We start from the raw sequence: 43,511 nt of genomic DNA, 5'->3' as shown, positions 1-43,511 counted from the left end.
GATCAGCGGCGTCGCGGCCGTCTCCAGACCGCCGTTGCGCAGCAGGTCCCAATCCTGATCGTCGGGCAGCCGGTCGGGATAGAAGGGACCGGTGATCATGCCCGGGGTGATGATCTCGTCCTCATCCGCCAGGGCGGGCGTGCAGACAGCTGAGGCCAGCAGCCCGCCCATCAGCAAACGTCGATTGAACATCACGCGCCTCCCAGGCCGATCAGCGATATCGCACGTCACCTTCCCTTGCGGCCGGGCGCTTGCCTAGCCCTCAAAATAGGAACCGTTGCCTTCTCGAATGTCAGAAGGCACTGAGGACACTATCATGCGACCGTCACGCTCTGACCTGTATCTGCGTGTCCGTGGCTGGGTGGACCGGGATCTCGCCAGTCACATGCGCCCTGCTTCACTCTTCCTGCCGTTCGTTCTCATCGTGCCGACGTTGTGGATGAGAGAGGGTGCGTATGGATCAGTATTCCCGACGATCTGGCCGGCAGTTCTTGTCTCATCCGCCTGCTGGACTGTTTTCGTGCTCTGGCGTGCACTTCGCCTGATGCGAGCGGTCGGCCTACGCGGCGACCGTCGCTTCGACAGAATTACAAAATTCACGTTGGACCGAGATCAACAGCGGGCCGAAAGCGTGTTGGCGGCACGTCGTCGAAAGGCTCGTGAGAGTTATCACCGGTGAACCTCGTCATCCTGACCGGCGCCGGCATATCGGCCGAGAGCGGCGTGCCGACGTTCCGTGCCAGCGATGGGCTGTGGGAGGGACATCGGATCGAGCAGGTGGCGACGCCCGAGGGGTTCGCGGCCAATCCGGCGCTGGTTCAGGACTTCTATAACCGGCGGCGACGGCAGCTGGCGCAGGTCGTCCCCAACGCCGCGCACCGGGCGCTGGCCGATCTGGCGGCGCGTTGGACGGGCGGCCTGCTGCTGGTGACGCAGAACGTCGATGACCTGCATGACCGCGCCCATGCCGAGGCGCTGCCAGGTCCGGGGTTCGAACTGATCCATATGCACGGAGAGTTGCTGAAGGCGCGCTGCACCGTATCGAACACAGTTTGCGACTGGCCGGGCGATCTGGAGGCGCAGCATCCGTCGCCGCATCATCCGCAGGGACGGCTGCGTCCGCACATCGTCTGGTTCGGGGAGATGCCGCTGGCGATGGAGAGAATCGAGACGGCGCTGGAAGCGTGCGACCTGTTCGTGTCGATCGGCACCTCGGGCGCAGTCTATCCGGCCGCGGGCTTTGTCCAGCAGGCGCGCTGGACCGGGGCGCGGACGGTTGAGATCAATCTGGAGCCGACGCAGGGTCGCAGCCAGTTCGATGAGGGCGTCTATGGCCCGGCGACTGAGGCCGTGCCGCGCTTTCTGGCGACGCTCTAATCGAAGGCTTTTTAGCCTCTGGGGCCGAACAGGATGACGGCGGCGCCGATCAGGCACACCGCCCCGCCGATCAGATCCCAGCGATCCGGCGCCGTCTTCTCGACCAGCGCCATCCACGCCAGCGAAGCGCAGATATAGACCCCGCCATAGGCCGCGAACGCCCGTCCCGCCGCATCGGTCGGAACCAGTGCCAGCAACCAGGCGAAGGCGATCAGGCTGAGCACGCCAGGGATTAGCCACAGCGGCGATCGATCCAGTTTCAGCCAGGCCCAGAAGGCGAAGCAGCCCGCGATCTCGGCCAGGGCCGCGAGGGGATAGATGAGGACGGTTTTCATCGGCATCTTCTCCCCCGCCGTCATCCTCGGGCTGGACCCGAGGATCGGATTATCCGCCTGTGCGACCTCGGACCACTCGAGTGCGCCCCACGCTCGATCCCCGGGTCAAGCCCGAGGATGACGGTGTGAGAGCGGATCGTGAACCTATTCGCTCTCCTTGGCCGCCCGCTCGGCCGCCAGCTTGGCCAGCACCCTGCCGCGCCCTTTGGACAGGGCGTGAATGGCGCCGCGCATGGTGGCGACCTCCTGCTCGCTGAAGGCGGCGCGGCCCAGCATGACGCGCAGGTTCTGGCTCATCGAGCGCTTCTTCTCGGGCGGATAGAAGAAGCCGCCAGCCTCAAGCTCCGTCTCCAGATGCTCGTACATGCCGACCAGCAGGTCGCTGGATGCGGGCGGCTCGCTGTCGCGGAATTTGGGGGGCGGAGCGTCCAGGATCAGGGTGCGCCACTCATAGGCGTTGATCGCCACAGCCTGGGCCAGGTTCAGCGAATGGTGCCGAGGATCAATCGGTATGGTGGTGATGCCCGAACACAGGGCGATGTCCGTCGTCTCCAGCCCTGCGCGCTCGCCCCCGAACAGGAGGCCGGTCTTCAGGCCGGAAGCGGTGTCGTCATACAGGACGCGGGCGCTTTCACGCGGCGTGCGCACCGGCTGGCGCGTCTCGCGCGGACGGGCGGTCGTGGCGAAGACGGTGTTCAGATCGGCGATCGCCTCGGCCACGCTGTCGAAGACGCGAACGCCCTCCAGCACCCAGTCGGCGCCGGACGCCGTGGCCCAGGCGCGATCCTGGGGCCAGCCGTCACGCGGGCTGACCAGACGCAGTTCCGACAGGCCGAAATTGGCCATCACCCGCGCCACCGCGCCGATATTTTCGGCCATCTGGGACTTGTCGAGGATGACGACGGGGGGCGTGAGCATATCTTGAAGTGAGCCGTTCGTGAAAAGTGAGCAAGGCGTGAGCAGGGCCAGATTCGCTCACGCCTTGCTCACTAGCACTCTTCACCAATCCGTCAGTCCTCGCCGACCATGGCGATCCAGGGGTCAGCGGTTCCGGCCTCGACCTCGGCCACCTTTACGGCGGGCCAACCGATGGCAACGGTCGCGCTTTCGCGCCAGGCCAGGGTGGTCAGGTCGCGCAGTTCGGCGGCGCCGGCGCCCAGACGCTCGGTCACGAAGGTCGCGCCGCGCGCGTCGGTGTTCTGGAAGGCGCCGGCCTTTTCCAGGCGATAGAAGGGGATGACCTGGGCCAGGGTCGTCTTCAGATAGGCGACGGTGCGGGCCTTGAGGTCAAAGCCTTCCAGGCGCGGAGCGGGCATGGCCGCCTCGACCGCGTCCAGACGGGCGATGCGGTGGGTGAAATCACCCTCGAAATTCTGGTGCGTCTGACGTGAGGCGGTGAAACGCTCCGGGTTGGGCGTGTTCCGGTCCCAGCCGTTGTAATGGATGGTGGTGTGATGCGGCTGGGCGCCGTCGCCGACGTAGTGGCCCAGCACGCCGATGTCGCGCAGCAGCAGAGCCTCGCGGCGCTCGCGGTCGACCCGGTACCAGGCGCGGCGCTCCAGGTTCGTCTCGCGCGCCTCGGCGGCGGTCAGCACGCGCCAGTAGGCGAAGTCGCGCACCAGTTGCTGATAACCGTCCATCATGGCGTAAGGCAGGTAGCCGGCGTCGTTCACGCTGAGGCCAGCCTTGGTCAGGGCGGTGTCGTAATCCGACTTGAGCCGCGGCAGGGCGTCGATCGACATGCCAGCGGGGCTCATGACATTGCCGGCGTCGTCCATGTCGACGAAGTGGGCGGTGTCTCGCTCGCGGTCGTGCGGCTGGCCGGCGCCTTTCCAGCGGTCGGGCTCGCGCGCCAGTTCGCCGACGTCGGCCGCCGCCCCGGGCGTGCGCAGGAAGGCCGGCAAATCGGCGGGCAGGCCGCGCATCGCGGCGACACCGACCAGCCGGTGACCGGTGTTGCCCCAGGCGGACACGTCCACGGCAGGCGCCGAGACAAGAAGAACAGCGGCGAGGGCGACAGCGAGACGCTTCATGGCGGACCCTTGGTCGGGATGGCGGAAAACACGGACGGTTTCGCCCCTTAGCGCATCCCGTCGGGCCTCTCTACCCACCTTGGCGGCCAGCGACGACAGGTCGCTTTGCGATGAGATGGGCGAGGCGGCGATCAGATAAACTTTGTATCCAAGAGATCGCGCGCTCGAATATCGCTTTCACGCCAGAGCCAAGCGCGCGATAAAATAGAGCATATCGCACGATTACTATATTCGCATGGCAGCATGTCGCAGCGCCATTAACCCTCTGCACTCATCGCAGGAGTCGATGAACTGGATTCCTTGTGGACGAACCGTCGCACAGACTGAGCGCGCCCACTTTTGACCACAAAACGCGGCCAAACACCGGCCGCCGGCGCGTCGGATCCGGTGCCTCCATGAGTCGTGCCCGTGCTGAAAACGTTCGCCGCTTTCGCCATGATGGGTTTTGTCTGGGCCGCGCCTGTGTCGGGCGAGCCTGTCCCCTATCAAGCCGTTCTCGCCGCCGATCCGGTCGCGGGCGCAGCATCAGATACGGCGAATGACAACGGCGAGACGGCTCTCAGCGCCGAGCAGCAGGACCTGATGGCGGGTGACCCCGACTGGCGCGCCTCGGCGCGGCTCTATCACGCAGGCGGCGGCGGCGCGACGGGCAACGACTCCCTGGGCTGCCGCCCGATTCCGATGCGCACCGTCGCCGTCGATCCGCGTGTCATTCCCCGCCGCACCAAGCTGTTTATCCGCGAGACGGTCGGCCTGCGCCTGGCTGATGGCACGACGCATGACGGATACTGGTATGCCTCGGACACCGGCGGCGCGATCAAGGGCGCCAAGGTCGATCTGTACACCGGCCACGGTCGCGCCTCGATGCAACCGGCCATGCGTCTGAACATGCGCACCCTGACCATCACCGACGCGGGCGACTTCGACGGCTGCCCGCCGTCGTGGGAAAGCCGGCCCAGCCACGCGACCCAGATGGCCTCGCTGGACACGGGCGCCCTGGGCTCGCGCTAAGCCGGGTTCGCGTCAAAGGGTCGTCAGAACCGCCGCTTGCCCGACACCGTCTCCCAGAACAGACGGAAGTCGCCCATCAGGCTCCACAGCGGATATTTGAAGGTCGCGGGCCGGTTCTTCTCGAAGAAGAAATGCCCGACCCAGGCGAAGCCGTAGCCGATCAGCGGCATGGCCAGCAGCCACCAGGCGCTGCGCGTCACCAGCGCCATCACGAAGGCCACGATCACCAGCCCCGTCCCGACGACGTGGATGCGTCGGCACGTCCGGTTGGAATGCTCGTGGATGTAATAGGGATAGAAGGCGCTGAAGCTCCGGTAGCGTTCGGTTGCGGCCTCGGCCATGGCGTGATCCTCCATCATTCGGCGCCAGCGTGACCCCGAGCCGGCGTAAGAGCAAGATCGTCGCCGTTCACCACATCCCTGCGCGATGGCTTAAGCCTGTTGCGCGAGAGTGCCGGGGTTGAGCCGGGAGAACGCCATGCAGCCCTTCGCCATCGCAGCCGCCGGAATCTCCGCCGCCACCGAGCGATTCGAGGCCAGCGCCCGCCGCACCGCCGCCAGCCCTCTTGCTGACCCGGCAGGCGAAGCGGTCGAACGCATCACCGCCAGTCACGCGGTCGAGGCCAACGCCGCCGTCATGCGCACCGCCGATGACATGGTCGGGACGCTGCTGGACGTGATGGTCTGATCAGATCGCCTTGGGCGGCAGTTCGAAGAAGCCGGCGAAGGTGAGGAAAGCTGTGCGGTCGCCCTCGATGGACAGCTCGGCGCCGGCCAGTGCAGCCGGATCGCCATAGACGGCGCCGGCGACAACCTCGGGCGAGGCCGTGATACGTGCGTCAGCCTCCCCCGCCCTGCCCCGGTCAGCGTTCAACTCGCCCTCATGAACGCATACCGTGAACTCTTCCTCGCCCAGGACGAAGCCCAGCGTCAGTGACGCCGCGCCAGCCTTCGCCGCGTCGAACATGGTCCGGAACGACAGCATCAACGACACCGGGCTGAGCGGCAGGGTCGGGTCGTGCCGGGGCGAACGGGCGGCCCAGCGGCCCAGATCGCGGATGATCGGTTCGGCTTCCAGCCCCCACCGGGTCAACTCATAAACCTGAACCGAGGCTGGCGGCGGCAGGCGCAGGCGACGCAGGATCCCCGTTCCCTCCAGACTGTCCAGCCGCTGAGTCAGGATGTTGGCGCTGAGGCCCGGCAGACTGGCGCGCAGGTCGCCGAACCGGCGCGGCCCCAGCATCAGTTCACGCATGATCAGCAGCGACCATCGCTCGCCCACCAGTTCCAGTGCGTGGGCCGTGCCGCAGGCATCATCGTACCATCGCCGGGAAGCGTTAGCCATTTTAGTTATTTTTTCTAACCACGTGGTTGACTAATATAACTTCTTACGGCACGAGTCGCAAACGCTGAGGAGCCGAAAGAGCCTCCAGCCGTTTGATCGTCATCGCCCGCCCGTCAGGCCGCGACGGCGCAATGACAAGGGAGAACGCCCATGGTCGACAAGATCACGCCGTGCCTTTGGTATGACCTCGGCCAAGCCCGTAAGGCCGCCGAATTCTATGTCTCGCTGGGCCTGCCCGACAGCCATATCGACAAGGTCCACGCCAGTCCGGCCGACAATCCGTCCAGTCAGGAAGGCGCGGAGCTGATGGTCGAGTTCACCCTGGCCGGCCAGAGCTTCCTGGGCCTGAACGGCGGGCCGATTTTTCCGCACACCGAGGCGGTGTCGTTGATGATCCATACGGACGATCAAGCCGAGACCGACCGCCTGTGGAACGCCATCGTCGGCAATGGCGGTCAGGAGAGCGCCTGCGGCTGGTGCAAGGATCGCTGGGGCGTCAACTGGCAGATCACGCCGCGCCGCCTGATGGACTTCCATAACGACCCGAACCCCGCGCGGGCCAAGGCCGCCTTTGAGGCCATGATGACGATGAAGAAGATCGACATCGCCGCCCTGGAAGCCGCCGCTGACGCGGCCGGCTGACCTTACTCCAGGGAAACCCGATGAGCCGACTGGTCTATTCCTACCTCGCCTCGCTTGACGGCTATGTCGCCGACAGGGATGGGAAATTCGACTGGGCCAGACCGGATGAGGAGGTTCTGGCCTTCATAAACACCCTGGAAGCGCCGATCCGCAGCTACCTCTACGGCCGGCGCATGTACGAGATGATGCAGGGCTGGGAATCCGATCCCCAGTATGCGGCGCAATCGTCCGGCAATGCCGCCTTCGCCAAGATCTGGTCGGCGGCGGACAAGGTTGTCTATTCGACGACGCTAACCGAGGCCTCAACCACAAAAACCCGGCTCCTGTCCCGCTTCGACGCCAACGAGGTCCGTCGCCTGAAGGCCGAAGCCGCTACCGACATCGCCCTTGGCGGCGCGACCCTCGCGGCTCACGCTCTCAAAGCCGGATTGGTTGACGAAATTCACCTGTTCATCGCCCCGGTCGTCGTCGGCGGCGGCCTGCCGATGTTTCCTCACGACCTGCGCCTGTCCATGAGCCTGACCGACGAACGCAGGTTCGGAAACGGCATGACCTTCGTCCGCTACGACATCCACAACCCCGACTGACCCCTGCAGGAGAATGAAGATGAGCTACATCACCGGCTTCCTGACCCCCGTGAAGATCGCGGACAAGGATCGCTATATCGCCTCGGCCCGGAAATCCTGGCCGCTGTTCAAGGCCTACGGCTGCTTGGAGCAGGTTGAAACCTGGGGCGAGGATATTCCGCCCGGCCAGGTCACCGGCTTCGACCTGGCGGTGAAGCTGGAAGAGGGCGAGGCCGTCGTCTTCTCGTGGCTGAAATGGCCCGACCGCGCCACCGCCGACGCCTGCTGGCAAAAGATGGAGGCCGACCCCGCCTTCGCCGACATGGACATGCCGTTCGACGGCAAGCGGATGATGTGGGGCGGCTTCGCTCCGGTCTTCGAAAGCTGATCCACCGCGTCGTAAACCTACAAGCGCCCACCCGGCGGTTGGTCCAGCATCAAGGTCCCGCCGGTTCGGCGCGCCCAAAAGGAGACACCATGCCCTTTCTCGACATCACCGTGATCCCCGTCCCGACGGCCAACAAGGCCGCCTATCTGGACCATTCGGCCAAGACCACGCCCTTCTTCCGCGAACAGGGCGCGACCGTCGTGACGGAAGCCTGGGGCGAGGACGTGCCCGACGGCAAGCTGACCGATTTCAAGAAGGCGGTTCAGCTTCAGGACGACGAAACCGTCGCCGTCGGCTGGATCACCTGGCCGGACAAGGCGACCCGCGACGCTGCGTGGGCGGCGCTGATGAAGGACGAGCGGATGATGGGCATGGAGATGCCGTTCGACGGCAAGCGGATGATCTTCGCCGGCTTCGACGTTATCGCCGAGAACTGACGCCGGGCGCTGGTCGGACGCCGGGCGCCGCCCATGCCGTGCTCGGGCTTGACCCGAGGATCGAGCGTGCGGCGCGCTCGACCTTGCGGACGTCACGCAGACGGACAGTCCGATCCTCGGATCAAGCCCGAGGATGATGGCGGGTGTGTGGAATGGCGAGGCGGATGCCACGGCTCAGCGGCAGAACCGCGTATCCGTCGCTTCCAGATGCAGGTGGTCGCGGTGCACGGCGTTGTAATCGGGGCTGAGCACCGTGCCGAAGATGCGGCAGGCGTCGTCGCGGACACGGCGCAGGAAACGGGCCTCGGCCGTGTCGCCGTACCAGTCGCCGGTCAGGGTGATGCGCCGCCCGTCGCGCAGGCGCACGCCGGACACGTCCAGCGCCAGAGCCTGGGCATGGGCGCTGACGCGATTGCTGACGCCGCCGTTGTTCACATTGCGACAGGCGTAGGCGCCGAAATGGTCGATCTGGACCACGTCCGAGCCCAGGATCTCGCGCGCGGCGGGCTCCAGCGACTGGCGGCGCCAGATGCTGACCGCCAGGGCCAGACGGCACGTCATCTCGGGCTGGCCCGGCGTCATCCGCGCCACCGTGCCCATGTCGGCCCCCAGCACCCCGCCCCGGCTGAGGCCGCAGACGGCGCTCTGCACCTTGTCCGGCATGGGGCTAAAGTTGACGCGCGCCGCCGTCAGCTCGGCCACGCACTGGGTCAGGCTGTCGCTTTCGCGCAGCACGGCCGTGCGCGTTCCGTCGGTGATCGGCCGGTCGATCAGCCCGTTCCCCAGCGGCGCGCCAGGGCCGGACGGAACCGGATGGGGCGCGGGCCGGTCGGGCAGCATGGGGCTGCACCCCGCCAGAAGCAGCAGGGCGGCGGTCAGGGCGCGGGTCGGACGTCGGTGGCGGGCGATCATCGGCGGGAGGCTAGCTGATTCCCGGCCGCCCAGGGCTTCACGAGCACGACAGTCCTCCCCTTTCGTCATCCTCCGGCAAGCGGCGAAGCCGCGCAGACCGGGGGACCCAGCGGCGCGCGAAAGCGCGACACTGTCGGAAGCGTGTTGCAACATCGCCCTGCGGGCGCCGCTGGGTCCCCCGGTCGCCCCCCGCCTTCGCGGGGGTCGCCGGAGGATGACGAAAGATGGAGAGAGAAAAAGGGCGGCTCTTTCGAACCGCCCCTTGTTTCGTATCAGCTATCCAGGAAGGATCGCAGCTTCCGCGACCGCGAGGGGTGCTTCAGCTTGCGCAGGGCCTTGGCCTCGATCTGGCGGATGCGTTCGCGGGTGACGCTGAACTGCTGGCCGACTTCTTCCAGCGTATGGTCGGTGTTCATGCCGATGCCGAAGCGCATGCGCAGCACGCGTTCCTCGCGCGGCGTCAGCGACGCCAGCACACGGGTGGTGGTTTCGCGCAGGTTCGACTGGATGGCGGCGTCGATCGGCAGGACGGCGTTCTTGTCCTCGATGAAGTCGCCCAGGTGGCTGTCTTCCTCGTCGCCGATGGGCGTTTCGAGGCTGATCGGCTCCTTGGCGATCTTCAGAACCTTGCGGACCTTCTCCAGCGGCATGGCCAGCTTTTCGGCCAGCTCTTCCGGCGTCGGCTCGCGGCCGATCTCGTGCAGCATCTGGCGGCTGGTGCGGACGATCTTGTTGATCGTCTCGATCATGTGGACCGGGATGCGGATGGTCCGGGCCTGGTCGGCGATCGAGCGGGTGATCGCCTGACGAATCCACCAGGTGGCGTAGGTGCTGAACTTGTAGCCGCGGCGGTACTCGAACTTGTCGACCGCCTTCATCAGACCGATGTTGCCCTCCTGGATCAGGTCCAGGAACTGCAGGCCGCGGTTGGTGTATTTCTTGGCGATGGAGATGACCAGGCGCAGGTTCGCCTCGACCATTTCCTTCTTGGCCTGACGGGCCTCGCGCTCGCCCTTCTGCACCGTCTGGACGATGCGGCGATAGTCGTCGATCGGCAGGCCGGCTTCGGTCGCCACGGCGGCGACGTCGGCGCGGATCTGGGCGATCTGGGCGGCTTCGTTCTCGCTGAACTTGGTCCAGCGGACGCCCATTTCCTTGACGCTCTCGGACCAATTGGGGTCCAGCTCGCGGCCGAAATAGGCCTTGAGGAACTCGGGGCGCGAAATGCCGTAGCTGTCGGCCAGACGCAGCAGACGCCCCTCCAGACCGATCAGGCGCTTGTTGATCGCATACAGCTGCTCGACCAGGGCCTCGATGCGGTTGTTGTTCAGCTTCATCGTCTTCAGACGATCGCTGATGGCCGTGGTCAGGCTCTCATAGGCCTTGTGGTCCTTGGCGGTCAGGATCTCGCCCTTCAGACGGGCCTCGACCAGCTTGTCCTGCAGCTTGCGGAAGGCGCCGAAGTCGGACGCGATCGCGTCCAGCACTTCCATGACGCCGTCGCGCAGCTCGGCCTCCAGGGCCGAGATCGACATGCCGCCGCCGTCGTCGAAATCATCGTCGTCGTCGTCTTCGCCCTCGGGCTTGTCGGCGGAGGGTTCGGCAGGCTCTTTTTCGACGACCTCGCCGGCGGGCGGCTGGTTATGCGGCAGCGACGACGGGTTCAGGATGCCGTAGGTGGCGTCCAGGTCGATGACCTCGCGCAGCAGAATGCGGTTGTTCGCCAGTTCGTCGCGCCACACCATGATGGCCTCGAACGTCAGGGCGCTTTCGCACAGGCCCGAGATCATGGCGTCGCGGCCGGCCTCGATCCGCTTGGCGATGGCGATTTCGCCCTCGCGGCTCAGCAGTTCGACCGAACCCATTTCGCGCAGATACATGCGCACGGGGTCGTCGGTGCGGTCATAGGCGGCCTTGGCCGGAGTCTCGGCGACCGAGGTTTCGGCGGCGGCGGCCACGTCGGTGCCCTGGGCCTCGGCCGCGTCTTCTTCGGCCTCGACGACGTTGACGCCCATTTCGGACAGCATGGCCAGGGTGTCCTCGATCGCGTCGGGGGTCACCTCTTCGGACGGCAGAACCTTGTTCAGCTCCTCCATCGTCACATAGCCGCGCGCCTTGGCCTGTTTGATGAATTTCTTGACGCCGGCGTCCGTCAGATCGAGCAGGGGCCCGTCGGTGTTGGTTTCGGCTTCCTGCGTCTCGGTCTGCGCACTCATTCAGTCTTCTCCGGCCAGCGGGGGTGATCAGTCCCCATGGCGTAATAACGTGTGGCGAGGTCGTTTGTTACGAACCCGCGCTGTCTTCCCAAATCGTTCCGGCTTTGATTGCGCGACTCAGCACATCCCGCTCGGCTTTCAACCGACGGAATGCGTCATCCTGCCCCGGCACGCCACGCGCCGACGACAGAGCGTCTTCCAGGGCGGCGACACGCGTAAGCGCGTCGAACGCCTGCAACCAACGGGTCCTCGCCTCGCCGAGGGGCTTGTCTGCAGCCAGGAATGGCGCGCCGGACTTTGCCGCCGCCTTCTCGACCTCGCGCATCAAGGCATCATGACCCGATTGCGCCAGATGGCGACGTAAGGCCGCTGTGTCAAGGCTTTGGCCCGAGAACCTGAGCCGAACCAGCTCCTGCGCCAGCCCGTCCAGGGCGCGATCGCCAAAGCCGTGCCGGGCGATATCCTCCAGCCGGTCGTCCATCCGTTCGGGGTCATCCACGGCGCCGTGGGCCAGGGCGGCGGCGACAGGCTCGATCGAGCGGGACAGGGCCTGCATCGCCTGGGCGCCCTCGACCGTCTGACCCTGCAAGGGCGGGGGGCCGGGACGCCAGCGCCCGCCAGGGCCGACCTGCCCTCTACCCGCCTGGGCCGGTCGCTGCATCTGCTGGCGTGGGAACAGGGCGTCAAACCTGTCGAACAGGTCGCGGCGGTACTGTTCGGCCAGATCCTTGTCCTGAATGGCTCCCGCCGCCTGGCGCAGACGGCCCTTCAGCCCGGCCTTGCGTTCCGGCGTGTCCAAGGGCTCGGCCTCGGCCTCTCGCCGGAACAGCACCTCGACGAAGGGGCGGGTGTCGTTCAGCGCCTGTCGCAGGGCGGGCGCGCCCTTGTCGCGCAGGATGTCGTCGGGATCCTGGCCCCCGTCCAGCAGGGCGAACCGGAACGACCGGCCGGACTTCAGCAGTGGCAGCGCCCGTTCGATGGAGCGATAGGCGGCCCGCAGCCCCGCCGCATCCCCGTCGAAGCACAGCACCGGCTCGGCCGAGACCCGCCACAGCCGCTCCATCTGTTCTTCCGTCAGGGCCGTGCCCATCGGCGCGACGGCCGGCAGGCCCGCGCGCTGGCAGGCGATGACATCCATATAGCCTTCGACGACGATGATCCCCTGCTCGCCCCGGCTTTCGGCGCCCAGGATGCGGCGCGCCTCCGGCAGGCCGTACAGGGTCGCGCCCTTGTGAAAGAGCGGGCTTTCGGGGCCGTTCAGATATTTGGCGCGGTCGTCCGGGTTCATGGCCCGGCCGCCGAAGCTGACGATGCGGCCCCGCGCATCCAGGATCGGGAACATCAGCCGGTCGCGGAACCGGTCATAGGGCTGGCCCCCGCCTTCCGGCGCGATCAGCATGCCCGCCTCGACCAGATCGCCCGGCCGGGCGCCGCGCTGGACCAGCGCCGCCTTCAACCCCTCGCGGTCATTGGGGGCATAGCCCAGGCCGAACCGCTCCCACTGATCCTCGGGCAGGCCGCGTCGCTCCAGATACTCGCGCGCCGCCTTGCCCGCCGAGCGGCGCAGGTTCGCCGCGAACCATTTCTGGGCCAGGTCCATCCAGTCGGTCAGGCCCTGCTTCCGCGCCTCGCGCTCCGCCGCCTGGGGGTCTTCGGCCGGCAGTTGCATGCCCGCCTCGCCCGCCAGCCGCTGCACCGCCTCGACAAAGCTGAGACGCTCCGTCTCCTGCAGGAAGCTGATGACGTCGCCGTGCTTGCCCGAGCTGAAGTCGTGGAAGAAACCCTTGTCGTCATTGACGAAAAACGACGGCGACTTCTCTTTCGAGAAGGGGCTGAGGCCCACATACTCGCGCCCCTGACGCTTGAGCTTCACCGTCCGCCCGATGATGTCGGACGGCCGAAGGCGGGCCTTCAGTTCTTCAATAAAGCGATCGTCAAAGCGCAAGGCGGCGGTCCGGGGGTGAGCCTTTCACCCTAGCGCGGCCCGTCGCCACTGTCGTCAGGCTCGCATCGATTCCGCGAACCGGTTGAACAGATACAGGCTGTCGGTCGGTCCGGGCGAGGCCTCGGGGTGGTGCTGGACGCTGAACACCGGTTTGTCCTTCAGCGCGATGCCGCAATTGGTGCCGTCGAACAGGCTGACATGCGTTTCGACCACGGCCTCAGGCAGGCTGTCACGGTCCACGGTGAAGCCGTGGTTCATCGACACAATCTCGACCTTGCCCGTCGTCAGATCCTTGACCGGGTGGTTCGCGCCGTGGTGGCCCTGATCCATCTTCACGGTCCTGGCGCCCAGGGCCAGGGCCAGCATCTGGTGGCCCAGGCAAATGCCCATGATCGGCTTGCCGCTGGCGACCAGCTTTTTGATCTCGGGCACGGCGTATTCGCCGGTCGCGGCCGGGTCGCCCGGTCCGTTGGACAGGATCACACCATCCGGATTGCGCGCCAACACGTCTTCGGCCGAGGTTGTCGCCGGAACTACGGTGATCTTCGCGCCGGTCGAAGCCAGGGCGCGCAGGATGTTGCGCTTCACCCCGTAGTCGATGACCACCACCGACTTGTCGGTCGCCGCGATACGCGGATAGCCGGCGGGCCATTCCCACACGCCCTCGTCCCATTCGAACGACTGCAGGGTCGAGGCGTCCCTGGCCAGGTCCAGGCCGACCAGGCCGGTCCACGCCTTCGCCTGGGCGACCAGGGCGTCCAGGTCGAATTTGCCGTCGGGGTCGTGGGCGATGACCGCGTGCGGCGCGCCCTTGTCGCGGATGATCTTGGTCAGGGCGCGGGTGTCGACGCCCGACAGACCGACGACGCCCCGCCGCTTCATCCAGCCGTGCAGGTCGCCCCCCGACCGCCAGTTGGCCGGATCGGTCGGCAGGTCGCGGAAGATGGCGCCGCGCGCCGAGGTTCCCGAGCCGTCGCCGATCTGTTCCACATCCTCGACGTTCACGCCGACGTTGCCGACGTGGGGAAAGGTGAAGGCGAGGATCTGGCTCATGTAGGACGGGTCGGTCAGGATTTCCTGATAGCCGGTCATGGCGGTGTTGAAGACCACCTCGCCCAGGGCCGCGCCGGTCGCGCCCACGCCGACGCCTTGCAGAACGGTTCCATCCGCCAGCGCCAGAACGCCGGTCACACCAGGGAGAAGGGTCTTCGTCATGGCGTGGCTCCTACAGGCGAATACGGGCGGACAAACGGCGGCGTCGTTAAAGAGATGAGGCGGCGGGGTCAACTCGCGCCCTGTCGCGGCGCCGGACCCATAGCCAGGCGACGCTGGTCACAGCGAAGAAAATGATCGTCGGCAGGATGTATCCACCCGCCGCCGCAGCGACCGCGGAAAACGAAAAGATGACCCCGACCGCCGCCAGCGCGCGCCAGCCTGCTTTCGACGTCAGTCGCCAAAGGGTGATCGAACACAGGGCATAGAGGCTGATCGTCAGCACCGAGGTCACGCCGATCAGCACGCCGAACTGCTGGCCCAGGGTCGGCTGGATGCTGGCCACGATCATCAGGCTCATCAGGGCGCCGTTGATCAGCGGATTGGTCAGCGGCAGGCGACCATCGCCGCCGAACCAGCGCGGCAGCCAGCCGGCCTCGGCCGCGCTGCGCGCCGTTTCGCCGCCCAGCATGGTCCAGCCGGCGATGGTGCCTGTCGCCTTGATGACGGCGCAGGCGGCGACCAGTCCGGCCACCGACGACCCCATCACCCGCGCGGCCAGGTCGGCATAGGGGCTGGTGGACTGGGCCAGGACATCGGCGGGAATGACGCCGAACACCGCCACGCTGGCGGCCAGATAGACGACGAAGGCCAGGGCGACGCCGCCCAGGCTGGCGCGGGCCACGTCGCGGGCCGGATCCTTGACCAGCCGCGACAGCACCGCCGCGCTTTCGACCCCGAGGAAAGCCCAGAAGATGACGACTAGCGAGGCCGGCACGGTCGCCGTCAGAGGCGCGCCCGACGGGCTCCATGAGGCGGCGAAGACGTCGGAATCAAAGGCGATCGCCCCGGCGACCACCGCCAGGACGATCGGGATAAGGCCCAACCCCAGCGTGACCGCCCCGAACCGCGCCGCCGTCCGCGCGCCCGCCGCATAGGCCGCCGTGGTCACCCAGATCAGCGCCAGATTGCTGACCGCGCTCCAGATCGGCTCCTTCAGCGCGGGAAAGAAGAAGGCCAGATAACCGGTGCCCGCCACGGCCACGGCGACGTTGCCGGTCAGGCAGGCGGCCCAATAGGCCAGCGCCGTCTGATAGCCGACGAACCGCCCCATGCCGCGCCGGGTGAAATCCGACAGTCCATCGGCGTCCGGCTGCATCCGGCCCAAGCCGCCGAACACCGCCGCCAGGGTGATGGCCCCCAGCCCGCAGATCAGCCAGCCGATGATGCTGGACGAACCCGTCGCCGCCAGCGTCGTCGGCAAGAGATAGACGCCCGAGCCGATCATGTTCCCGGCCACCACCAGGGCGGCCAGACCCCAGCCGATACGGCGGTGCGGCAGAGGAAGGACGTCGGTCTGGCTCATGACCGACGCCATAGCGTCAAATGCGGCGGTCGTCGCGCCCCTTGAACGTCAGAAAGTCAGCAGCCCTTGGCCATCGACAGATCGGTCAGGTGATCGGCGCGGTTCATCACCGGCATCAGTTGGTCCGTGCGGGCCTGGACATCGAGCATCATGTCGTCGATGTCGCTCATCATATTCTGTTGTTCCTGCGCGGCGGCGGCCCGCTGGGCCATGCCGGCCACGCTTTGAGCCGCGCCCAGGGCCAGGCCAGCCCCCGGGACGAAGGCAGCGGCCAGGCCGCCCAGGCTCATGGCCGTCGAAACGCCCTGCTGCGCTTGCAGACTGCTCATGCGCGAGCGGCTCATATCCATGGCCCGCTGGGACATGGCGTTCTGCATCGCCATCATCTCGCCGTTCAGGGCGTTGGCTTCGGCGATCAGCGCCTCGCAACTCATCTGGCTGTCACCGGCCCTCACGACCTGGAAGGGCACGTCAACCGCCGCGGCAGGTGCGTCGGCCACGCTCGCAGGCGCCGCGACCGGCGTCGCCTGCACCTCGACGGGTGCGTCCTGAGCCATGGCGTTCGCTGTTACGGCCATCGCCGCCATCATGCCAAAGATCACTTTTTTCATCGGATAATCCACCGTATTCAACCGGCGCGATCCGCCAAGAAAGCTCTGTCATGCTCATCACTACAGTCGGCCTCGATGCCGACGACACGCTCTGGCACAACGAGACGATCTTCCGTCTCACGCACGCACGCTTTGTGGAACTGCTGGCTGAACACGGCGACCGGGATGCGATAGAGGCCCGGTTATTTGCGACGGAGCAACGGAACTTGCGCCTCTACGGCTATGGCGTGAAGGGCTTCACCCTCTCGATGATCGAGACCGCAATGGAACTGACCGAGGGACAGGCCCCCGCGCCTGTCGTGCGCGAAATCCTCGCCGTCGGGCGTGAAATGCTGGCCCATCCGGTCGAAACCCTGCCTGGCGTCGATGAGGTCGTGGCAGAACTGGCCGAACGCTATCGCCTGGTCCTGATCACCAAGGGCGACTTGATGGATCAGGAGCGAAAGCTGGCGGCCTCTGGCCTGGGCGACTTGTTCGCAGCGGTTGAGATCGTGTCAGAGAAAGATCACTGGACCTATGAACGGATATTCGCCCGCCACGGCACCGGGCCGACCGAGGCCGTCATGGCCGGCAACTCCATGAGATCCGACGTTCTCCCAGCCATCGAGGCCGGGAGTTTCGGCGTCCACATTCCTTACCATGTCACCTGGCAGCACGAACTGGCCGACGCGCCCGAAGGCCACCCGCGCTATGTCTCGCTTAGTCGGATCGGCGAACTGCCTGACTGGATCAGAGCGATCGAAGGCTAGCAGGATTTGTTCTTCGCAATCGCCTTCAGGTGATCCATGCGCTTCTCCAGGTTACGGAGTTGCCCCGCCTCGCCCTGGCCAAGAACGTTCTGGATGTTGCTCATCAAGCCGCCTGCCTGATCGGCGGTGGCCAGCATCTGGGCCGCACCCACCGCCAGACCTGCGCCCGGAATAAAGGCTGCGGCGATGCTGCCCAAGGATAACATGGAGCCCAACCCTCGTCGCTGCGGCTGCGGCTGCGTCGCCCCCTGCAGCGGAACCCCTTCGGCGATGGCGAAAGCCTGGATATTCAAGGCGTTGATCTCGGTCGTCAACGCGTCGCAGCTCAAGGCCTCGTCCCCGCTCCGCGCGATTTCGAACTTGTCCGAGGCGGACCCGGCAGTGGCGGCTGCATCCTGGGCGATGGCCCTGGCCGCAGTTTCCGCGGCGGTGGGGGGGTCTTGCGCCAACGCCGCACACGGCAGCATGGCGGAACACAGCAGAACGGCGATCAGGCGTGTAGGCTTCATGTCGATCCTCACCAGCTAACTACGGTAACGGCGATACCTTGCCGTCACGCACCACCTGTGCGGGAAACCTGCGACCAGGATTCGACCGGTCCTTGGCGGGCGTTGGCACCTGGACGGCCTCGAGCACCGACCGAATAGTCCAAAAAAGGGCGGCCCATGGGACCGCCCCTTCTGCCATGTGCCCGCGCCTCAGAAGCTGGCGCGAATCCCGCCGAAGAACTGCCGCCCATACAGATCATAGGTCGATGACGCGCCGTTGCCCGTAAGGCCGTACGGCATCTCCTTGTCCGTGATGTTGTTCACGCCGGCGAACAGTTCGATCCCCTTGGCGATCCAGGGGGCATTGTCGATCCGGTAACGCACCACGAAGTCGTGGTAGGTCTGGGCCGGGACATAGGCCGGGAAGGCGTTCTCCTCGGTGTTCACGCCCGGCGTCGGCGTGACATCAAACCGAGCGACGCGATCCTCGTATCGGGTGGCCCAGGTCAGGGCCAGCGGTCCGTTCTGCCATGTCAGGCGGGATTTGAACGACCATTCCGGATCACCGATCTCGCCCTGTTCGACGTCGATTTCGTCGGGTCGATCAGCGAAGGCGAAGAAGTTGAGCTCCTCCAGCTTGTTCGCCGTCAACACCCCGGTCAAACGACCACGCAGGCCGCCGAACATGGCCGGATTGGCCTCGGCGATTTCTTCCAGATTGCGCGTGTAGGCCAGTTCGAAATCCCACCCCCTGGTCGTCAGGGCGGCGGCGTTGATGAAGGTCGTCTCGATGAAGTCGATGTTGCTGTCCGCGCCGCGCGTAAACAGCGAACAGAAGCTGGGATCCAGGCCGCCGCTGGCGTCGTAGCAGTTGTCGATGATGTCCTGGGCGCCCACCAGCGAGATCGCATTGTCGATCTGGATGTCATAGTAGTCGGCGGTGAAGCTCAGCCCGCGAACCCAGCGCGGTTGCAGCACGACCCCCGCAGTCCAGCTCTTGGCCTCTTCGGCCTCAAGGTCCGGATTGCCGCTCGAGAATCCTTCGATCGAGGCGTTGGTGTTCGAGTTGAAGTTTGCAGGCACTCCCGCTGCGGCGCAGTTAGCCGCGCGGTCCGGATCCAGATCGATGTTATCGACATCGCAAGGATCTGTAACCGAGAAGAAACCGGCCGATGACGGCAGGAACGCCTCGGTGATGTTCGGGGCCCGCACTGCCCGCGAATAGGTGCCGCGGAAGGTGATGTCGCGAACCGGGGCGTAGATGGCGCCGACCTTCCACGCCTCGGCCCCGCCGACCGTCGAATAGTCCGCGTAGCGATAGGCCCCGTCGATCGACAGGCGATAGGCCCAGGGCAGGTCCGCCAGCAGGGGCGCGTTGAACTCAAGGAAACCTTCGGTGACGTCGAACTCGCCATAGGCGTCAGGCTGCGGCGCCGTATCCGACAGGCCCGACTTCACGAACGGGTCGTTGATGTTCTCGCTGGTTTCCTTGCGGTATTCGAAGCCTCCGGCGAAGGCGACCGGCCCGCCCTGCAGATTGAAGAATTTCGACGTGTCGAAGTTGAACAGGCCGGACAGCACCTCCTGGGTGATGGTGTGGGTCCGGATCGAGTCATGGCTGACATAGTCGATGGCCGAGGCCGTGTTCTGACGACCGAACGGATTGAATGGCACGCAGGTGTCGCTGGTCAGGCCCTCGGGGGCCTCGTAGCCGTCGTACTGGGCCGAGGGGACGTTGACCCGGCACTGGATGGAGCCATCCGGCGCCACCACGGAATCGATGGCGGCGGCATAGTTGCCGGGGATCAGGGTGCCGCTACCCCTGAACTCGTTCCGGGTTTCACCGTAGTTGTAGGACAGGTCCCATTTGAAATCGGCGAAGCCCGTTTCCAGATCGCCACGCAGGCCGGCCACGGCCCGGTAGGTCTCGCGCGTGATGTCGTTGCGGCGAACGCCCACGTCCTCGTTGAAGCGGCCAAAGGTGATGTCGCGGCCCGCGACCACGGCCGCGATTTCGGGCGTGATGAAGGCGTTATCGGCTTCGATGAAATAGTCGCCGAAGGTGAAGGACGGCTGGACGAAATCCTCAATCTCGGACCGCACGTATTTGGCGTCCAGATAGGCCGTGATGTTGGACGTCAGATCATAGCGCAGGCGAATGTTCGTGCCGTAACGATCCGTCTTGGGGACCAGCACGATATAGTCGTCCAGCGCAGTGCAGGTCTCGCATTCATCGAACTGGCCGAAGGCGAAGCTGTTGGTGCCCAACCTCTGCGCCTGCGGCACCGGACTGCCGTCATTGGTCAACGCCGAGATGATGTCGAAGGTGTTCCAGTCCAGGATCACCCCGTTTTCGTCCAGATAATCGGTCAGGACATTGGGCACCGTGATGCGGTTGGGAATGCCGTCCGCCGGACCGGTGTTCGCCGGATTGACGATCGTGCCCCAGTTCTTGAGCGCGCCGATGTCGCTGGCCAGGACCTGATCGGAATGGTCGTAGAACAGGGTCGCGGTGACATTCCCGCGGCCCGAGTTGAAGTTCCGGCCATACAGTCCGTTGATCGCCCATTCGCGGCCGTCACCCGACTCGGCGCCCGACCCCTGAACCGTGATCTCGCCGCCTTCGAAGTCGTCCTTGAGGATGATGTTGACCACGCCCGTGACGGCGTCCGAGCCATAGACGGCCGAGGCGCCGCCCGTGATCACCTCGACCCGATCGACCAGGGCAGCGGGAATGGCGTTCAGATCGACCGCGGCGTTACCGGCGTCACCCCCGACGTGCCGCTTGCCATCTATCAGCGTCAGGGTTCGCGCAGCGCCCAAGGACCGCAGGTTGGCGAAATTCAATCCGCCTGAATCGCCGAAGCTGTCGGAGTTGCCCCGCACGGTGTCGTTGGCGCTCAACGCCGGCAGTTCTGCGATGATGTCGCCCAGATTCTGGGTCCCGGCCGTTTCAATCGCCTCGCGCGACACCGTCGCCACGGGGGTCGGTTGTTCCAGATTCGGGCGCGGAATCCGCGAGCCCGTGATCACAACCTCCTCGATTTCCGTCGGTTGCGATTGCGGCGTCTCCTGCGCCCAAGCAGAATCCGCAAAAGCCAACCCCGCCACCCCGACAAAACCGGCCAGAACGGTGGTATTCATCAAACCCTGCCGCTTCTCGATCATCGCACCGCGATCCCTTTGCTAAGCTTCACCACATTCCACCCAATCGCATACCGGTGATATAGTCACATGTGACTATTATATCTGACATCGATATGTCGATTACTCGCCACAATTACCCCAATTGAAGCGAAACTTTGTCACACAAGAATGAATACATCGCGTCGCACGGAAACCTTGCCGAGAGGGGCTTCCCTCTCTAAACGGGCCGCTTAACCGACAACCCGAACGGATCGGCCGTGGGCGACGCCTGCGTCCGGCTTTTCGCGCGCGTGGAGACCACCGCCCTGGACAGTCATGATGAAAGAGACGCCATGGTGCGCGCCGCCCTGCTGGAGCAGGGCGACAGCGGGATCACGCCGCGCCATATGCTGTTCTTTTTCAATGGCGATGATGCGGGGCTGGGCGATCTGAACGAGGTCGCGCGCCGCGCCGGCTATCTGACACGCGGGGATGAGGAATCCCTGGTGCTGGAGACGACGATTCCGGTCGACGAGGCGTCCTTCGCGCCTGTGTCGGCCATGATGCAATCCTGGGCCGCGGCCTTTCAGCTGGACTATGACGGCTGGGAGTGCGCGGTCGTGACGAACTGAGTAGACGCCGATGCCCAAGCGCACAGACATCCAGTCCATCCTGATCATCGGCGCCGGCCCGATCGTGATCGGTCAGGCGTGTGAGTTCGACTATTCGGGCGTTCAGGCCTGCAAGGCGCTGAAGGCCGAGGGCTACCGGGTCATCCTGGTGAACTCCAACCCCGCCACGATCATGACCGACCCGGAAGTGGCCGACGCCACCTATATCGAGCCGATCACCCCCGCCTTCGTCGAGAAGATCATTGCGAAAGAGCGGCCCGACGCCCTGCTGCCGACCATGGGCGGCCAGACCGCGCTGAACACGGCTCTGGCGCTGGACGCCTCGGGCACCCTGGCGAAATACGGCGTCGAGATGATCGGGGCCAAGGCCGACGTCATCGACAAGGCCGAGGATCGTCAGAAATTCCGCGACGCCATGGACAAGCTGGGCCTGGAGTCGCCCCGCAGCCGCGCCATCCACAAGATCGAGGAGGCGGACGAGGCCCTGGCCTTCGTCGGCCTGCCGGCCATCGTCCGGCCGTCCTTCACCCTGGCCGGGACCGGCGGCGGCATCGCCTATAACGTCGAGGAGTTCCACGAGATCGTGGAGCGCGGCCTGGACCTGTCGCCGACCACCGAGGTGCTGATCGAAGAGTCGGTGCTGGGCTGGAAGGAGTACGAGATGGAGGTCGTCCGCGACACGGCGGACAACTGCATCATCATCTGCTCGATCGAGAACATCGATCCGATGGGCGTCCACACCGGCGACAGCATCACCGTGGCCCCGGCCCTGACGCTGACGGACAAAGAATACCAGTTGATGCGGACGGGCTCGATCAACGTCCTGCGCGAGATCGGAGTCGAGACAGGCGGCTCGAACGTCCAGTGGGCCATCAATCCTGCCGACGGCCGCATGGTCGTGATCGAGATGAACCCGCGCGTGTCGCGGTCCTCGGCGCTGGCGTCAAAGGCCACCGGCTTCCCCATCGCCAAGGTCGCCGCACGCCTGGCCGTCGGCTATACGCTGGACGAGCTTCAGAACGACATCACCCAGGTCACCCCGGCCAGCTTCGAGCCGTCGATCGACTATGTCGTTATCAAGATCCCTCGTTTCGCCTTCGAGAAATACCCGGGCTCCGAGCCGCACCTGACCACGGCCATGAAGTCGGTCGGCGAGGTCATGGCCATCGGCCGCACCTTCCAGGAATCGATGCAGAAGGCCCTGCGCGGGCTGGAAACCGGTCTGTCCGGTTTCGACGACATCGAGATCGAGGGCGTGACCGAGATGGAGGACGAATCCTCCATCCGCGCCGCCGTCGTCAGGGCGCTGGGCCAGCCGACGCCCGACCGCATCCGCGTCATCGCCCAGGCCTTCCGTCACGGTCTGTCGGTCGAGGAGGTCCATGCCGCCTGCTCGTATGAGCCGTGGTTCCTGCGCCAGATCGCCGACATCGTCCGCACCGAGGGTCACGTCCGCGTCCAGGGCCTGCCGACCGAACCGACCGCCTTCCGCAAGCTGAAGTCCAAGGGCTTCTCGGACGCCCGACTGGCGACCCTGACCGGCAAGACCGAGGCCGAGGTGCGCAAGGCCCGTCGCAGTCTGGACGTCCGCCCGGTGTTCAAGCGCATCGACACCTGCGCCGCCGAGTTCGCCAGCGCCACGGCCTATATGTATTCGACCTATGAGACCGGCGCCCTGGGCCAGGTTCCCGAGTGCGAGGCCGAGCCGTCGGACAGGAAGAAGGCCATCATCCTGGGCGGCGGGCCCAACCGGATCGGTCAGGGGATCGAGTTCGACTACTGCTGCTGTCACGCGGCCTTCGCCTTTGCGGACATCGGCGTCGAGTCGATCATGGTCAACTGCAACCCCGAGACCGTCTCGACCGACTACGACACCTCCGACCGTCTGTATTTCGAGCCTCTGACCGAAGAGGACGTGCTGGAGCTGATCGACGTCGAGCGTTCGAAGGGCGAGCTGATCGGCGTCGTCGTGCAGTTCGGCGGCCAGACCCCGCTGAAGCTGGCCCACGCCCTGCAAGAGGACGGCGTGCCGATCCTGGGCACCAGCGTCGACAGCATCGACCTGGCCGAGGACCGCGAGCGGTTTCAGCGCATGTTGCAGGACATCGGCCTGATGCAGCCGCCGAACGGCCTGGCCCGCAGCGCCGAAGAAGCCGCGCAGAAGGCCGAGGAGGTCGGCTATCCGGTCGTGCTGCGCCCCTCATACGTGCTGGGCGGACGCGGCATGATGATCGTCCATGATCGTGAGCAACTGGACCGCTATGTCCATGAGGCCATGCGCGTCTCGGGCAGCGATCCCGTCCTGATCGACCACTATCTGAACCGCGCCACCGAGGTGGACGTCGACGCTCTGTGCGATGACGAGACGGTCTTTGTCGCCGGCGTGCTGGAACATATCGAGGAAGCCGGCGTCCACTCGGGCGACAGCGCCTGTTCGATGCCGCCCTTCTCGTTGCGGCCCGAGATCGTGGACGAGCTGAAGCGCCAGACCGAGGCCATGGCGCGGGCCCTGAAGGTGCGCGGCCTGATGAATGTGCAGTTCGCCATCGAGGAGCCGCACAGCGCCGCGCCGCGTATCTTCGTGCTGGAAGTGAACCCGCGCGCCAGCCGCACGGCGCCCTTCGTGGCCAAGACCATCGGCCAGCCCATCGCCGCCATCGCCGCCAAGGTCATGGCGGGCGTGCCGCTGGCCTCCTTCGGCCTGGCCGACAAGCCGCATGACCATATCGCGGTCAAGGAAGCGGTTTTCCCGTTCGCGCGCTTCGCGGGCGTGGACACGGTGCTGGGACCGGAAATGCGCTCGACCGGCGAGGTCATGGGTCTGGACTGGAAGCGGGACGGCGAGGCCGACATGGCCCCCGCCTTCGCCCGCGCCTTCGCCAAGTCCCAGATCGGCGGCGGCACCGTCCTGCCGACCGAGGGGACCGCCTTCGTCTCGGTCAAGGACGCCGACAAGCCTTTCATCCTCGAGGCCGTGAAAGCCCTGTTGGCCCAAGGGTTCGCGGTCATCGCCACCGGCGGCACCCACACCTATCTGAAGGACCAGGGGCTGGACGTCGGCTTCGTCAAGAAGGTGCTGGAAGGCCGCCCGAACGTCGTGGACGCGATGAAGAATGGTGAGGTTCAGCTGGTCTTCAACACGACCGAAGGCAAGCAGGCGCTGGCCGACAGCTTCTCGATCCGCCGCTCGGCGCTGATGATGAAGATCCCCTACTACACCACCGCCGCCGGGGCGCTGGCGGCGGCGCAGGGCATCGCGGCCATCAAAGCCGGCGAACTGGATGTCCGGCCGATCCAGGGCTACGCCTGAATTTGGAACCTCACCGGAATGATCCGGAATTGACGACGCCGCCGGGGGGACCCGGCGGCGTCCGGCCTCGCGAAGGGGCGAGGCCTGTCGCGCGACAACGGGGGATGTCCCCGCGCGACATTCCCTGGGACGGCGTTTACTCGCCGTCCTGAACCAGATCGCCCGGCTGCATGCCGACGGGGCAAGGGCCGACCCAGCGCGATTTGATGGCCATCTTGTGGGTCGAGGCGGGCTCGGCGTCGGCCGTGTTATCGATCGCCATTTCCAGGGTCATGATCTGCTCGGTCTGGCTGCCGACCATTGTGATGTTCGTCTTGGTGTGCACGCCCGACTGGACGCAAACGCCCGAGACCTTGAGGCCGCCACGGGCGCGGTCGACGGACTTGGTGCAGCCGGGCTGTTCGCCGAACAGCTGTTCGCGGGTTTCGGCGTCAAGCTCGGGGCCGACGCACATGCGGTTGGATTCGCCCTTTTCGTCGCCTTCCACATGGGTCGATTCCCACAGGCCAGCCTTGAAGATGGGCATGCCGGCGGGATCGAAGGACAGGTTGCTGGCAGTCGACGCGGTTTCACCGGCTTCGGCCTTGTCGGCGCCGGGGGCGGCGGTCTGATCGCCACAGGCCGACAGGGCCAGGACAGAGGCCAGAGTGATCAGGGAGGGGATTTTCATAGGTGCTTCCGAAGGTTGGAGGGCGGGCCCGAGGATTGCGGGACGCCATCGAGCCACGACACGGGGCGTAGATGGCGCCCCGTGTCGTGGCAGTCGGAATCCCCCGGCGCGCCGTTGGAGGGCGACACGCCATGGATCATCGTCATGACCCCTGAGTGTGCGATCAGCCACCGGTCTGCGACCGACATTCGACCAATAACGCCAGGATGCGACGGAGCGACGGGCTGGCAGGGCGAGGCCCGGCGCCCTACTGCGGAAGGATCGGATCGGGGGACGAATGGCGGTCAATCTGACGATGGCGTTGCTGCTGGCCGGGGCGGGGCTGCTGATCGGCAGCTTTCTGGCGCTGGTGTCCGTGCGGTTGCCGCTGGATGAGCCCATCGTGCTGAGCCGGTCGCGGTGCCGGGACTGCGGCCGGACCCTGTCGGCATGGCGGTTGATCCCGTTGCTGGGCTGGCTGGGCCAGCGGGGGCGATGCCGGGATTGTGGCTCCCCCATATCGGTTCGCTATCCGGCGATGGAGGCGGTGGCGGCAGGGATCGGCGTCTGGGCTGCCGTGAGCGCAGCCACGCCGGTCGAGGGGGTGATGCTGGCCATGCTGGGGTGGCAGTTGCTGCTGATCGCGGTGGTGGACGGCGAACATCAGTGGCTGCCCGACGTCCTGACGGCGCCGCTGTTCGTCACCGGACTGGCGGCGGCGTTGTGGCTGGGTCGCGCCGACTGGAGCGGCGCCCTGATCGACGCCGTGGCGGGCGCCGCCGTCGGCTTTGGCGGGCTGTGGCTGCTGGCGTGGCTGTATCGTCGGGTGCGGGGGCGAGAGGGATTGGGCGGGGGCGACCCGTTCCTGCTGGGCGCAGGCGGGGCCTGGGTCGGTTGGCTGGGTCTGCCCAGCGTTCTGCTGTGGGCGTCGGCGGCAGGGCTCAGCCTGATCGTGGCGCGACTGGCCCTGCGGCGGCCCGTCGGGCTTCAGGACCGGCTGGCGTTCGGGGTGTTTCTGGCGGCCGGGATCTGGCTGACGCGGCTGTATGGGCCGCTGGGCCTTTGAGGCGATTGCACTGCACTCCGCAGAAGAAAAGAGTGCAGTGCAGTGCAAGAGTCTAACTCCGGCGCGGTTCCAGATCCGCTGGGGTGAAGCCGGGCGCTTGAACATCCGGCATTGTAGCGCACGCCGGGGAGCCGTCCGGTCGATCGGCGCCGGAATAGCCGTCACCCTTGATTCATAACGCGATTTTCAGCGCCGTCATGATGGCCGGACGCCCCGGAGCGCGCCCTGGGCCTGAAGGGTGGCGTCGGCGTTTTCGGCGATGTTCAGGGCGGTGGCGGTGACGCCGTGCTGGCCCTCCAAGGTCTGCAGCCAGCCGAACAGGCCCGCCGAGGTCGCGCTTTCGACCGAAAAGCCCAGGGTGTCGCCCTCAACCTGGGTGGTGACGACCACGCCCGCCTCCTGCGCCGTCTGGCGCACGATGGCCTCGACATCGCCCAGCGGCAGGACCGCGCCGGGCGCCTGTCCCTTCAGTCGGGCAAGGCCGTCGTGAACGGCCGCCGCGCGGGTTCGGGCCGAACCCAGCCGGTCGGCGGCGTCCCCGCGCCATGACAGGGCGGGCGCAATCACGCCGTACCAGACCGCGAACAGGGCCAGCAGCAGGCCCAGGCCGCCCAGCATCCGCCGCTCGCGCATCGTGCGGCCCCGCCACGTCTCGATCAGGGGGTTGATGATGACGTTCATGTCGCCGCTCCCACAATCATGTCACTGACGATGCGGTCGCCGTCCTCGACCGTGCTCTGGTCGCGCAGGGACAGGCCCTGCCCGGCCGCCGCCTGTTTCAGGACTTCCAGATCGGAAGCGTTGGCATAGGTGACGGTGATGCGCAGTCCGCCGGGATCCAGCACCAGACTGTCCAGTTCAGCGCCATCAACCCGTTCCAGCGCCGCGAACAGGCGCGCGGCCGTGCCGGCTGAACCGCCGGAAGGCGGCGCCTCGGCCAGTCGCCGGGCCACCTCTGCGGCAGGGTCGGCGGTCGGGGGCGCGTCCGGCAGGGCCTGACGGACAGCGGCGCGCGCGGCGGCGTCGAGGCGGCGCGTCTGTATCTCGTCATGGCCGGCCTGGGCCAGAATGACCATCAGCGGCGACAGGATCACCAGTCCCGCAAGCGCGGCCGACCGTCGCCAACGGCCAGGCGTGGCGGGCGCGGCGCGGCGGGGGCCCGCCAGATTGACCGCCGGGTTCAGGGCGGCGGCGATCACCGCCCGCTCGACCGCCTCGGCCTCGGTCACAGGCTCGACCGCTCGCCCGTCAGCCAGAAGCTCCACCAGTTCGGCCTCTCCGCTGACCGCCAGCGACCGGCCTCGCAGGGCGGTGCGGGGGCCGAAGCGAATGGCGCTGAGGGCGGCGTCATCGTCGGGTTCGGGCGGGATCAGGCTGTCGGGCAGGATGGCGACAGGCGGGGCGCCCACATCCTCGGCCCAGGCGGTCCAGGCGGCGATCAGCGGGCGGGCGGCGAGGGCGACCAGACGGCCCTGCCCCTCGGTCGCCGGCCCGCCCAGGGCGACGGCGACGCGGTCGGGATCAACGGCCAGATCATCCCGCAGCGCCCAAGCGGCGGCGGCGGCGACCTGGGCGTCGCCCTTGCGTGGCAGATCCAGCCAGCGGACCAGAACGTCGGTTCCGGGCACGATCAGGACAGTGCGGACGGGCTCGCCCTCCAGCCGTTCGCCGGGCGCCAGCTGGCCGCGTTGCAGCACATGGCCGTCGCCGCCGACGATCAGCCAGGGCGAGGGCTGGCCCGCCTCGGCCAGCAACAGGATACGGGTTCGGCTCATTCGTCGGGTGTCCAGCGTTGGGCGACCGTGCGCAACCGGCCGTCGGAGCGTTGCTCCAGCAGCGAAGTGCGAACGATCCGCGCGCCGCCGAATTCGACGTCAGCGCGGAAGGTGAAATAGAGGGTGCGGACCGTGACCTGGTCCGAGGTCTCGGGCAGGCGATCCAAGGTGCGCAGGGCCGGCTGGGCCCAGAAGGCGTTGATGTCGCTCCAGCCGTCCGGCGGCGTCGCCTGGATCGCGCGGCGGGCGGCCGGCAGGCTGAGCCGCCCTTCGGTCAGCATGACCAGCAGGGGCGCCAGATCGGGCGTCAGGCTGTTGACGTTGACCGGCGACAGGTCGGCGATAGGCAAGGCGCAGACATAGGGGCGCAGGCGGGCATAGGCGGCGGAATCCACACCCCGCACGGCGCGCAGTTCGCTAACCTCGGCCAGCAAGGTTCCGGCGGTGCGGTAGGCGGGGTTCCGGGCGGCGTACAGGCTGTCCTCGCCGCCGCCGGGGCCGGGCGCGCCGTCCGCGTCGATCCAGTCGGCCAGCGCCTCGGCGATCTGGCGACCCTGCCCCTCGGGCACGCCGACCGTGCGGGCCAGGATGACGAACTGCTCGATCCCCAGGGCGCGGCGCTGGAACACGTCGCCGTGCCCCTCGACCACGCTGTTCAGGTTGAAACAGGTCTGGCCGTCGCGGATCGCGGCCTGGATCGACCCGCTCTCGATCGGGAAGGCGAAGACGCGGCCGTTCCATTGCGGATCGACCGGGGTCCGCACCGCGTCGGCGTCGTTCAAGCGGGCGATCTGGCGGCGGGCCAGGGTCTCGGCCCCCAGCGCATACCAGCGGGCCTGTGCGCCGCTCTCGGCGTTGGTGGTGCGGCGGATCGAGAAGCGCACGTCGTCCAGAATGGCCACGGCGATCACCGCCACCACCGCCACCAGCAGCAGGACGGTCAGCAGCGCGACGCCCCGGCGATCCCCACGATCCGGGCGCGCGCTCATCGCCCGGCTCCCACGAGGAACAGCTGGGTCATGGGGCCATAGCCGTCCAGCGTCAGGTCCAGACGCACGGCGTCGGGCAGCGGATCGTCCGAGCCGCCGACCCAGTCGGGCCGCTCCTGTCCCTCGTCGATGAAGGCGACGCGGGCGTTCGAGACGCCGCGGTACAGGACCTGCGGCGTCTCCCACCGGGCGCCGTCCAGCCGGGCGCGGAAGCGGCGCTCCAGACGGTTCTCGACGAGGCGGTATTCGACGGTCTGCATGGAGGCGCGGGGCGCGTCGCCGGGATTGCTCCAGCCCGCGCGGGTCAGGCGCAGCAGGGCGCCGTCCGCCTCCTGCCCCGTGGCCAGGGCGGTGAAGGCGCGCACGCCGCGCTCGTCGCGGGTGCGGCGGCCCGACGCCTGGGACAGGTCGGCGGCCAGCAGGGCGCGCAGCCGTTGCAGGTCGGCGGTGCGGTCGGACGCCGCCCTGACCGCCAGCCGGTTGTCGCTGGCCACCGCCAGCAGCGCCGCGCCTGCGCCCGCGATCAGGGCGAAGATCAACAGCGAGATCAGGACCTCGACCAGGGTGAAACCGGCGCGCGTCTTCATGACGTCGCGCTCCGGAACACGGTCAGCAGGGCGGCGGGGTCGGCGCCGTCAGCGACGCGGATATCGATGCGCAGAATCTCGGGATCGTCGGTGGCGACGACGCTGCGCGACCAGCGCCAGTCGCGGCCGGCCAGCGCGGTTCGGCCCTCGCCATCGGACGGCGGCCGGGGCGCGGTGACGGCCTCGACCGCCAGATTCTGGGCCACCACGCCGGCCAGGGTCCGCGTCTCGACCCGGACCTGACTGCGCGTGCTTTCGCCCTGAAGATTCAACAGGGCGACGGCCGCCAGGCTGAAGACGGCCAGCGCCACCAGCAGCTCCAGCAGGCTGAACCCGGACCGGTCGGCGCGGCGGCTCATGACAGGCGCACCTCGCCCGCCGCGTCCACGGTGACGCGCGCCGCGCCGCGCGGGCGGGTGATGCCGACGCTGACCGGATCGGCCGCGCCGATCACGTCGAAGACGATGCGGGCCGGCGCCTGCACTTTCGTGTCGGCGTCCCATGTGGTGGGCCGGAATGGGCCCTCGGACAGCGGTTTCCACGCCGCGCCGTCGAAGGCGGCGAAGCGATAGCCGTCGGCGTCGACCTCGACCGCGACGGGGCGATTGGTCAGCAGCGCCTCTTCGCGCGCGCGGATCAGGCGGGCGGCGAAGCGCTCGGCCTCGACCCCGACCGGCTGGCCCGGCGGCGGGGCGGTCAGCACCACGGCGGCGGCGGCCAGGCCGATGATGGCCACCACCAGCATCAGCTCCACCAGGGTGAAGCCGGCCCTGCGCCGGGGCCGATCAGCCCTGCCAGTTGCCGATGTCGGCGTCATTGCCCTCGCCCCCCTCGCGGCCGTCGGCGCCGAAGGACCAGATGTCGAACTGGCCGCCGTGCGCGCCGGGCTGGCGATACTGATACGGGTGGCCCCACGGGTCCTGCGGCAGGCGGCGGATGTAGCCGCCGTGGCGATAGCGGTCCGGATTGGCCAGGTCGGCGGGCGCCGCGACCAGGGCGTTCAGCCCGGCCCCGGCGTCGGGGAAGGTCAGATTGTCCAGACGATAGGTCTCGACCGCCTGCTCCAGCACGGCGATGTCGGCCCTGGCCTTGCCGATCATGGCGCGGTCCTGGCTGGGCAGGACGTTGATCGCCACCACCGTGGCCAGCAGGCCGATGATAACGACCACGACCATCAGCTCGACAAGGGTGAAGCCATCTCTTTTGCCGCTAGCGCGACGCGCGTGGCGCGGAGATTTTTGGGCGCTATCGCTCGCGGCGCGGCCGCTCGCTGCTTGAGCGCGTTGCGCGACATCTTGATGAGGAGTCGTTGGGGTCATGGCGGCTCTCATATTCAACCCATGGCCAGGGTGTTGATCTGAAGGATGGGCAGCAGGATCGACAGGACGATCATCGCCACCACGCCGCCCATGACGACGATGATCGCCGGTTCCAGCAGGCTGAGCATCACGGCGGTGAAGGTTTCGAACTCGCGTTCCAGATATTCGGCGGCGCGTTCCATCATCGGCTCCAGCTTGCCCGAGCCCTCGCCCGAGGCGGTCATGTGGACCAGGATCGGCGGGAAGACGTCGGCGCGGCGCATGGCGGCCGACAGGCCCCCGCCCTCGCGCACCGCCTCGGCCATGGCCTCGGTCGCCTGACGCAGGCGGCGGTTGGGCACGGTGCGGGCGGTGATAGTCAGCCCTTCCAGCACCGGCACGCCCGAGGCGATCATGGTGGACAGGGTGCGGGCCATACGGGCCGCGTGCAGGTCGCGGGTCAGCCGGCCCGTCACCGGCGCCTTCAGCAGCCAGCCGTCGAAGCGCAGGCGCAGGCCCGGATTACGCAGCGCCGCCGCCCCGCCGACTACGCCCAGACCGATCAGCAACACCACCAGCCAGCCCCAGCCGACCATCAGGTCCGACAGGCCGATGACCGCGCGGGTCAGCAGCGGCAGACTCTGGTTCATGCTCTCGAACTGATCCACCACCTTGGGCACTACCAGCACCATCAGGGCGGCGATGACGCCCAGCGCCACGACGGACAGGACGATGGGATAGATGAGGGCGGTCAGCACCTTTCCCTTCACCTGCTGCTCGCGCTCCAGCAGGTCGGCGAGGCGCGACAGGATCGGCGACAGGGCGCCCGAGCCCTCGCCCGCCGCGACCATGGCCCGGTACAGCGGCGGAAACGCCGCGCCCTGACGGCGCATGGCCTCGGACAGGCGATAGCCTTCCAGCACCCCGGCGTGGACACCGTTCAGCACGCGTTTGACGTTCGGCCGCTCGGCCTGCAGCGCGATGGTGCGCAGCGCCTCTTCCAGCGGGGTGACGGCGACCAGGGTCGCCAGCTGGCGGGTGATCAGGGTCAGTTGCTTGCCGCCCAGCTTCGCCCGGCCGGTCGCCTCGGCCGACGGAGCGGCGCCACCGCGCGAAGGCGCGACCTGCAAGGGCAGCAGGCGGCGGCGTTCCAGCTGGGCGCGGGCGGCGGCCTCGTCGGTCGCGGTGACGGCGCCGGAAACGGTGCGGCCCTTTGCATCGGCGGCGACATAGTCGAACACGGCCATCAGGCGACGGCCCCGGCGGTTTCGGGCGCGGTTTCCTGCCGGGTCACGCGGACCGCCTCCTCGACCGAGGTCAAACCCTGACGGACCAGATCGCGGGCGGACTGGAACAGGGTCGGGCGTTCGGCGAAGGCGATTTCGGCCAGCTCACTCTCGGTCGCGTCGGCGGCGATCAGGCGGCGGATGCGGTCATCGACGCGAACGACCTCATAGACGCCCATGCGACCGACATAGCCGGACTGGTTGCAGTGGGCGCAGCCGTGCGGGCGCCACACCGTCTCGCCTTCGCGCAGGCCCGCCAGACGGGCGGTGGCGGCGTCGGCGGGCTCGGCCGTCCGGCACTCGGAACACAGCCGCCGCACCAGCCGCTGGGCCACGATCAACCGCAGGGTCGAGGCCAGCAGGAAGGGCTCGACCCCCATGTCGCGCAGGCGGACCACCGCGCCGGTGGCGTCGTTGGTGTGGACGGTCGACAGCACCAGATGGCCGGTCAACGAGGCCTGAACAGCGATGGCCGCCGTCTCGGTATCGCGGATTTCGCCGACCATGACCACGTCCGGGTCCTGACGCAGGATGGCGCGCAGTCCGGCGGCGAAGGTCATGCCGACCTTGGTGTTGACCTGGGTCTGGCCGACGCCGTCGATGGCGTATTCGACCGGGTCCTCGACCGTCAGGATGTTGCGGGTGGCGTCGTTCAGCAGGGCCAGTCCGGCATACAGGCTGGTGGTCTTGCCCGAGCCGGTCGGGCCGGTGACCAGAATGACGCCGTTGGGTTCGGCCAGGGCGGCGCGGAAGTCGACCAGGGCGGCGGGCGTCATGCCCAGCGCCTCGAGCGACAGGCCGGCCTGATCCTTGTCCAGGATACGCAGCACCACCCGCTCGCCCGCCCGCGACGGCAGGGTCGAAACGCGCACGTCCAGCGTCTTGCCGCCCAGCGTCAGGGGGATGCGGCCGTCCTGGGGCACGCGCTTCTCGGCGATGTCCAGACGGGCCATGACCTTGACCCGCGACACCAGCAGGGGCGTGATGCGGGCGTTCAGGTTCAGCACCTCACGCAGCACGCCGTCGATGCGCATCCGCACCACCAGCGCCTGTTCATAGGGCTCGATATGGATGTCCGAGGCGCCGTTGCGCACTGCCTCGGCGATGACGCCGTTGATCAGGCGGATGATCGGCGCGTCGTCGGTCGTGTCCAGCAGATCGGCCGCCGCGGGCATGTCGTCGATCAGGCTGTCGAGGCCGGACGGCATGTCCAGATCGTCGGACGCCGCCAGTCCGTCGCCGCCATAGATGTCGGACAGGCGACGGTCGAACTCGGCCCGGGTCAGGCGCTGGATCGTCAGCGGACGGCCCAGCGCGCGGCGCGCCTCGACCAGCGCCAGAGGGTCCGCGCCGTCGCGCAGGCCGACCACGGCCAGATCGTCCTGGGTCAGGTCGAGCAGCACCACCCCGCGCGCGCGGGCGAAGGCATAGGGCAGCGAAGGATTGACCAGGGTGATCATGCGATCAGGGCTGGTCAGTCGCCGGGGCCAGCGGTGCGCCCGCGACCGGAGCGGCGGCGGCGACCGGGCCCGGCGGCGGCGCGTCGAGGGCCGACGGGGCGGCGGGCGGCTGGGTCCGCATATAATCGCGCAGCATGGCGTCCAGGCTGGGCTCCTCCTCCGGACGGACGCGCAGTTGCTCGTCCCGCATATAGCCCCAGCGGTCGGCGCTGACCCGCTGGGCGTCGCCCGCCGTGCGCACGATGGTGGGGCGGATGAACACCATCAGATTGGTGCGGCCGCGCTGGCGGCTGGTCGAGCGGAAAAGGGCGCCGACGCCGGGGATGTCGCCCAGGCCCGGCACCTTGTCGACGGCCAGACGCTCGTTCTGGTCCAGCAGACCGCCGGCCACGGCGATGTCGCCGTCGTCCAGGATCAGCGTCGTCTCCAGCTCGCGCTTGTTCAGCACCAGGTCCGAGGCGTTGGCGGTCAGGACGCCGTTGATGCTGCTGACCTCCTGACGCAGTTCAAGGGTGATCGAACCGCCGGCGTTGATCTGGGGTTTGATCTTCAGCTTGACGCCGATGTCCTGACGCTGGGTCGTGCGGAAGGGGTTGGAGTTGCCGTCCAGCAGGGTCTCGCCGGTCGTGATCGGCACTTCCTGGCCGACCAGGATGGTGGCTTCCTCGTTATCCAGCGTCATCAGCGACGGGGTCTGCAACAGGTTCGAGGCCTGGTCCGTCTTGGCCGCGTTGATGATGAAGCCGAACAGGCCGTCGCCGATGCGACCGCCACCGCCGCCGATGAAGCCATTGGCGCCCAGCAGGCTGTTGACCGCCGCGCGGCGCAGGGTGTCGCGCAGGGGGTCATCCTCGTCCAGATCGTTCGCCGCCGCGCCGCCGACGATGGGCAGCAGCGGTGTGGCGCTGTCGCTGTAGTTGGTCAGGCCGACCGGATTGCCGTCGGCGCCGGCCAGCAGCCACTGGACGCCAAGCTCCTTGACCGCATTGTCGGACAGTTCGACCACGATGGCCTCGATCAGCACCTGCTGGCGACGAACGTCCAGCTGGCGGATCACCTCGCTGACCATGCGCTGGGTCTCGGGCGAGGCCGAGATGACCAGGGCGTTGGCGCCCGCGAAACGGGCGATGCTGGCCTTTTGCCCCGGAACCGGGGCGGCCGGCGCCGCGGCCTCGGCGGGCGGAGCCGATCCGGCGGCGGGCGCGGCGTTGGCCGTGGCCGCAGTGATGGGCTGGCCCACCAGCTGTTGCAGAACCGGCAGAAGCTGCTCGGCGTTGGCGTGCTCCAGGAACACCACCTTCACATCGTCGGACGACAGGGCCCGACCGTCCAGATCGTCGATCAGGCCACGCACCCGCGCCACCGCCTGCGGGTCGCCGCGCAGGATGACGGAGTTGGAGCTGAGCACCGGCGTCACCGACACCATCCCCTGCCCCGGCTGGCCGCCCGGCGGGGCCAGAACCTGATCGATCACCTGGGCGATCTCGCGCGCCGAGGAGTGACGAAGCGTGACGACCTCGAACGACGCCCGATCCACGTCGATGCGCGCGATCAGGGCGCGGATGCGGCCCAGGTTGTCGGCGAAATCGGCCACCACCACGCTGTTGCCGACGGCGTTGGGCAGCACCTGTCCCTGGGCCCCGACCAGCGGACGGATGGTCTCGGCGGCCGAGGTCGCGTCGATGTGGCGCAGGGTGAAGACCTCGGTCGCGAACCGTTCGGCGCCGACGGTGGCGGGGCCCTGGGCGGCGCCCTGGGCCGGGCTGATGCGATAGGCGCCGGACGCGGTCGGCGTGACCACCAGGCCGTTGGCGCGCAGGGTCGACAGGAAGACCTCGAACAGCTGGGTCTGGCTGAGCGGGCGCTGGCTGCTGACGGTCACCGTGCCGCTGACGGCCGGGTCGACGATGAAGGTGCGGCCGGTGGTGCGGGCCACGTCCTGAATGAAGGCGCGAATGTCGGCGCCCTGGACGTTCAGGGTCTGGCGCGCGGCGGTCTGGGCCATCACGGGCGCGGCGGCCAGCGGTCCCTGCACAACGACAAGGGCCGCCAGGGCGACGGCGAGCGGGCGAACGGAAGGCATCAACGGCCGGTCCTTATGGTGGTGGTCTGCACCTGTCCGTTCCGCTCGAAGCGGATCTCGGCGGTGTCGGTGTTGGCGAGGTCCTGACGCAGGTCGCTGACCCGCTCCAGACTGTTCAGCGGCGTGCCGTTGACGGACAGCACGACGTCGCCGGGCTGAAGGCCGGTTGAGCGCAGCAGGGGCGCCTCGCCCCGGGCGCCGACGGTGAAGCCGTCGATGCGGGCGCCGCGCAGGCGGGGCCGCAGCGACGCCTGCGCCATCAGTTGCGTGGGATCGACCGTGGGGGTCGGGGGCGCCGCCTTGTGCCACGGACCGGAGGCGAGCGGCGCGGGCGCCGTTGCGGGCGCGGTCGACGGACCCATCACTTGCGGACCGGGCGGCGGCGGCGGCGGAGCGGGCGCGCCCTCAGGCTTTTCGGTGAAGATGAGGCGGCTGAGCGAGGCGCCGCGCGCCAGCACGACATGGTCGGCGGCGACGGCTTTCAGGATCAGGCCCGGCAGGACGGTCTCGCCCACGGCGACCGAAACCTGTTTGCCGTCCGATAGGCCGATGATCGCCGAACCGCCATCGGCGCCGCCGGCGCGCACGCCGTACAGACGCATCTGGCTGGCTTCTGCGCCCGTGGCCTCGGCCAGCGAACCCTGCCCTCCGGTGCGGAAGAAGGCGTCGAACCGGGCGAAGGCGCCGGGATCGGCGGGCGCGGCCGCGACCGGGAGGGACGAAGCCGGGGGCGTATCCGCGACGAAGATCATGACCAGACGGGCGCCCTGGACCGCCAGAACGGCGACCAGCGTCAGTTCAAGCGCCAGCCATCCGCGCCCGGACGCCAGTCGTCTGGAGGTCAGCCGTCCGGAGGCCAGCCGCCCCGCCCCCTCGCGGAGAGATTTCATTCCGTCTGCGACGCTTTTCATCGACACTCGACGCCCCGGCCGTCCCGGAAACGGGGCGACGCACGCTCAATACCGCACCCCTCATGTCAGGAGCCGCACAGAGCAATGACGTTGCGACGACGTTGCGATGACATTTGCACCGACGCAGGACAAAGCCCGCGTCGGCGCATCCGTCAAAAGCCGTCAGAACCGGGTCGAAAGGCCCAGTGAGACGGTGGTTCCCAGCTTGTACCCCTCGACCACGCCCTCGCTGCCGTCGGCGAAGGTCTGGAAGCGACGGTATTCCTCGCCCAGCAGGTTCTCGGCCTTGAAGCTGACGTCATAGTCACGGCCGGCGACCGTGAAGGTTTGGGCGGCGACCAGATCCACCAGCACCGGCGGCGTCTCCATCACGTCCGGCAGGCGGGTGGCGCCGGTGATGATGCCGGCGTCCGAGATGCGCTCGCCCTGATAGTTGATCAGCAGGTTGGCCCGGCGGCGCGCCGTCTCGTTCTCGAAACCGAACTGCAGATTGGCCAGCCATTCCGACTGCCCTTGCAGGCGGCGGGTGTAGGCGTCGGCGGTGACCTCGGAGTCCGACCAGGTGACGTTGGCGACCACAAACAGTTCGTTCTGCTCGAACCAGCCGACGGTCGGAGCCCACCGGTCCATCGGCAGGGTGTAGTCGATCTCGGCCTCGACGCCCGACAGGGTCGCCTCGCGTGCGTTCTGGAACGAGCGGCCGAAGCCTTCGCCGATCGGCTGATAGGTGCGTTCGATCGGGTTTTCGAAGATCTTGTGGAACAGGCCGATCGTGGCCGACTGGCGCTCGCCGAAATACCATTCCCAGCGCAGGTCCCAGTTCTCGATCTCGGCGATCTTCAGGTTGGGATTGCCGCGCTCCAGCGTGCCGGAGTCGTCGTCCAGGAACAGGGCGTTGGACAGTTCGCGCAGGTCGGGGCGGTTGATCGTCTTCGAATAGCCGGCGCGCAGCTGCATGTTGTCGGCGAACTCCCACGTCGCGGTCGCGGCCGGCAGCCAGAAGTCCTGATCCAGGATGGCCCGAACCGGGTCGCCCTCGCCGGCGAAACCGCGCGGCACGAAGCTGTTCACCTGCTGCGAGGAGTCTTCGTAGCGGACACCGGCGGTGACCCGCAGGGTGGACATCAGTTGGACCTCGGCCGAGCCGTAGCCGGCCATGACTTCCATCGTCGCGTCGAAGAAGTCCGACGGATCGGTGATGTCGTTCAGGGTGAAGCCGCCGTCGCCGCCGCCGATGTTGTCGGGGCTGAAGATGATCTCCGGCACATAGCTGCGCAGCTCCGGCGACACGATCACGCCCGGCGCCTGATAGAAATAGTAGCGGCGGCTGGCGAAGTCGCGCTGGCGGTCCTGATACAGGCCGCCGGCCCGCAGGGTCACCTCGCGCCCGGCGACCGCGCCGCTCAGCGTCAGGTCAAGGCCGGCCTCGACGTTCTCGTCCTCCAGCGCGCTGAAGAAGGTGCGGTTCGAGGCGTTGCCCGGCAGCAGGCGGAAGACGTTGTCGCTTTCCAGCCCATAAGTGTACTCGCGGCGATAGGGCGTGTCGCGGCTGGCCGTCGAATAGGCGCCCCGCCAGTCGATCTGCAGCCGATCCAGCGCCAGCGGCATGTAGAAGACGTGTTTGCCCGACAGCTGGTTGGCGTTCATCTGCTGCTCGATCCAGTTCAACCGCTGGAAGCTGACGACGTCGAAGGGCGTGTCGATGTCGGTTCCGCGGTCGATCTCGGCCTGCTGGCGGGTCTTGCGCAGCAGCAGGGTGGTCAGCTTGATCTCGTGATTCTCGTTGAACTGGATGCCGAAGGCGCCCAGGGCGTTGAGGGCGTATTGCTGTTCGGTGCGACGCGAGCCGCAATCCACGGCGTTGGACAGGCCGGAGTCGGCGCAGGCGCCGGGGCTGAACCGGTCGGCCGGCGCGCCGCCCGCCTCGAACGAGTTGCGGACGCCCTCGCGATTGCGGACCTGATAGTCATAATCGGCGGCCAGGAAGGCGCCCAGGCGGACGCCGTTCGGCAGGTCGATGATCTCGGCGCCCGACAGGTTGAAGCCGAAGTCCGGCAGGTTGCTGTCGGCGTCCATCGACCAGATGTTGCGCAGCGACAGACCGGCCGCACGCAGCATGGCCGGGTTGCCCTGGAACGACTCCAGCGACGGGTCGATGCCGATGATGTTGGGCAGGTTAAGGCTGTTGTCGGCGATGCCGATGTTCGACAGGCCGCCACCCGCATCCCAGTACAGGCCGTCCTTGCCGGTGGTTTCCGAATGGGCCGCGATCGAGGCGCCGAACTGGAAGAAACGCTCGTTCGGCACCGCACGCGTCGACAGGGCGATCAGGCCGCCGCTGAACTCGCCCGGATACTGGACCGAATAGGTCTTCTGGATCAGGGCGTTCGACACCAGCGAGGTCGGGAACAGGTCCAGCGGAACGACGCGCTTCAGCGGCTCCGGGCTGGGCAGGGTCGAACCGTCCAGCACGACGCTGGAATAGCGATCACCGAGGCCGCGCACATAGACATAGCCGTCGCCGACGATGGACAGGCCGGTCACGCGCGCCAAGGCCTCGCCGATCTCGGAGTCGCCTGCGCGCTGGATGTCCTCGACGCTCAGGATGTTGGCGACCTCGGAGGTTTCGCGTTTCACGTCCGGCACGAAGCGGCCGCGCACCACGATGTCGTCGAGGGTCGATACGGCGTCCTGATCGGCGGGCGATGCCTGAACCGGGATCTGGGCTGCGTCCTGGCCCCAGGCCAGGGTCGGTGCGGTCAGGATGGTGCTGGCGAGCAGGCCGGCGAGGCCGATCGTGCGGGTAGGCGTCATCTCGGAGATCCTTCGGTGCGTGCGCCGGAAGAAGAAGTCGAAAAAAGTGAGACGACGGGCGGCCGCTGGCCGCCCGTCGTTCAATGCAGGGACAGGCCTAGTCGTTCAGCCAGCGGGTCCAGCCCACGGTCCAGTTGCTGCCGGCGTCGCGAACGGCGCCGACGTAGTTGGCCGCGTCGAAGAAGGGATCGATGGCGGCCGGATTGACCGCCGTCACGCCCGTCTCGTTGACGCCGTTGATGTAGGCCCAGCCGCCGGCGGTGAACGGCGACAGGGTCGAGACGCCCGTGCGGCTGTTGGCGTCCTTGGTGAAGACCGCCTCGGCCTGGGTGCTGTGGAACGGGTTGGCCACCGAGATGTAGAAGGACGTCAACGTCAGCGCATTGGCGTCAGCCTGCGCAAAGGTGGCCGCATCATCGATCCGCAGGCCGCGCGAGAAATTCCCCGCCACGACATGGTTGTACAGCTTGCCCGCCGTGCCGCGACGCAGGCGGATGCCCGCGCCCCCGGCGGTGTTGCCGACCAGGGTCACGTTCGAGATCGTCGGGGCCGAACGCGGCGTGATGTCGTGGCCCAGTTCGTTGTTGTCGGCCTCGTAACCCGCGTCGCCGGCGGCTTGCAGCGGGTTCTGCACGATGACCACGTGCTGCACCTTGCCATTCCAGCCGAAGGTCCAGTCGAAGGCGTCGTCGTCGGCGCCGGTCATGACCAGGTGTTTGGCGTTCACCGAACCGCCGAAGAACTCGATCGTGTCATCGCCGCCGTTGTGGGCCTGGATGAAATCGACCGTGGTGCCCGAACCGGCGCCCCAGAAGGCGATCGAGTTCAGTTCGTTGGTTTCGCTGAAGCGGACGCCAGCGTATTCGACCCGCACGTAGCGCAGGGTGCCGGAGTTGTCGTTCGCCACATTGCCGCCGTAGGTGCCGGAGCCGCCTTCGGCCTCGGCCTCACACACGGCCGGGGCGGCCGGGCAGTTGTTGATCACGCCGCGGCCGAGCAGTTGCAGACCGCCCCATTCGCCCGAGTGCGGATCGTTGCGAACGCCCGCGCCCAGCGGATCACGCGCACCGACCAGACCCAGAAGGCTGGCGAAGCCCATGGCGTCGGCGCTGCTCAGCACGATCGGCTGGGCGGCCGTGCCCTGGGCGTTAATGCGCGATCCGCGCTGGATCGACAGCTGCGAGGTGCGGGTGCCGCCATAGATGCGCACGCCCGGATCGATCGACAGGACAGCGACGGCGCCGCCGGCCTTCTGACCGTCAAAGCCGACATCGCGGCCGACCTTGACGTTGCCGTTCAGCTGGTAAATCGGACCGGCGGTCAGGGTCAGGTTCGTCACGACGTCACCCGAGACGCGGCAGTGGCTCTGCGTCCCGACGGTGACGGTCGTCACGTTCGGATGCTGCGGGCAGGCGCCGTTGCCGGGCTGGCCCGGGTTACCCGGGTTGCCGGGGTTGTTCGGATTGCCCGTGCCGGGGTTGCCGCCGGTATTGCCGGGGGTCTGCAGTTCGGACGTGCCGTCACCACCGCATGCAGCGAGGAAAAGGGCGCTGGCGGCTACCGCCATCAGGGATTTCGTTTTGAACGCGGCCATTGTGCTCCACCGGGTCTGACCAGAATGTCGGACGGCGGAGTACGCGCGGCATTGCGCCGCGGGCCCCCTCGCCTGCCCCGATGGCCTGCCTAGGGGGCCTCCGTGACAGTGGCTTCGCCGTATTGCGACGTTTGGGAAGCGCTTCCACGACACTGAATCGGCGGTTCGATGAAAAGCCGTCCCGACCCGGAGCGACGTGTTGATGGTCGGCGTCCGGTTTCCGTCTCAAACCCGTCGCTGGGCATCCCCATAGGTTGGGGTTTCGAGCGATCATGAAAGGGAACGCCTCGCGGACGCCCCTCTTCCAACATCCGAGACCCAGATGAACCTTCGATATATCGGCCTGGCCCTGTCGGCCCTGCTGCTGCTCTCCGCCTGTGGCGGGGGAGGCGGCGATGGCGGTGGGGGCGATCCTCCCCCGCCTCCGCCCCAGAACGTCCAGATCACGATCACCCCCGACGCCATCGAGACGCCGGCCGAGGGAACCGTCGCCTTCACCTGCGCGGTCACGGGTTCGACCAACACCGCCTGCACCTGGCGCGTCGACGAACAGGGCGGCGGGACCATTTCGACCGGCGGCTTCTATACCGCCCCGACGGCGCAGGGGACCTATCATGTCACGGCCACGGCGTCGGCGGACACCAGCCGGACAGCCCGCGCCACGGTGACGGTGCGCCCGCGCCAGACCGGCGCCACGCCGTGGGTCACCGCCTATTACCTGGGCTACTACATGACCGACGGCACCTTCGGTCAACCGCCGCACACCATCGACATGTCCGCCATGACGCACTTGGCGATCGGCCGTGTCGCGCCCGGCACCGGCACGATCGACGACGTACCGCAGGTGGCCGGGGACGTGATTGAGGCCGCCGGCAATTTCCACAACCCCGACGCCTCTCGCTATCCCGGCATCGCCGAGGAGGACTATCTGATCGACCGTGCCCGGGCTGCGGGCGTCAAGACGCTGTTGATGCTCGGGGGCATGGGCGACGGCGAGGGCTTCATCCGCTCGTCGTCCGACGCGGTGCGACCGACGTTCGTGCGCAACATCGTCGACTATATGGTCGAGCACGATTACGACGGCCTGGACCTCGACTGGGAGGACAATCTGTCCGATGGCGGCGCGGGCGTCGACGGCGAGGAATCGCTTCGCCGCCTCGTCGCCTTGATCCATGACGTTCGGGCCGAGGCCAACAGCCGCGCCCGATATCGCGGGGCCAACGCTCCGGTTCTGATCACCTTCCCGGGGTACGGTCTCAGCCGCAACGACTATCCGGACGGCACCACCGGCGAACCGGCGGTCCCGGTCGAACAGTGGCGCCTCGATATCGCCCACGCTGTGGATCAGTACAATCTGATGAGCTACGGCATCGGCAGCGTGTATGACGCCGATGGCTGGCAGTCCTGGTTCACCAGTCCGATCTTCGGTGAAACCGGCAGCACCCCGTTCAGCCTCGACTACAGTGTTCGGAAATATGTCGCGGCCGGGGTTCCGCGCAGTCGGCTCGGAATCGGCATCGGCTTCTTCGGGATCTACTACAACCCCGGCGTGACGGGTCCGTACCAGAACATCAGCAATCTGCAGCTGGACGACAACGCCTTGGCCTGGAACCGTCTGCTGGAAGACGGCTACTTCAACACCGGTGACGTGCGCTGGCACGAGCTGTCGAAGTCGACCTATCGCGTCTACAGCGGCGCCGGTCACCGGCCGCCGGACGGTCGGGCCCCGGCCGGACTGCTGAGCTATGAGGACCAGCGCTCCATCGCCGCCAAGGGCCAGTGGGTCCGCGAGACCGGTCTGGGCGGCACGATCGTCTGGGCCATCAACTACGGCCACGTCCAGCAGGACCATTCCAACCCGCCCCTGCAGTGGACCAAACAGGCCTTCCTGCAATAGCGGGACAAGTCAGAACAACAGGGGCCCGCCGGAGCGATCCGGTGGGCCTTTCTTGTATCTGGACCTGATGGACTGACGACCGCTGCGGGCCTGCCAGACGGATGAGGCCGCAATCCCGAGGGGGCGAAGCTTCGGCAGGATGCTCGAAGCGCTTGCGGCTCTCTTGCCGATCAAGAGGGATAGCGCGCGTCTGGAGCACGCCCTCCTGCCCCACCTTCCTGCAACTGACCGGGATATGACAAAGGCCCGCCGGATCGCTCCGACGGGCCTGAGGTCTTGATGTCCCGGCCGCCCTTTCAGGCGGCGGCCGGGCTGTTGCGTGTCACCAGCTGAACTTGATCCCGGCGCGGGCGGTGAAGCCCTCGACCTCGCCGAAGTCGCCTTCGGCCTGGATGAAGCCGC

The 43,511-nt window shown here is 67.5% G+C and carries 39 protein-coding genes and 1 pseudogene; 12 read left to right on the top strand and 28 right to left on the bottom strand.

Annotated features, from left to right (window positions below):
* Window positions 1-192, bottom strand: a 192-nt coding sequence (locus EON91_RS07010) for a hypothetical protein (protein ID WP_292092837.1), incomplete at its 3' end; no start/stop codon positions are given.
* A 483-nt stretch (window positions 193-675) separates the two neighbouring features.
* Between EON91_RS07010 and EON91_RS07005 the strand changes: the two genes are divergently transcribed.
* Window positions 676-1,377 (top strand): NAD-dependent deacylase, encoded by a 702-nt coding sequence (locus EON91_RS07005; RefSeq protein WP_292092835.1) that lies wholly within the window; start codon window positions 676-678, stop codon window positions 1,375-1,377.
* An 11-nt stretch (window positions 1,378-1,388) separates the two neighbouring features.
* On the opposite strand, the gene EON91_RS07000 is transcribed toward EON91_RS07005, so the two are convergent.
* The 3 genes from EON91_RS07000 to EON91_RS06990 form a co-directional block, all read right to left on the bottom strand.
* Window positions 1,389-1,712, bottom strand: a complete 324-nt coding sequence (locus EON91_RS07000) for a YnfA family protein (protein ID WP_292092833.1) — start codon at window positions 1,710-1,712, stop codon at window positions 1,389-1,391.
* Window positions 1,713-1,856: 144 nt separating this feature from the next.
* A complete protein-coding gene (locus tag EON91_RS06995; protein WP_292092831.1) occupies window positions 1,857-2,630 on the bottom strand; it encodes an RNA methyltransferase in 774 nt (257 codons plus the stop codon).
* A 92-nt stretch (window positions 2,631-2,722) separates the two neighbouring features.
* Complete coding sequence (locus tag EON91_RS06990; RefSeq protein ID WP_292092828.1) at window positions 2,723-3,745, bottom strand: S1/P1 Nuclease; 1,023 nt, start codon at window positions 3,743-3,745, stop codon at window positions 2,723-2,725.
* A gap of 408 nt (window positions 3,746-4,153) precedes the next feature.
* On the opposite strand from EON91_RS06990, the gene EON91_RS06985 reads away from it, so the two are divergent.
* Window positions 4,154-4,756, top strand: coding sequence for a 3D domain-containing protein (locus EON91_RS06985; protein ID WP_292092826.1), 603 nt, complete (start codon window positions 4,154-4,156; stop codon window positions 4,754-4,756).
* A gap of 23 nt (window positions 4,757-4,779) precedes the next feature.
* On the opposite strand, the gene EON91_RS06980 is transcribed toward EON91_RS06985, so the two are convergent.
* Complete coding sequence (locus EON91_RS06980; RefSeq protein ID WP_292092823.1) at window positions 4,780-5,097, bottom strand: Mpo1-like protein; 318 nt, start codon at window positions 5,095-5,097, stop codon at window positions 4,780-4,782.
* Window positions 5,098-5,233: 136 nt separating this feature from the next.
* Between EON91_RS06980 and EON91_RS06975 the strand changes: the two genes are divergently transcribed.
* The gene (locus EON91_RS06975) at window positions 5,234-5,443 is read left to right on the top strand and encodes a flagellar basal body rod C-terminal domain-containing protein (protein WP_292092822.1); all 210 of its coding nucleotides are present in this window, start codon (window positions 5,234-5,236) and stop codon (window positions 5,441-5,443) included.
* Here EON91_RS06975 and EON91_RS06970 read toward each other — a convergent pair whose 3' ends face one another.
* On the bottom strand, window positions 5,444-6,100 hold the full coding sequence (locus EON91_RS06970; RefSeq protein ID WP_292092821.1) for a winged helix-turn-helix transcriptional regulator: 657 nt from the start codon (window positions 6,098-6,100) through the stop codon (window positions 5,444-5,446).
* A 150-nt stretch (window positions 6,101-6,250) separates the two neighbouring features.
* Between EON91_RS06970 and EON91_RS06965 the strand changes: the two genes are divergently transcribed.
* The 4 genes from EON91_RS06965 (at window position 6,251) to EON91_RS06950 (ending at window position 8,133) form a co-directional block, all read left to right on the top strand.
* Window positions 6,251-6,742, top strand: a complete 492-nt coding sequence (locus EON91_RS06965) for a VOC family protein (protein WP_292092819.1) — start codon at window positions 6,251-6,253, stop codon at window positions 6,740-6,742.
* A 20-nt stretch (window positions 6,743-6,762) separates the two neighbouring features.
* The gene (locus tag EON91_RS06960) at window positions 6,763-7,329 is read left to right on the top strand and encodes a dihydrofolate reductase family protein (RefSeq protein ID WP_292092818.1); all 567 of its coding nucleotides are present in this window, start codon (window positions 6,763-6,765) and stop codon (window positions 7,327-7,329) included.
* A 19-nt stretch (window positions 7,330-7,348) separates the two neighbouring features.
* Window positions 7,349-7,696 carry a DUF1428 domain-containing protein gene (locus EON91_RS06955; RefSeq protein WP_292092816.1) on the top strand — a complete coding sequence of 116 codons (348 nt, stop codon included), beginning with the start codon at window positions 7,349-7,351 and terminating at the stop codon, window positions 7,694-7,696.
* Between the two features lie 89 nt (window positions 7,697-7,785).
* Window positions 7,786-8,133: a DUF1428 domain-containing protein gene (locus EON91_RS06950; RefSeq protein ID WP_292092815.1), complete on the top strand. Its 348-nt coding sequence runs from the start codon at window positions 7,786-7,788 to the stop codon at window positions 8,131-8,133.
* 174 nt (window positions 8,134-8,307) lie between these two features.
* Here the strand turns inward: EON91_RS06950 and EON91_RS06945 are convergent, their stop codons facing one another.
* The 6 genes from EON91_RS06945 to EON91_RS06920 form a co-directional block, all read right to left on the bottom strand.
* The gene (locus EON91_RS06945; protein WP_292092814.1) at window positions 8,308-9,045 is read right to left on the bottom strand and encodes an extensin family protein; all 738 of its coding nucleotides are present in this window, start codon (window positions 9,043-9,045) and stop codon (window positions 8,308-8,310) included.
* Window positions 9,046-9,317: 272 nt separating this feature from the next.
* Window positions 9,318-11,261: an RNA polymerase sigma factor RpoD gene (rpoD, locus tag EON91_RS06940; protein WP_292092812.1), complete on the bottom strand. Its 1,944-nt coding sequence runs from the start codon at window positions 11,259-11,261 to the stop codon at window positions 9,318-9,320.
* Between the two features lie 67 nt (window positions 11,262-11,328).
* On the bottom strand, window positions 11,329-13,206 hold the full coding sequence (gene dnaG, locus EON91_RS06935) for a DNA primase (RefSeq protein ID WP_292092810.1): 1,878 nt from the start codon (window positions 13,204-13,206) through the stop codon (window positions 11,329-11,331).
* Window positions 13,207-13,260: 54 nt separating this feature from the next.
* On the bottom strand, window positions 13,261-14,421 hold the full coding sequence (gene carA, locus EON91_RS06930) for a glutamine-hydrolyzing carbamoyl-phosphate synthase small subunit (protein WP_292092808.1): 1,161 nt from the start codon (window positions 14,419-14,421) through the stop codon (window positions 13,261-13,263).
* A gap of 46 nt (window positions 14,422-14,467) precedes the next feature.
* Complete coding sequence (locus EON91_RS06925; protein ID WP_292092807.1) at window positions 14,468-15,784, bottom strand: amino acid permease; 1,317 nt, start codon at window positions 15,782-15,784, stop codon at window positions 14,468-14,470.
* Window positions 15,785-15,840: 56 nt separating this feature from the next.
* Window positions 15,841-16,395: a hypothetical protein gene (locus tag EON91_RS06920; RefSeq protein WP_292092805.1), complete on the bottom strand. Its 555-nt coding sequence runs from the start codon at window positions 16,393-16,395 to the stop codon at window positions 15,841-15,843.
* A 50-nt stretch (window positions 16,396-16,445) separates the two neighbouring features.
* On the opposite strand from EON91_RS06920, the gene EON91_RS06915 reads away from it, so the two are divergent.
* Window positions 16,446-17,144, top strand: a complete 699-nt coding sequence (locus EON91_RS06915) for an HAD family hydrolase (RefSeq protein ID WP_292092803.1) — start codon at window positions 16,446-16,448, stop codon at window positions 17,142-17,144.
* On the opposite strand, the gene EON91_RS06910 is transcribed toward EON91_RS06915, so the two are convergent.
* On the bottom strand, window positions 17,141-17,653 hold the full coding sequence (locus EON91_RS06910; RefSeq protein WP_292092802.1) for a hypothetical protein: 513 nt from the start codon (window positions 17,651-17,653) through the stop codon (window positions 17,141-17,143). The genes EON91_RS06915 and EON91_RS06910 overlap by 4 nt on opposite strands.
* 189 nt (window positions 17,654-17,842) lie before the next feature.
* Window positions 17,843-20,776: a TonB-dependent receptor gene (locus EON91_RS06905; RefSeq protein WP_292092801.1), complete on the bottom strand. Its 2,934-nt coding sequence runs from the start codon at window positions 20,774-20,776 to the stop codon at window positions 17,843-17,845.
* A 260-nt stretch (window positions 20,777-21,036) separates the two neighbouring features.
* Between EON91_RS06905 and EON91_RS06900 the strand changes: the two genes are divergently transcribed.
* Both EON91_RS06900 and carB read left to right on the top strand, forming a co-directional pair.
* Window positions 21,037-21,390 (top strand): hypothetical protein, encoded by a 354-nt coding sequence (locus tag EON91_RS06900; protein ID WP_292092800.1) that lies wholly within the window; start codon window positions 21,037-21,039, stop codon window positions 21,388-21,390.
* A 10-nt stretch (window positions 21,391-21,400) separates the two neighbouring features.
* Window positions 21,401-24,700, top strand: coding sequence for a carbamoyl-phosphate synthase large subunit (gene carB, locus EON91_RS06895; RefSeq protein ID WP_292092798.1), 3,300 nt, complete (start codon window positions 21,401-21,403; stop codon window positions 24,698-24,700).
* A gap of 136 nt (window positions 24,701-24,836) precedes the next feature.
* Here the strand turns inward: carB and EON91_RS06890 are convergent, their stop codons facing one another.
* Window positions 24,837-25,370 (bottom strand): DUF3617 family protein, encoded by a 534-nt coding sequence (locus EON91_RS06890; RefSeq protein WP_292092797.1) that lies wholly within the window; start codon window positions 25,368-25,370, stop codon window positions 24,837-24,839.
* A gap of 277 nt (window positions 25,371-25,647) precedes the next feature.
* On the opposite strand from EON91_RS06890, the gene EON91_RS06885 reads away from it, so the two are divergent.
* Entirely contained in the window at window positions 25,648-26,415 is a 768-nt protein-coding gene (locus tag EON91_RS06885) for an A24 family peptidase (protein WP_292092796.1), read from the top strand.
* Between the two features lie 195 nt (window positions 26,416-26,610).
* On the opposite strand, the gene gspM is transcribed toward EON91_RS06885, so the two are convergent.
* The 13 genes and pseudogenes from gspM to EON91_RS06820 all read right to left on the bottom strand — a co-directional run bounded on the left by gspM (window position 26,611) and on the right by EON91_RS06820 (window position 41,185).
* Window positions 26,611-27,096 carry a type II secretion system protein GspM gene (gspM, locus tag EON91_RS06880; RefSeq protein WP_292092794.1) on the bottom strand — a complete coding sequence of 162 codons (486 nt, stop codon included), beginning with the start codon at window positions 27,094-27,096 and terminating at the stop codon, window positions 26,611-26,613.
* Window positions 27,093-28,190 carry a type II secretion system protein GspL gene (gene gspL / locus EON91_RS06875; RefSeq protein WP_292092793.1) on the bottom strand — a complete coding sequence of 366 codons (1,098 nt, stop codon included), beginning with the start codon at window positions 28,188-28,190 and terminating at the stop codon, window positions 27,093-27,095. The genes gspM and gspL overlap by 4 nt, the downstream gene beginning before the upstream one ends.
* Window positions 28,187-29,179 carry a type II secretion system minor pseudopilin GspK gene (gspK, locus tag EON91_RS06870; protein WP_292092791.1) on the bottom strand — a complete coding sequence of 331 codons (993 nt, stop codon included), beginning with the start codon at window positions 29,177-29,179 and terminating at the stop codon, window positions 28,187-28,189. Before gspK ends, gspL begins: the two co-directional genes overlap by 4 nt.
* On the bottom strand, window positions 29,176-29,766 hold the full coding sequence (gene gspJ / locus EON91_RS06865; RefSeq protein WP_292092790.1) for a type II secretion system minor pseudopilin GspJ: 591 nt from the start codon (window positions 29,764-29,766) through the stop codon (window positions 29,176-29,178). The genes gspK and gspJ overlap by 4 nt, the downstream gene beginning before the upstream one ends.
* On the bottom strand, window positions 29,763-30,125 hold the full coding sequence (gspI, locus tag EON91_RS06860) for a type II secretion system minor pseudopilin GspI (RefSeq protein ID WP_292092789.1): 363 nt from the start codon (window positions 30,123-30,125) through the stop codon (window positions 29,763-29,765). The genes gspJ and gspI overlap by 4 nt, the downstream gene beginning before the upstream one ends.
* Complete coding sequence (locus EON91_RS06855; RefSeq protein ID WP_292092788.1) at window positions 30,122-30,583, bottom strand: GspH/FimT family pseudopilin; 462 nt, start codon at window positions 30,581-30,583, stop codon at window positions 30,122-30,124. The genes gspI and EON91_RS06855 overlap by 4 nt, the downstream gene beginning before the upstream one ends.
* Window positions 30,552-30,971 (bottom strand): annotated as a pseudogene (gene gspG, locus EON91_RS06850) (type II secretion system major pseudopilin GspG); the annotation flags it as partial. The gene EON91_RS06855 and the pseudogene gspG, both read right to left, overlap by 32 nt.
* A gap of 128 nt (window positions 30,972-31,099) precedes the next feature.
* Window positions 31,100-32,311, bottom strand: coding sequence for a type II secretion system inner membrane protein GspF (gene gspF / locus EON91_RS06845; protein ID WP_292092786.1), 1,212 nt, complete (start codon window positions 32,309-32,311; stop codon window positions 31,100-31,102).
* On the bottom strand, window positions 32,311-33,810 hold the full coding sequence (gene gspE, locus EON91_RS06840; RefSeq protein WP_292092785.1) for a type II secretion system ATPase GspE: 1,500 nt from the start codon (window positions 33,808-33,810) through the stop codon (window positions 32,311-32,313). Before gspE ends, gspF begins: the two co-directional genes overlap by 1 nt.
* A 4-nt stretch (window positions 33,811-33,814) precedes the next feature.
* Window positions 33,815-35,893 carry a type II secretion system secretin GspD gene (gene gspD / locus EON91_RS06835; protein WP_292092784.1) on the bottom strand — a complete coding sequence of 693 codons (2,079 nt, stop codon included), beginning with the start codon at window positions 35,891-35,893 and terminating at the stop codon, window positions 33,815-33,817.
* On the bottom strand, window positions 35,893-36,783 hold the full coding sequence (locus tag EON91_RS06830; protein ID WP_292092783.1) for a type II secretion system protein N: 891 nt from the start codon (window positions 36,781-36,783) through the stop codon (window positions 35,893-35,895). Before EON91_RS06830 ends, gspD begins: the two co-directional genes overlap by 1 nt.
* A 183-nt stretch (window positions 36,784-36,966) precedes the next feature.
* Complete coding sequence (locus tag EON91_RS06825) at window positions 36,967-39,618, bottom strand: TonB-dependent receptor (protein ID WP_292092782.1); 2,652 nt, start codon at window positions 39,616-39,618, stop codon at window positions 36,967-36,969.
* Window positions 39,619-39,715: 97 nt separating this feature from the next.
* Entirely contained in the window at window positions 39,716-41,185 is a 1,470-nt protein-coding gene (locus tag EON91_RS06820) for a hypothetical protein (RefSeq protein ID WP_292092780.1), read from the bottom strand.
* Between the two features lie 349 nt (window positions 41,186-41,534).
* Here EON91_RS06820 and EON91_RS06815 point away from each other — a divergent pair, with 349 nt between their 5' ends.
* A complete protein-coding gene (locus EON91_RS06815; RefSeq protein WP_292092779.1) occupies window positions 41,535-43,109 on the top strand; it encodes a glycosyl hydrolase family 18 protein in 1,575 nt (524 codons plus the stop codon).
* Window positions 43,110-43,511 lie beyond the last annotated feature (402 nt).

Source organism: Brevundimonas sp., assembly GCF_004210735.1.
Lineage (GTDB): Bacteria > Pseudomonadota > Alphaproteobacteria > Caulobacterales > Caulobacteraceae > Brevundimonas.
This window is presented reverse-complemented; position numbering and strand designations above follow the sequence as displayed.

What these genes read in the sequence shown, in the direction of transcription:
- gspK (WP_292092791.1), bottom strand. Translation starts at nt 29,179, where the DNA reads ATGAGCGCGCGCCCGGATCGTGGGGATCGCCGGGGCGTCGCGCTGCTG.
- EON91_RS06820 (WP_292092780.1), bottom strand. Translation starts at nt 41,185, where the DNA reads ATGGCGGTAGCCGCCAGCGCCCTTTTCCTCGCTGCATGCGGTGGTGAC.
- EON91_RS06815 (WP_292092779.1), top strand. Translation starts at nt 41,535, where the DNA reads ATGAACCTTCGATATATCGGCCTGGCCCTGTCGGCCCTGCTGCTGCTC.
- EON91_RS06945 (WP_292092814.1), bottom strand. Translation starts at nt 9,045, where the DNA reads ATGATCGCCCGCCACCGACGTCCGACCCGCGCCCTGACCGCCGCCCTG.
- gspM (WP_292092794.1), bottom strand. Translation starts at nt 27,096, where the DNA reads ATGAACGTCATCATCAACCCCCTGATCGAGACGTGGCGGGGCCGCACG.
- carA (WP_292092808.1), bottom strand. Translation starts at nt 14,421, where the DNA reads ATGACGAAGACCCTTCTCCCTGGTGTGACCGGCGTTCTGGCGCTGGCG.
- rpoD (WP_292092812.1), bottom strand. Translation starts at nt 11,261, where the DNA reads ATGAGTGCGCAGACCGAGACGCAGGAAGCCGAAACCAACACCGACGGG.
- EON91_RS06915 (WP_292092803.1), top strand. Translation starts at nt 16,446, where the DNA reads ATGCTCATCACTACAGTCGGCCTCGATGCCGACGACACGCTCTGGCAC.
- gspD (WP_292092784.1), bottom strand. Translation starts at nt 35,893, where the DNA reads ATGCCTTCCGTTCGCCCGCTCGCCGTCGCCCTGGCGGCCCTTGTCGTT.
- EON91_RS06955 (WP_292092816.1), top strand. Translation starts at nt 7,349, where the DNA reads ATGAGCTACATCACCGGCTTCCTGACCCCCGTGAAGATCGCGGACAAG.
- EON91_RS06910 (WP_292092802.1), bottom strand. Translation starts at nt 17,653, where the DNA reads ATGAAGCCTACACGCCTGATCGCCGTTCTGCTGTGTTCCGCCATGCTG.
- gspI (WP_292092789.1), bottom strand. Translation starts at nt 30,125, where the DNA reads ATGAGCCGCCGCGCCGACCGGTCCGGGTTCAGCCTGCTGGAGCTGCTG.
- EON91_RS06950 (WP_292092815.1), top strand. Translation starts at nt 7,786, where the DNA reads ATGCCCTTTCTCGACATCACCGTGATCCCCGTCCCGACGGCCAACAAG.
- EON91_RS06965 (WP_292092819.1), top strand. Translation starts at nt 6,251, where the DNA reads ATGGTCGACAAGATCACGCCGTGCCTTTGGTATGACCTCGGCCAAGCC.
- EON91_RS06825 (WP_292092782.1), bottom strand. Translation starts at nt 39,618, where the DNA reads ATGACGCCTACCCGCACGATCGGCCTCGCCGGCCTGCTCGCCAGCACC.
- EON91_RS06995 (WP_292092831.1), bottom strand. Translation starts at nt 2,630, where the DNA reads ATGCTCACGCCCCCCGTCGTCATCCTCGACAAGTCCCAGATGGCCGAA.
- EON91_RS06925 (WP_292092807.1), bottom strand. Translation starts at nt 15,784, where the DNA reads ATGAGCCAGACCGACGTCCTTCCTCTGCCGCACCGCCGTATCGGCTGG.
- gspJ (WP_292092790.1), bottom strand. Translation starts at nt 29,766, where the DNA reads ATGAAGACGCGCGCCGGTTTCACCCTGGTCGAGGTCCTGATCTCGCTG.
- EON91_RS07000 (WP_292092833.1), bottom strand. Translation starts at nt 1,712, where the DNA reads ATGAAAACCGTCCTCATCTATCCCCTCGCGGCCCTGGCCGAGATCGCG.
- EON91_RS06890 (WP_292092797.1), bottom strand. Translation starts at nt 25,370, where the DNA reads ATGAAAATCCCCTCCCTGATCACTCTGGCCTCTGTCCTGGCCCTGTCG.
- gspE (WP_292092785.1), bottom strand. Translation starts at nt 33,810, where the DNA reads ATGATCACCCTGGTCAATCCTTCGCTGCCCTATGCCTTCGCCCGCGCG.
- EON91_RS06855 (WP_292092788.1), bottom strand. Translation starts at nt 30,583, where the DNA reads ATGACGCCGACATCGGCAACTGGCAGGGCTGATCGGCCCCGGCGCAGG.
- EON91_RS06980 (WP_292092823.1), bottom strand. Translation starts at nt 5,097, where the DNA reads ATGGCCGAGGCCGCAACCGAACGCTACCGGAGCTTCAGCGCCTTCTAT.
- gspL (WP_292092793.1), bottom strand. Translation starts at nt 28,190, where the DNA reads ATGAGCCGAACCCGTATCCTGTTGCTGGCCGAGGCGGGCCAGCCCTCG.
- EON91_RS06920 (WP_292092805.1), bottom strand. Translation starts at nt 16,395, where the DNA reads ATGAAAAAAGTGATCTTTGGCATGATGGCGGCGATGGCCGTAACAGCG.
- EON91_RS06970 (WP_292092821.1), bottom strand. Translation starts at nt 6,100, where the DNA reads ATGGCTAACGCTTCCCGGCGATGGTACGATGATGCCTGCGGCACGGCC.
- gspF (WP_292092786.1), bottom strand. Translation starts at nt 32,311, where the DNA reads ATGGCCGTGTTCGACTATGTCGCCGCCGATGCAAAGGGCCGCACCGTT.
- EON91_RS06830 (WP_292092783.1), bottom strand. Translation starts at nt 36,783, where the DNA reads ATGAAATCTCTCCGCGAGGGGGCGGGGCGGCTGGCCTCCGGACGGCTG.
- EON91_RS06975 (WP_292092822.1), top strand. Translation starts at nt 5,234, where the DNA reads ATGCAGCCCTTCGCCATCGCAGCCGCCGGAATCTCCGCCGCCACCGAG.
- EON91_RS06885 (WP_292092796.1), top strand. Translation starts at nt 25,648, where the DNA reads ATGGCGGTCAATCTGACGATGGCGTTGCTGCTGGCCGGGGCGGGGCTG.
- EON91_RS06905 (WP_292092801.1), bottom strand. Translation starts at nt 20,776, where the DNA reads ATGAATACCACCGTTCTGGCCGGTTTTGTCGGGGTGGCGGGGTTGGCT.
- EON91_RS06990 (WP_292092828.1), bottom strand. Translation starts at nt 3,745, where the DNA reads ATGAAGCGTCTCGCTGTCGCCCTCGCCGCTGTTCTTCTTGTCTCGGCG.
- carB (WP_292092798.1), top strand. Translation starts at nt 21,401, where the DNA reads ATGCCCAAGCGCACAGACATCCAGTCCATCCTGATCATCGGCGCCGGC.
- EON91_RS06960 (WP_292092818.1), top strand. Translation starts at nt 6,763, where the DNA reads ATGAGCCGACTGGTCTATTCCTACCTCGCCTCGCTTGACGGCTATGTC.